Source organism: Leisingera sp. M527 (assembly GCF_025141525.1).
Taxonomy (GTDB): Bacteria; Pseudomonadota; Alphaproteobacteria; order Rhodobacterales; family Rhodobacteraceae; genus Leisingera.
Genome location: NZ_CP081037.1, coordinates 1,055,829 through 1,112,315 on the forward strand (window position 1 = coordinate 1,055,829; position 56,487 = coordinate 1,112,315).

At 62.6% G+C, this 56,487-nt stretch carries 51 protein-coding genes and 3 pseudogenes (2 of these 54 running past the window's edge); 35 read left to right on the top strand and 19 right to left on the bottom strand.

Features of this window, described 5'->3' with window-relative positions; all coding sequences use genetic code 11:
- The 4 genes from K3555_RS05260 to K3555_RS05275 form a co-directional block, all read left to right on the top strand.
- Nucleotides 1-801 carry the 3' portion of a LysR substrate-binding domain-containing protein gene (locus tag K3555_RS05260; protein WP_260007658.1) on the top strand. 117 nt of this gene lie to the left of the window's left edge, so only the last 801 of its 918 coding nucleotides appear in the window; the start codon falls outside the window, past its left edge; it ends in the stop codon at nt 799-801.
- A gap of 201 nt (nt 802-1,002) precedes the next feature.
- Nucleotides 1,003-2,064 (top strand): Hint domain-containing protein, encoded by a 1,062-nt coding sequence (locus tag K3555_RS05265; protein WP_260007660.1) that lies wholly within the window; start codon nt 1,003-1,005, stop codon nt 2,062-2,064.
- A 317-nt stretch (nt 2,065-2,381) separates the two neighbouring features.
- Nucleotides 2,382-3,002: a 30S ribosomal protein S4 gene (gene rpsD, locus K3555_RS05270; protein ID WP_027258072.1), complete on the top strand. Its 621-nt coding sequence runs from the start codon at nt 2,382-2,384 to the stop codon at nt 3,000-3,002.
- Nucleotides 3,003-3,152: 150 nt separating this feature from the next.
- A complete protein-coding gene (locus K3555_RS05275) occupies nt 3,153-3,722 on the top strand; it encodes a PA14 domain-containing protein (protein WP_129370154.1) in 570 nt (189 codons plus the stop codon).
- A gap of 84 nt (nt 3,723-3,806) precedes the next feature.
- Here the strand turns inward: K3555_RS05275 and K3555_RS05280 are convergent, their stop codons facing one another.
- Nucleotides 3,807-4,268: an Lrp/AsnC family transcriptional regulator gene (locus K3555_RS05280; RefSeq protein ID WP_259990794.1), complete on the bottom strand. Its 462-nt coding sequence runs from the start codon at nt 4,266-4,268 to the stop codon at nt 3,807-3,809.
- A gap of 105 nt (nt 4,269-4,373) precedes the next feature.
- Between K3555_RS05280 and K3555_RS05285 the strand changes: the two genes are divergently transcribed.
- The 5 genes from K3555_RS05285 to K3555_RS05305 all read left to right on the top strand — a co-directional run bounded on the left by K3555_RS05285 (nt 4,374) and on the right by K3555_RS05305 (nt 10,580).
- A complete protein-coding gene (locus tag K3555_RS05285; protein ID WP_260007662.1) occupies nt 4,374-5,798 on the top strand; it encodes an aminotransferase class V-fold PLP-dependent enzyme in 1,425 nt (474 codons plus the stop codon).
- A gap of 171 nt (nt 5,799-5,969) precedes the next feature.
- Entirely contained in the window at nt 5,970-7,616 is a 1,647-nt protein-coding gene (locus K3555_RS05290) for a peptidoglycan-binding protein (RefSeq protein WP_260007664.1), read from the top strand.
- Nucleotides 7,617-7,747: 131 nt separating this feature from the next.
- Nucleotides 7,748-8,833, top strand: a complete 1,086-nt coding sequence (hisC, locus tag K3555_RS05295) for a histidinol-phosphate transaminase (protein WP_260007665.1) — start codon at nt 7,748-7,750, stop codon at nt 8,831-8,833.
- Entirely contained in the window at nt 8,830-9,762 is a 933-nt protein-coding gene (locus K3555_RS05300; protein ID WP_259997784.1) for a prephenate/arogenate dehydrogenase family protein, read from the top strand. The genes hisC and K3555_RS05300 overlap by 4 nt, the downstream gene beginning before the upstream one ends.
- Entirely contained in the window at nt 9,759-10,580 is an 822-nt protein-coding gene (locus K3555_RS05305; RefSeq protein WP_260007666.1) for an extensin family protein, read from the top strand. The genes K3555_RS05300 and K3555_RS05305 overlap by 4 nt, the downstream gene beginning before the upstream one ends.
- A gap of 160 nt (nt 10,581-10,740) precedes the next feature.
- Here K3555_RS05305 and K3555_RS05310 read toward each other — a convergent pair whose 3' ends face one another.
- On the bottom strand, nt 10,741-11,739 hold the full coding sequence (locus K3555_RS05310; RefSeq protein WP_260007667.1) for a DUF2125 domain-containing protein: 999 nt from the start codon (nt 11,737-11,739) through the stop codon (nt 10,741-10,743).
- A gap of 67 nt (nt 11,740-11,806) precedes the next feature.
- Here K3555_RS05310 and K3555_RS05315 point away from each other — a divergent pair, with 67 nt between their 5' ends.
- The 3 genes from K3555_RS05315 to K3555_RS05325 all read left to right on the top strand — a co-directional run bounded on the left by K3555_RS05315 (nt 11,807) and on the right by K3555_RS05325 (nt 15,450).
- On the top strand, nt 11,807-12,337 hold the full coding sequence (locus K3555_RS05315; protein WP_260007668.1) for a gamma-glutamylcyclotransferase: 531 nt from the start codon (nt 11,807-11,809) through the stop codon (nt 12,335-12,337).
- Nucleotides 12,338-12,414: 77 nt separating this feature from the next.
- Nucleotides 12,415-13,605, top strand: coding sequence for a biopolymer transporter ExbB (locus K3555_RS05320; protein WP_259990810.1), 1,191 nt, complete (start codon nt 12,415-12,417; stop codon nt 13,603-13,605).
- A 3-nt stretch (nt 13,606-13,608) separates the two neighbouring features.
- Nucleotides 13,609-15,450, top strand: a complete 1,842-nt coding sequence (locus K3555_RS05325; protein WP_260007670.1) for a peptidoglycan -binding protein — start codon at nt 13,609-13,611, stop codon at nt 15,448-15,450.
- A 402-nt stretch (nt 15,451-15,852) separates the two neighbouring features.
- Here the strand turns inward: K3555_RS05325 and K3555_RS05330 are convergent, their stop codons facing one another.
- From K3555_RS05330 to gloB, 3 genes are all read right to left on the bottom strand, one after another.
- Nucleotides 15,853-16,842 (bottom strand): M23 family metallopeptidase, encoded by a 990-nt coding sequence (locus K3555_RS05330; RefSeq protein WP_260007671.1) that lies wholly within the window; start codon nt 16,840-16,842, stop codon nt 15,853-15,855.
- Complete coding sequence (gene clpA / locus K3555_RS05335; RefSeq protein ID WP_259990816.1) at nt 16,842-19,166, bottom strand: ATP-dependent Clp protease ATP-binding subunit ClpA; 2,325 nt, start codon at nt 19,164-19,166, stop codon at nt 16,842-16,844. Before clpA ends, K3555_RS05330 begins: the two co-directional genes overlap by 1 nt.
- A 177-nt stretch (nt 19,167-19,343) precedes the next feature.
- Complete coding sequence (gene gloB, locus K3555_RS05340) at nt 19,344-20,117, bottom strand: hydroxyacylglutathione hydrolase (RefSeq protein WP_259990818.1); 774 nt, start codon at nt 20,115-20,117, stop codon at nt 19,344-19,346.
- A gap of 55 nt (nt 20,118-20,172) precedes the next feature.
- Here gloB and K3555_RS05345 point away from each other — a divergent pair, with 55 nt between their 5' ends.
- The 11 genes and pseudogenes from K3555_RS05345 to K3555_RS05390 all read left to right on the top strand — a co-directional run bounded on the left by K3555_RS05345 (nt 20,173) and on the right by K3555_RS05390 (nt 30,104).
- Nucleotides 20,173-20,919 carry a class I SAM-dependent methyltransferase gene (locus K3555_RS05345; protein ID WP_260007672.1) on the top strand — a complete coding sequence of 249 codons (747 nt, stop codon included), beginning with the start codon at nt 20,173-20,175 and terminating at the stop codon, nt 20,917-20,919.
- Nucleotides 20,920-21,313: 394 nt separating this feature from the next.
- Nucleotides 21,314-21,874, top strand: coding sequence for a F0F1 ATP synthase subunit delta (locus K3555_RS05350; RefSeq protein WP_129370168.1), 561 nt, complete (start codon nt 21,314-21,316; stop codon nt 21,872-21,874).
- Nucleotides 21,875-23,413 carry a F0F1 ATP synthase subunit alpha gene (gene atpA / locus K3555_RS05355; RefSeq protein WP_259990823.1) on the top strand — a complete coding sequence of 513 codons (1,539 nt, stop codon included), beginning with the start codon at nt 21,875-21,877 and terminating at the stop codon, nt 23,411-23,413.
- Between the two features lie 15 nt (nt 23,414-23,428).
- Nucleotides 23,429-24,304, top strand: coding sequence for a F0F1 ATP synthase subunit gamma (locus tag K3555_RS05360; protein WP_259990825.1), 876 nt, complete (start codon nt 23,429-23,431; stop codon nt 24,302-24,304).
- A 21-nt stretch (nt 24,305-24,325) separates the two neighbouring features.
- Nucleotides 24,326-25,750 (top strand): F0F1 ATP synthase subunit beta, encoded by a 1,425-nt coding sequence (atpD, locus tag K3555_RS05365; protein ID WP_259990827.1) that lies wholly within the window; start codon nt 24,326-24,328, stop codon nt 25,748-25,750.
- Between the two features lie 55 nt (nt 25,751-25,805).
- Nucleotides 25,806-26,219, top strand: coding sequence for a F0F1 ATP synthase subunit epsilon (locus K3555_RS05370; RefSeq protein ID WP_259990829.1), 414 nt, complete (start codon nt 25,806-25,808; stop codon nt 26,217-26,219).
- A gap of 345 nt (nt 26,220-26,564) precedes the next feature.
- Nucleotides 26,565-26,813, top strand: coding sequence for a hypothetical protein (locus K3555_RS24780; protein WP_311200021.1), 249 nt, complete (start codon nt 26,565-26,567; stop codon nt 26,811-26,813).
- Nucleotides 26,814-26,865: 52 nt separating this feature from the next.
- Nucleotides 26,866-27,699: pseudogene (locus K3555_RS24955) on the top strand (transposase).
- 616 nt (nt 27,700-28,315) lie between these two features.
- A complete protein-coding gene (locus tag K3555_RS05380) occupies nt 28,316-28,588 on the top strand; it encodes a phage integrase N-terminal SAM-like domain-containing protein (RefSeq protein WP_260007674.1) in 273 nt (90 codons plus the stop codon).
- Entirely contained in the window at nt 28,579-28,827 is a 249-nt protein-coding gene (locus K3555_RS05385) for a tyrosine-type recombinase/integrase (RefSeq protein WP_260007675.1), read from the top strand. Before K3555_RS05380 ends, K3555_RS05385 begins: the two co-directional genes overlap by 10 nt.
- Nucleotides 28,828-29,124: 297 nt before the next feature.
- Nucleotides 29,125-30,104, top strand: a pseudogene (locus tag K3555_RS05390) (transposase zinc-binding domain-containing protein).
- Nucleotides 30,105-30,977: 873 nt separating this feature from the next.
- Here the strand turns inward: K3555_RS05390 and K3555_RS05395 are convergent.
- Complete coding sequence (locus K3555_RS05395) at nt 30,978-31,259, bottom strand: hypothetical protein (RefSeq protein WP_260007677.1); 282 nt, start codon at nt 31,257-31,259, stop codon at nt 30,978-30,980.
- Nucleotides 31,260-31,349: 90 nt separating this feature from the next.
- On the opposite strand from K3555_RS05395, the gene K3555_RS05400 reads away from it, so the two are divergent.
- The 3 genes from K3555_RS05400 (at nt 31,350) to K3555_RS05410 (ending at nt 34,915) form a co-directional block, all read left to right on the top strand.
- Complete coding sequence (locus K3555_RS05400; protein WP_260008492.1) at nt 31,350-31,670, top strand: transposase; 321 nt, start codon at nt 31,350-31,352, stop codon at nt 31,668-31,670.
- A 263-nt stretch (nt 31,671-31,933) separates the two neighbouring features.
- Complete coding sequence (locus K3555_RS05405) at nt 31,934-33,553, top strand: class I SAM-dependent methyltransferase (protein ID WP_260007678.1); 1,620 nt, start codon at nt 31,934-31,936, stop codon at nt 33,551-33,553.
- A 144-nt stretch (nt 33,554-33,697) separates the two neighbouring features.
- Nucleotides 33,698-34,915, top strand: a complete 1,218-nt coding sequence (locus K3555_RS05410; RefSeq protein WP_260007680.1) for a PAS domain-containing protein — start codon at nt 33,698-33,700, stop codon at nt 34,913-34,915.
- A gap of 13 nt (nt 34,916-34,928) precedes the next feature.
- On the opposite strand, the gene K3555_RS05415 is transcribed toward K3555_RS05410, so the two are convergent.
- Both K3555_RS05415 and nhaC read right to left on the bottom strand, forming a co-directional pair.
- On the bottom strand, nt 34,929-35,951 hold the full coding sequence (locus K3555_RS05415) for a GlxA family transcriptional regulator (protein WP_259997812.1): 1,023 nt from the start codon (nt 35,949-35,951) through the stop codon (nt 34,929-34,931).
- Between the two features lie 74 nt (nt 35,952-36,025).
- Nucleotides 36,026-37,456 (bottom strand): Na+/H+ antiporter NhaC, encoded by a 1,431-nt coding sequence (gene nhaC / locus K3555_RS05420; protein WP_260008493.1) that lies wholly within the window; start codon nt 37,454-37,456, stop codon nt 36,026-36,028.
- Nucleotides 37,457-37,830: 374 nt separating this feature from the next.
- Here nhaC and K3555_RS05425 point away from each other — a divergent pair, with 374 nt between their 5' ends.
- Nucleotides 37,831-38,181: an H-type lectin domain-containing protein gene (locus K3555_RS05425; RefSeq protein ID WP_260007681.1), complete on the top strand. Its 351-nt coding sequence runs from the start codon at nt 37,831-37,833 to the stop codon at nt 38,179-38,181.
- A gap of 9 nt (nt 38,182-38,190) precedes the next feature.
- On the opposite strand, the gene K3555_RS05430 is transcribed toward K3555_RS05425, so the two are convergent.
- On the bottom strand, nt 38,191-38,592 hold the full coding sequence (locus K3555_RS05430; RefSeq protein ID WP_260007683.1) for a helix-turn-helix domain-containing protein: 402 nt from the start codon (nt 38,590-38,592) through the stop codon (nt 38,191-38,193).
- A 69-nt stretch (nt 38,593-38,661) separates the two neighbouring features.
- Here K3555_RS05430 and K3555_RS05435 point away from each other — a divergent pair, with 69 nt between their 5' ends.
- A complete protein-coding gene (locus K3555_RS05435) occupies nt 38,662-39,858 on the top strand; it encodes an MFS transporter (RefSeq protein WP_260007685.1) in 1,197 nt (398 codons plus the stop codon).
- 56 nt (nt 39,859-39,914) lie between these two features.
- Here K3555_RS05435 and K3555_RS05440 read toward each other — a convergent pair whose 3' ends face one another.
- Nucleotides 39,915-40,937, bottom strand: a complete 1,023-nt coding sequence (locus tag K3555_RS05440; RefSeq protein WP_129370182.1) for a ribose-phosphate pyrophosphokinase — start codon at nt 40,935-40,937, stop codon at nt 39,915-39,917.
- Between the two features lie 107 nt (nt 40,938-41,044).
- On the opposite strand from K3555_RS05440, the gene K3555_RS05445 reads away from it, so the two are divergent.
- A complete protein-coding gene (locus tag K3555_RS05445; protein WP_260007687.1) occupies nt 41,045-41,647 on the top strand; it encodes a 2-hydroxychromene-2-carboxylate isomerase in 603 nt (200 codons plus the stop codon).
- A complete protein-coding gene (locus tag K3555_RS05450) occupies nt 41,644-42,459 on the top strand; it encodes an alpha/beta fold hydrolase (protein WP_260007688.1) in 816 nt (271 codons plus the stop codon). Before K3555_RS05445 ends, K3555_RS05450 begins: the two co-directional genes overlap by 4 nt.
- 135 nt (nt 42,460-42,594) lie before the next feature.
- Here the strand turns inward: K3555_RS05450 and K3555_RS05455 are convergent, their stop codons facing one another.
- Nucleotides 42,595-43,014: a hypothetical protein gene (locus K3555_RS05455; RefSeq protein WP_260007689.1), complete on the bottom strand. Its 420-nt coding sequence runs from the start codon at nt 43,012-43,014 to the stop codon at nt 42,595-42,597.
- A gap of 99 nt (nt 43,015-43,113) precedes the next feature.
- Here K3555_RS05455 and K3555_RS05460 point away from each other — a divergent pair, with 99 nt between their 5' ends.
- Entirely contained in the window at nt 43,114-43,944 is an 831-nt protein-coding gene (locus tag K3555_RS05460) for a LysR family transcriptional regulator (RefSeq protein WP_260007690.1), read from the top strand.
- Nucleotides 43,945-43,968: 24 nt separating this feature from the next.
- On the opposite strand, the gene K3555_RS05465 is transcribed toward K3555_RS05460, so the two are convergent.
- From K3555_RS05465 to K3555_RS05485, 5 genes are all read right to left on the bottom strand, one after another.
- On the bottom strand, nt 43,969-45,003 hold the full coding sequence (locus K3555_RS05465) for a low specificity L-threonine aldolase (RefSeq protein ID WP_260007691.1): 1,035 nt from the start codon (nt 45,001-45,003) through the stop codon (nt 43,969-43,971).
- A gap of 72 nt (nt 45,004-45,075) precedes the next feature.
- Nucleotides 45,076-45,558, bottom strand: coding sequence for a YcgN family cysteine cluster protein (locus K3555_RS05470; RefSeq protein WP_260007692.1), 483 nt, complete (start codon nt 45,556-45,558; stop codon nt 45,076-45,078).
- On the bottom strand, nt 45,555-46,487 hold the full coding sequence (locus K3555_RS05475; RefSeq protein WP_260007694.1) for a bifunctional riboflavin kinase/FAD synthetase: 933 nt from the start codon (nt 46,485-46,487) through the stop codon (nt 45,555-45,557). Before K3555_RS05475 ends, K3555_RS05470 begins: the two co-directional genes overlap by 4 nt.
- A gap of 411 nt (nt 46,488-46,898) precedes the next feature.
- Nucleotides 46,899-47,342, bottom strand: a complete 444-nt coding sequence (locus tag K3555_RS05480; protein ID WP_259990862.1) for a MaoC family dehydratase — start codon at nt 47,340-47,342, stop codon at nt 46,899-46,901.
- Nucleotides 47,343-47,579: 237 nt separating this feature from the next.
- Nucleotides 47,580-48,455, bottom strand: coding sequence for a TIGR01459 family HAD-type hydrolase (locus K3555_RS05485; RefSeq protein WP_260007696.1), 876 nt, complete (start codon nt 48,453-48,455; stop codon nt 47,580-47,582).
- Between the two features lie 155 nt (nt 48,456-48,610).
- Between K3555_RS05485 and K3555_RS05490 the strand changes: the two genes are divergently transcribed.
- The 4 genes and pseudogenes from K3555_RS05490 to K3555_RS05505 form a co-directional block, all read left to right on the top strand.
- On the top strand, nt 48,611-49,426 hold the full coding sequence (locus tag K3555_RS05490; RefSeq protein WP_260007698.1) for a M48 family metalloprotease: 816 nt from the start codon (nt 48,611-48,613) through the stop codon (nt 49,424-49,426).
- Between the two features lie 219 nt (nt 49,427-49,645).
- A complete protein-coding gene (locus K3555_RS05495) occupies nt 49,646-51,559 on the top strand; it encodes a methyl-accepting chemotaxis protein (RefSeq protein ID WP_260007699.1) in 1,914 nt (637 codons plus the stop codon).
- A gap of 348 nt (nt 51,560-51,907) precedes the next feature.
- A complete protein-coding gene (locus K3555_RS05500) occupies nt 51,908-52,291 on the top strand; it encodes a hypothetical protein (RefSeq protein ID WP_260007700.1) in 384 nt (127 codons plus the stop codon).
- A gap of 84 nt (nt 52,292-52,375) precedes the next feature.
- Nucleotides 52,376-53,466: pseudogene (locus K3555_RS05505) on the top strand (transposase); the annotation flags it as partial.
- A gap of 366 nt (nt 53,467-53,832) precedes the next feature.
- Here K3555_RS05505 and K3555_RS05510 read toward each other — a convergent pair.
- From K3555_RS05510 to K3555_RS05520, 3 genes are all read right to left on the bottom strand, one after another.
- Nucleotides 53,833-54,753 (bottom strand): manganese-dependent inorganic pyrophosphatase, encoded by a 921-nt coding sequence (locus K3555_RS05510; RefSeq protein ID WP_259990870.1) that lies wholly within the window; start codon nt 54,751-54,753, stop codon nt 53,833-53,835.
- A gap of 104 nt (nt 54,754-54,857) precedes the next feature.
- Nucleotides 54,858-55,838 carry a TraB/GumN family protein gene (locus K3555_RS05515; RefSeq protein WP_260007701.1) on the bottom strand — a complete coding sequence of 327 codons (981 nt, stop codon included), beginning with the start codon at nt 55,836-55,838 and terminating at the stop codon, nt 54,858-54,860.
- 41 nt (nt 55,839-55,879) lie between these two features.
- Nucleotides 55,880-56,487, bottom strand: partial view of a TraB/GumN family protein gene (locus tag K3555_RS05520; protein WP_260007702.1) — the 3' portion only. Its footprint extends 400 nt past the window's final position; only the last 608 of its 1,008 coding nucleotides appear in the window; its start codon lies beyond the right edge, outside the window — the gene reads right to left on this strand; it ends in the stop codon at nt 55,880-55,882.

Here is a 56,487-nt window from a genome sequence, read left to right on the forward strand (position 1 = left end):
AAGGAGCTGGAGGAAGCGCTGGGGGTGCAGCTGGTCGAGCGCGGCGCCCGCCAGGTGCGGCTCACCAGCCTGGGTGAAGATCTGGCAGGCCGGGTGCGCGGTATTTTGCGATCAGTTGATGAGCTGGGCGAGCTGGCGCGGGCGTCCCGGGAGGGGCTGGCCGGGCGGTTGCGGATCGGGGTGATTCCCACCATTGCGCCCTATTTGCTGCCGTCGATCGTCGGGAACCTGACCCGGCAATACCCGGAGGCTGACATCCGAGTGCGCGAAACCGTGACCCCAAGGCTGCTGGAAGAACTGGGAGAGGGCCGGCTGGACACGGCGATTGTGGCGCTGCCGGTTTCGGAACCGGCCTTTGAGGAGGTGGCGCTGTTCGAAGAGGATTTTGTGCTGGTGCGGCCGGGCGAGGACACCGGCAAGCCGGTTCCCGGTCCCGATGGTTTGCGCGAAATGCGCCTGCTGCTGCTGGAGGAGGGGCATTGCTTCCGCGATCAGGCGCTATCGTTCTGCAATATGCAGTCGGCGGCCCCGCGCGAACTGCTGGATGGCAGCTCGCTGTCAACCCTGGTGCAGATGGTCAGCGCCGGAATCGGCGTCACGCTGATTCCCGAAATGGCCATCCCGGTCGAGACCCGCTCGGCTGTTGTCTCGGTCGCGCGCTTCCGGGACCCTCAGCCGGCCCGCACCATTGGCATGATCTGGCGCCGTAGCAACCCGCTTGCGCGGCAGCTGCTGCAGGTGGCAGAAGTGGTTCGGCAGGCTGCGCAGACCCTGCGTTCCAGCTATAGTCCGTTGAGTTGAAATGGATTTGTTTAGTATCTGTGGACAATCATCCGCCCTGTTTTCCAGCGATTGAGTGCCGCCAAAACTGCTGCAACCGCATGAGGATTGATGCCTAAAGGGCACGCTCACAACCATTTTACGGCATTGCAGTTTCGGGCCGGAAGGTGCGTTGTTAAGCTTTCGTTAATAAAAAACGAGTTTAGGCAGGCATACAGGCAGATGAAAACGGGCTTTCGTGGCACGTTTGTTGTTTCCTGGTCGCAAACCGAGATTGACGGCCTTCCGGCCGCACCGGTTGACGCTCTTGATGTAGGGGCGGCCTGGTCCTGGCATGGCGATGCTGTGCGGGTGGACGGGCCGGCAGAGCTGTTGCGGCTGGACATGGCAAATGGCGAGGCAGATTTGCGCCGCCGGGCGGCACGGTCGGTGCGCCGGCTGGTCGGTGCGGTTGTTCAAAACCGGACCGATGTCGATTCGGTCAAGGTGGACGAGCCGCTGATGGACAGCAGCTTTGTTGTGACCAACGGCGTGCAAAGTTTCACCGTGACTCTCATAGAGGTGGGGCCGGGCCAGCGCCCGCTTTTGATGTTCGTCGACGAGCTGCCGCCGCGCGGTGCTGATCTGTGGGTGGTGCATCATTCGCTGGGAACGGTCAGCGCCGATCGTCCGCAGGGCGAAACCGGTGTGATCTGCTTTACCCCGGGCACTTTGATCGCAACACCCGGCGGCCCGAAGCGGGTTGAGCGGCTGCGCGAGGGCGAAAAGGTGCAGACCCGCGACAATGGCGCCCAGGAAATCCTCTGGATCGGCTCCCGCCGGATCAGCGGCGCACGTCTGTTTGTGATGCCGCGGTTGCGCCCGATCCGCATTCACGCCGGGGCCTTGGGCATTGACCGCCCTGAGCGGGAGCTGCTGGTCTCGCCGGATCACCGGATGCTGTTGCGCGGCGACCGGGTGCGGGCGCTGTTCAATACGCCCGAAGTTCTGGTGGCGGCAGGCGATCTGGTCAACGGCCGTACTATCCTGCCCGACGCCTCGGTGCGGCAGGCGACCTATATCCATATCATGCTGGCCAATCACCAGGTGCTTTGGGCCAATGGGGTTGAGACCGAAAGCTTCCACCCCTCCAATGCATCCCTGACAGCGCTCAGCGACAGCGACCGGGCGCGGCTGTTCCATCTGCAGCCCGGGCTGGAGCGCAACCCGCTGGGTTATGGCGCCTATGCGCGCCGCAACCTCAACGCATCCGAGGCTGCGATTCTGGGCCACGAGGCGGCCTGATCCGTTACCCGAACGCTGCCAGGCGTCCGGGCTCTTGCTGATTTCGCGGATTTCCCTGCGAAACCTGGCTGGCCGATGTTGACTCTGTCCCATCCCCCTATATAAGCGCGGCTTCATTGGTGTTGGCGGCCCTCGCAAGGGGATGCCTGTCATGCCCGGATCCTGGATCCGGAGCAAGAGGACAACGCCCTTAATAGTCACGGCTTGCCCGGGGCGGTTCAAACCAGACGGTTGTCAATGCAGATCGCGTTCGCAGCCCGAAAAGTGGGAACCGGTTTTCGGAGCAAGCTGCGAAACCACTAATAAGGAGATCAGCCGTGACCAAACGCACGTCTGCCAAGTACAAAATCGACCGCCGCATGGGCGAAAACATCTGGGGCCGTCCGAAGTCCCCGGTCAACCGCCGCGACTATGGCCCCGGCCAGCACGGTCAGCGCCGCAAGGGCAAACTGTCCGACTTCGGCATCCAGCTGCGCGCCAAGCAGAAGCTCAAGGGCTACTACGGCGACCTGACCGAAAAGCAGTTCCGCCGCATCTACGGCGAAGCCGTGCGTGTGAACGGCGACACCGGTGAAAACCTGATCGGCCTGCTCGAGCGCCGCCTGGACGCCGTTGTTTACCGCGCCAAGTTTGTGGCAACCGTCTTTGCGGCCCGCCAGTTCGTGAACCACGGCCACGTGACCGTGAACGGCAAGCGCGTCAACATCCCCTCCTACCGCGTGAAAGAGGGCGACGTGATCGAAGTCCGCGACAAGTCCAAGCAGATGGTTGCCGTTCTGGAAGCCACCCAGCTGGCCGAGCGCGACGTTCCCGATTACATCGAAGCCGACCACTCCAAGCTGAAGGCAACCTTCGTGCGCACCCCCGGCCTGGGCGACGTGCCGTACCCGGTTCTGATGGAACCGAACCTGGTTGTGGAATTCTACGCCAAGAACTAAGCCTGCTGCCGTCACGGCACATGGCGAAAGGGCTGCCCTGCGGGGCAGCCCTCTTTCGTTTACAGTATCTCCGGGGCCGTATTGGCAAAACCCGGTAGCCCTGCGCGCCGCCTGCCACTATCCTGCCTGTAAAACGACAGGGAGTGAGTGATGAAAACCTATCTGAAGGCTGCCGCCGCGATTGCAGTCCTGACCGCCGCCTCCGCAGGCGCTGCACCGCTGAAGCTGGTCCCGGCAGACCCGCAGCCCTCCGGCGTCAAGCCGGGTCTGTCGGTGGTCTATGCCTATCCGCATGATGTGAAATCTCTGGTTGAGGCCTCCTCGGCGCTGAAAATCTCCAGCGAGCGGGGCCAGCCCATCGCGGGTCTCGACAACCGTGACACGGAGGAGGGGCAGAACACGCTCACTTCCAAACGGGCGCTGAACGTCGTGGCCCGGATCACTGGCTATGTGAAGATTGACCAGCCCGGCATCCACAATATCGACTTTCTCACCAATGACGGGCTGCGCGCCCGGGTCGGCGGCCAGGTGGTGGGCGAATACGATGGCCGCCAGTCCTGCGACAGCACCATCCTGACAGAAGTAGAGGTGCCGTCAGCGGGCTGGTATCCGGTTGATATCCTTTACTTCCAGCGCCTTGGCACTGCCTGTCTGCACATGCGCATGGGGCCGGACGGCAAGCGCCCGAAATGGATGAAGAACAGCGCATTTGGTCACTGACCCGCAGCTTCTTTCTGGGCGAAAATACCCCGGGGGAAGCCCGCAGGGCCGGGGGCAGCGCCCCCTCTTTCCCAACCCGCCGGGCTACAGCGGCAGCGGGCGCCCCTCGGCGATGGCTTCCATCGCGAAGTAAGACGTCACGCTGTCCAACTCCACCCCCGAGATCAGCCGCTGATAGACCTTGTCATAACTGGCCATGTCCTCGGTCACCACTTTCAGCTGGTAGTCGTAATCACCGCCAATGCGGTGGAAATCCACCACCTCTGGGATCGTCAGCACATGGCGGCGGAATTTCAGCAGCCAATCCGCCGAATGATGCCGGGTACGCAGCAGCACAAAAACCACCAGATCCAGCCCCAGCTGCTTGCGGTCGAGCCGTGCAGTCGAGCCCTTCAGCAGCCCGCTGTCGTTCAACGCTTTCAGCCGCCGCCAGCAAGCGTTCTGCGACAGGCCCACCTGATCGGCCAGCTCCCGTTGCGACAGGCTGGCATCCTGTTGCAGCGCGCGTAGAATGCTTCGGTCAATTTGATCGGCTGTTTTGCTCATATGCGGATCATATGACACAAGATTTGCATAAACTACTCAGTATTTGATAAAACTTCCGCACCAGTAATCGTTCATCTTGATTGCGAAAGATCACGGAGGCGCAACATGACCCTGGCAGCATTTAAACACACAATCCGGCAGGCCGCTCAAAACGGCGCCTTGGGCCGCAGCGTGATCGGCGACGGGGTGATGATCCCCGGTCTCGATGGCGAGGTGCCGCTGGTCTATGCCGATTACGTCGCCTCCGGCCGGGCGCTGCGCCAGGTCGAAGATTTTGTGGCAGGTCAGGTGCTGCCCTTCTATGCAAACTCCCATACCGAGGCGTCTTATTGCGGTACGCAGATGACCCGCCTGCGCCGCGAGGCCCGGGCTGAGATCGCCCGCATGACCGGCGCCACTGGGGATGATGCGGTGATTTTCACCGGATCGGGTGCCACCGCGGGTCTCAACCGGCTGGTCAGCCTGTTCGGCGTGAACGAGGCTGTCCGGCCGGTTGTTTTCATCGGCCCTTATGAACACCACTCCAACATCCTGCCCTGGCGCGAAAGCAAGGCGGAGGTGGTGGAAATCCCCGAGGCCGCCGAGGGCGGTGTGGATCTGGCAGTTCTAGAACTCGCGCTGAAGCAGCACGCCGGCAGCGATCTGAAGATCGGCAGTTTCTCGGCGGCTTCCAACGTCACCGGCATCGTGACCGAACCTGACCCTATCAGCCGTCTGCTGCATGCGCACGGCGCACTGGCGGTCTGGGACTATGCCGGCGGCGGCCCGTATCTGCCAATCGACATGGGGCAGGGCGGGGCGGCACGTAAGGATGCCGTGGTGGTCTCGCCGCACAAGTTTCCGGGCGGCCCCGGTGCTTCGGGTGTGCTGGTGGTCAACTCAGGCGCGGTGCGCCGCCGCTGCCCGTCCTGGCCGGGCGGGGGGACCGTCAGTTTTGTGTCCCCATGGCAGCACGAATACAGCCTGGACCTGGCAACCCGCGAAGAAGCCGGCACACCGAATGTGATCGGCGACATCCGCGCAGCCCTGGTATTCCTGGTAAAAGAGGCGGTCGGCCAGGAGCAGATCGAAGCCCGTGAAGCCAGGTTTGCAGACATGGCCTGGGCGGGCTGGTCCGGCAATCCGCACCTGCAGATCCTGGGCCACCGCGATGCGCACCGGTTGCCGATCTTCTCCTTTCTGGTTTCGGACGGGGCCGGTAATCCGGTGCATCAGCAGCTGTTCACCCGCATGCTAAGCGACGTCTACGGTATCCAGGCCCGCGGCGGCTGCGCCTGTGCGGGGCCTTATGCACACCGGTTGCTGGGCATTGGCCGGCCGGAGTCGGAACGGCTGTTTGCCGACTTGAAGGCAGGCGAGGAAATGAAAAAGCCCGGCTGGGTCCGGCTCAACTTCTCATATCTGATGGAGGAGGAAACCGCGCAATACGTCATCGATTGCGTCAACGATCTGACCCGAAGGGCAGGAGGGCTTGCGGCCCGTTACAATGTCGATCCGGAAACCGCGCGGTTCAAGGCGCTGGTCGCCTAGAGACAAACAAACCGGGTGCTTTCCCGGGGCTGGGAAGCACCTCACATACACGTGATATGTAGGTATCGAACCCCTGTTTTTAAAGGGGGAAAATACAGATCAAATCCCCCGCGACGGCGCGAAGGGGTGCGTGGCACGCTCTAACTGTATTTTATTGATTGGAGCACTGTTATGGCCCTTAAGCTTTCCGCCCCTGTTGGTGACAAGAAACGGATCACCAAACCGGACCCCAAGACTGGCGAGAGCAAATTCAAGCCGGTCAAAAATGCCCCCGCAGATGTTGAGCTGGTCCGCCTGATGCTTAAGGCAAACGGCTATTCCATTGAGGTCAGCACCAAATGCGACGCCGGGCTGATCAACACGATCAAGGATTTTCAGAAAAAGAAGCTGGGTTTCAAGAAGCCTGACGGCATTGTCGACCCCGGCATGCGGACCTGGAACGCAGGCCTGCCGAAACTGGCGGCACAGCATTCTGCCGACACCAAAGTAGAGCGGATTGAAGTTGTCGAGAACGGCAAGACCAAGCTGATCACCGTGGCCGAGTTTGAAGCCGGGCAGGAGGAGCTGCGGCGCAAGCTTCTGGCCAAGGCCAACATGATGTACGGCCAGGCGGAGTCCTGGGTTGATTTCTGCAACGAGGTGGAAAGCACCCGCCAGGGCAACGACACCTTCCTGAACGCATTGACGGAATTTGCCGTTAGCGTTGTCAACGACAAGACCGATCCGCCCTGGACCCCGATCCTGAATGCCCGCTCTGAATCCAGCCTGCTGAAAACGCTGACGAGCAAGAAGAAGCCTGATTGGAAAAAGGTGTACAAACAGGATGTTAAAGCATCCAAAGCCTATAACACCGGCGGCAAGGCGTTTAAGAAATTCATTGACCAGCGGATCGCCACTGCCGGCGGAATTGTCTGGAAGCTGGAAGTGGTGCGCGAAGTGTCCTTTGCCGTGGTCGAAACCTATATGACCGCCCGCCTGGTCGCGACCAAGGGCATGTCCCCGGCCAAGGCCCACGCCATTGCCGCCGCCAGCACCGAAGCGCTGAAATCCAGCGCCGGCCAGCTGGGTGAGCATCTGGCGGGCAACAAGGTGACCTGGGATGGCGCCGCCAAGAAGGTCTTCATCGACAGCTTCATCGCAGGGCTTGCGGGTGCTGCTGGCGGCAAACTGACCTCCAAACTGTCGGCAGGGCTCGCCGATGATCTGGCCAAAGCCGCAGCCTCGAAACTCTCACGCGAGTTTCCCAAAAAGGCAGTGAAAGTTTTCTTTGAGAAGTTCCTGAAATCCAAGGCCGGCGAGGCGATGGTGACCGAGGCGCTGAAGGAAACCATCGGTCTGGCCAAGCCCCTGATCGAAAAGGGCCGCCCCCCGAACACCAAGGAGATCAAGGAAAGCATCGCCAAGATCCTGACCGCGGGCATCATGTCGGCGGGCGCAGGCAAAGCGCTGGACAAATTCTCTTCCGGATTCACCGGCGCTGCTGAAAAGTTCCTCAAGACCAAACTGGCACCTGCCGCCATGGAAGGCGCGGTCAAGAAGGACCTGATTGCCAAATACGGCACCAAAGCGACCGAGGATTTCATCAAGCTGCACGGCGACGCGATCTATGGCGAGATTGCCAAGCAGATCAGCGGCAAGTCGTTCAGCAAATACGCAGGCGAGGTTCTGACCAGCTCGGACGGGTCGCAATCGGCCTCGACCATGCAGAAGCAGGCCAATGAGGCGATGCGCAAGGACATGGAACTGCGCAAGCAGATCCAGAAAATCATCATGGCCGAAGCCAAACGCAAGATGCCCAAGTCGGCAGCGGCGCATTAACGCCGGCTGCACCGTCATTGGGGGCTGCTGCTCGGGGGGGGGGGGGCGGCAGCATAGGGGGAGCGTCATCTTGGTGCTTCCCCAGCAGCCTTTGGGCCGCTAGAACGGGCAGGAATTAAGGAGCCCGTATTATGACTCAACTCACACCGCAGCCCGGTATCATGGACATCGCTCTGTATCAGGGCGGGGCTGCTCATGTGAATGGGGTGAGCAATGTTGTGAAGCTCTCCTCGAACGAAAACCCGCTGGGCCCCAGCCCGCGCGCCATCCAGGCGATGCAGGATGCGGCGGCCAATATGCACCGCTATCCCAGTTCGGACCACGCGGCGCTGAGGCAGGCAATCGGCGAGGTTCACGGGCTGGAGCCGGAGCAGATCATCTGCGGTGCCGGCAGTGATGAAATTATTACATTCCTGTGCCAGGCTTATGCGGGCCCGGGGGATGAGGTGCTCTATACCGAACACGGCTTTGCCATGTACCGCATCAGCGCACTGGCTGCCGGTGCGACGCCGGTGGAGGTAAAGGAACGCGAGCGGGTCACCGATGTGGACGCTCTGCTGGCGGGCTGCACCGACCGGACCAGGCTGGTCTTCATTGCGAACCCGAACAACCCCACCGGCACCATGATCAGCGAAGGGGAAGTGGCCCGTCTGGCCGATGGCATCCCGGCGGGGGCTATCTTGGTGCTGGACGGGGCCTATGCCGAATATGTCGAAGGCTTCGATGCCGGCGCGGCAGTGATCGCATCCCGTAGCAACGTCTTCATGACGCGCACTTTCTCCAAGATCTACGGTCTGGGCGGTGCGCGGATCGGCTGGGGCTATGGCCCGCGGGAGATCGTCGGCGTGCTGAACCGGGTGCGTGGCCCGTTCAACGTCTCCAGCACAGCGCTGGCCGGGGCCGAGGCCTCGGTGCGGGATGCGGACTATGTGGACAACTGCCGGAACACGAACGCCAAATGGCGCTCTTGGCTGGCAAATGCCCTCGCTGAACTCGGCGTGCCCTCGGACGTCTCCAGCACCAATTTCATCCTGGCCCGCTTTGCCAGCCAGGCCGAAGCCGAGGCCTGCGACAGTTTTCTGCAGTCGCAGGGGCTGATCGTGCGCCGGGTGGCGGGATACAACCTGCCGAACGCACTGCGCATCACCATCGGCGACGAAGATGCCTGCCGCCGCGTGGCGCAAGGGGTGAAAGCATTCAAAGAGGGGCAGGCATGAGCAGTCAGGACAACAGGCAGGTTTACGGGCGCGTTGCGCTGATCGGGCTGGGCCTGATTGCGTCCTCGATGTACTGGGCGATGAAACGCGCAGGGCTGGCGGGCGAGGTCACAGGGTATGCCCGCAGCCTCGAGACCCGCGCAACCGCTCGCAGGATCGGCCTGTGCGACCGCGTCTGCGACAGCGCGCAGGAGGCCGTGAAAGATGCCGATCTGGTGGTGCTCTGCGTTCCCGTTGGCGCCATGGGCCCGGTGATGGAAGACATCGCCCCCCTGCTGAAACCCGGCGCCACGGTGTCGGACGTGGGCTCGGTCAAACGCCATGTGATCGACGCCGTGCTGCCCCATATCCCCCAAGGTGTGCATTTCGTGCCCGCCCACCCGCTGGCCGGGACTGAACACTCCGGCCCGGAATCCGGTTTTGCTGAGCTGTTCGACAACCGCTGGTCGCTGCTGGTGCCGGTCGAGGGCACCGATGCCGCAGCCACCGCCCGCCTGCGCGCGTTATGGGAGGGGATGGGCGCCAATGTTGATGAGATGGACGCCGACCACCACGACTTGGTGCTGGCCGTCACCTCGCACACGCCGCACCTGATTGCCTACACCATGGTGGGGGTCGCCGACGACCTGCGCCGGGTGACCGACAGCGAGGTGATCAAGTATTCCGCCGCCGGTTTCCGCGACTTCACCCGCATCGCGGCCTCGGATCCGACCATGTGGCGCGATGTGTTCCTGACCAACAAGGACGCCACGCTGGAAATCCTGGGCCGCTTCACCGAAGAGCTGTTTGCCCTGCAGCGCGCCATCCGCACCGGCGACGGCGACCATCTGCACGATTACTTCACCCGCACCCGCGCCATCCGCCGCGGCATCATCGAGGCCGGCCAGGACACTGATGCGCCGGACTTTGGCCGGGGGCAAAAGAAATGATCCGCGCGGGCGCCCTGCTGCTGGCAACGATGCTTGGCGGTGCCGCGCTGGCCGCTGCACCGGAAATCTCGCTTGCGCCGCCTGCGCGTCCGCAGGCTGATGCGGGCTTAGAGGCCGCTGGCATAGTTAATTCGCCGGAATTACGCCCGGTTTCACGCCCGCAATCGGAACAGATCCTGGCGGCAGCAGCCCGCCCCGCAGATCTGCCGCTGCTGGGGCCGGGATCATCGCTGCTGCCCTTTGCACGGCCGGACAGCCTGGCAGAGCAGGTGCTGTTCAAGCGCCGCAAGCGGCGCAAGGGATCGGTCTGCGGCGATATTGATATCCAGGGCGACAGCGTTGGCCACGTCTCGGGCACGCTGCCCGGCTGCGGCGCCAAGGATGCGGTGCGGGTGCGTGAAATTGCCGGGGTGCGGCTCAGCCAGGCCTCGCTGATGACCTGCAACACCGCGCGGGCGCTAAAAACCTGGATCAACCGCGAGGTCGAAACCGCCTTTGGCCGCCGTAACAAGGTGGTCTCCCTGCGCGTTGCCGCGCATTATGCGTGCCGAACCCGCAACAACCGCCCCGGTGCCAAGATTTCGGAACATGGCAAAGGACGGGCCATCGATATCTCCGGTTTCACCCTGGCCAGCGGCGAGACGGTGACGGTGCTGAAAGGCTGGCAGAACCGCAAGACCCGCAAGACGCTGAAAAAACTCTGGCGCGCAGCCTGCGGACCCTTCGGCACCGTTCTGGGGCCAGAGGCCGACCGCTATCACCGCGACCATTTCCACCTGGATGTCGCGCGCCACCGCGGCGGATCGTATTGCCGCTAGCGGTGTGCTCCCGCGCCTGAAAGTGCCCAGGGGCACATTACAGCCTTGGGCCGGGCGCGCTGCGCGCGCAAAAAAGTCTTGCTGAGAAACGCTTCAGGGGCTGGTTTTCCCTTTGCCTGTAGTTGGCCAATGGCGCGGCCCGTGACAGGCGGATACGCGGTCAGCGGATGATCAGCCGCGGGGCGCGGCCTAGGGGCAGAGGGCCAAGTGTCACGTAGCCGCCGGAGAACCCTAGCGTGATGTCCAGGTTCCGCGGGTTGCCGCTTGTTTCTGCCAGGAGGCTCAGCACCCGCTCGACAGAGCTGCGCAGGCTGGGAGGCAGCGCGCCGCTGCGTTCCGCCATCAGCACCAGCCCGCGCCAGTTTTCCGCCTGGAGCGTAATCCCGCCCTCCGGCAGGCCCTGCGCGTCCACTGCCAGCGTCCCGGCGGCCTTCAGCCGCAGATCGCCCCAGCGGGCTTCGGCCAGTTTCAGATCGATCCGGCGCGGCTGCGGCCGCTGCTGTTCCAGTGCGGCCCGGTCCCAGGGCGCGTCAAACTCAACCGTCAGCTCCAATGCCAGCGTGTCAAACCGTTCCGGCAGCGCCGAACTGGCCGCCAGCAGCCGCCGCCAGGCGGCGCGGGGGGCAAACTCAGCGGCTTCTGCCGTAATCCGGTAGATCGCAGGCCTGTCCGACTGCACCATGCGCAGGTCCAGTGACGCGCCGCTCAGCACCGCCTCGCCGCTTCTGGCGATCTGCCACGGGGCCGAGATCAGCGCCAGTTCCTCCATTTCCAGCGCCGCACCCGGCGCAAGATGCAGGCTGGCTTGCAGGCCCTGGGCCGTGATCACTGCGGTCTGGTCGAAATAGGATAGCCGCTGGGCCGAGGCAGGGAAGTGCAGGTCCAGCTTGCCTGGCCAGACAGCAGGGCTTGCCAGATCCAGCCAGTCCGCCCGCCAGGCGGTGCCGGTGCCGGGATCAGCCAGCGCCGGGCGGCTGATCCGGGTCATATGGCGGATAGGGTAGCCGCTGGTTTCAAGTGCAGAAAATTCCGCCTGCCAGCCCCGCCGCTCTTGCTCGGCAAACCAGGCCGCGATGCCGCTGCGCAGCCCCCAGGCTGCCGCCGCCCAATACAGGCTCCACACCATCAGGGCGGCAATCAGCAGTTTTGCCAGGCGCATCGGTTAGCCTCTTTTGTCCGGATCAGGATTGCTGTTTATAGAGGGGGAGCAGAAAGGGCCAGACAACATGACCATGTGGGTTTTCGGATACGGATCGCTTCTTTGGAACCCCGGCTTCCCGGTGGCGCGGCGCGAGGTGGCGGTGCTGCATGGCTATGCGCGGTCGTTTTGCATGACCTCGATCCATCACCGCGGCACCGAGGACCACCCGGGTCTGGTGCTGGCGCTGGACGAAACCGAAGGGGCCAACTGCAAAGGGCTGGCGCTGTCGGTCGAAGCCGGCCACGAGGAGCAGACGCTGGCAGAGCTGCGCGAGCGCGAGCTGATTTCCTCTGCCTACTTGGAGCGTGACCTGGAAGTGGAACTGACGGACGGCAGCTTTGTCACCGCCGTCACTTATGTGATCGACCCGCATCATGTGCAATATTGCGGCGGTCTTAGCCTGGAAAAACAGGCGCAGATGATCGCTCATGCGGTGGGCGGGCGCGGACCCAACACCGAATACCTCTATAACACTGCTGAGCATCTGGCGGAGATCGGCCTGCATGACAGCGACTTGGACTGGCTGGCGGGCCGGGTGCGGGACATCACCGCATAAAGCCTTGGCGCTTTTGACACTTTGCTTATAGGCTGCGAACCAAATAAGAGCAGTCAACGTGTCAGGAGCCAACCAATATGGCGCAGCCAGACCGCAAAACCCGGCCGCAGTTTTCCCAGCCGGTGCGGCAGATCATCATGATGCTGATCGCATTGGGGCTGTCAGCCTTTGGCGCCTTTGTCGCCTTGCCGCGGGTGCTGCCGGTGTTCGAGGCCAACCCATGGCTGAACGGCTTTATCGTCTTTGTCTTTGTGATCGGGGTGCTGGCCTGTTTCTGGCAGGTGGTTCAGCTCATCGGTTCGGTGCGCTGGATTGAACGCTTTGCATTCGGCGACACCTCGGATGAGCGCCGGACGCCGTCAATGCTGGCGCCCTTGGCCTCGCTGCTGCGCTCGCGCGGGGCGCGGATGCAGCTGGGGTCGGCCTCGACACAGTCCATTCTGGACTCTGTCGCCAACCGTATAGATGAAGACCGGGAAATTACCCGGTATATCGTCAACCTGCTGATTTTCCTTGGCCTTTTGGGCACCTTCTATGGTCTGGCCACCACGGTTCCTGCCGTGGTCGATACCATCCGCAGCCTGGCCCCGCAGGAAGGCGAAGAGGGCCTGTCTGTCTTTAATCGTCTGATGACGGGCCTTGAGGCGCAGCTGGGCGGCATGGGTGTCGCCTTTGCCTCATCCCTGCTTGGCCTGGCCGGCTCGCTGATCGTCGGCCTGCTGGAACTGTTTGCGGGCCATGGCCAAAACCGGTTCTACCGCGAGCTGGAGGAATGGTTGTCTTCGATCACCCGGGTCAGCTTCTCCTCGGGCGAGGATGGTGCCGGCGACAGCGGTGTCGTCTCCCAAGTGCTCGACAACATGGCCGAGCAGATGGACGCGCTGCAGATGATGTTTGCCGAAACCTCCGAAGGCCGCGCCGCGGTGGATCAAAAACTGGGCGATCTGGTGGAAACCATTCAGGAGATGAACCGCCGCCAGGAGCAGACCGGCACCGTCACCGCAGCACTTGACCGGGTGGCCGTCGGGCAGGAAGCCCTGACCGAGATCCTGCGCGCCCATAGCGAACAGGGCGGTATCGACGCCGAAAGCCGGATGCGGCTGCGCTCGATCGACGTGCAGATGCTGCGCATCCTCGAGGAAATCTCGGCCGGCCGCCAGGAAAGCCTGAGCGAGCTGCGCAAGGACATCGACCTGTTGGTCAGGGCCTTCGCCCGCCCGCGCGGCTTGTCCCGCGGCGGTGGTGCGGGCCGGGACGCGGGGGAATAACCGATGGCTCTTTCCCGGCGCACAGGGCAGCGGTTCCAGGCCTCGATCTGGCCGGGGTTTGTCGATGCGATGACCGGGCTTCTCTTGGTGCTGATGTTTGTTCTGACCATCTTTATGGTGGTGCAATTTGTCCTGCGCGAGACGATTACCGGCCAGGAAAGCCAGCTGGATGAGCTGTCTGCCGAGGTGAGCGCGCTGGCCTCAGCCCTGGGGCTGGAAGAGCGCGAGAACAATCAGCTGAACGCCCGGCTTGGGGCGCTGACGTCAACCCTTAATACTGCAGAACAGGATCTGGACCAGGCGCGCAGCCTGATCACCTCCCTGACTGCGGACCGTGACCGGCAGGCAGGTGAACTGGCCGCAGCCGCCAGCCGGATCACCAGTTTTGAGGCACAGGTGGCGGCCCTGATCGCCAGCCGCGACGCCGCCCGGACGCGGGTCGCGGATCTGAGCGCCGAACGCGCAGACCTGGAGGCTGCGCGCGCAGAACTGCTGAGCGAACAGGAGGCACTGAACCTGGCCCTGTCGCAAGCCCGCGGCGAGATTGATCTGCAGGCGGAGGCCGCCCGGCTGGCGGCGGCACAGCGCGAAGCGATGGAAGCACTGATCGCCAGCCTTGAGTCCGAGGGCAGCGAGCAAACAACCCGGATTTCCGAATTGCAAGACCGGCTGGGCGCTGAAGAAGCCGCCCGTCTGGTTGAGGCCGCCGCCGCCGAAGCCCTGCGGGACCGGCTGCAGAATGCCGACGCCGAACTCACCGCAATGACATTGGCCTTGGAGGCGCAACGCCAGGAGGCGGAGGATACGCTGACCCTTCTGGCCGCCGCTGAAACCGCCAGGACACAGCTGGACGCGCAGCTGTCTGAACTGGAGACCGCCCGCGCCGGATCTGATGCAGAGGCTGGAAAGCTGGCGGCAGAACTGGCCGAAGCCAAGGCCGCTTTGGCTGCAGCAGAGATCCAAGCCGGGGAGCTGGACATTCTGCGTCAGCGGCTGCTTGCGGCAGTCACCGCACAGCAGAGCGCAGAGGGCAGCGCCACTGAGCAATTGAGCCTGGCCGAAAAACGCGCAGCCCTATTGGCGCAGGCGCGTTCGGCCTTGTCTGAGGAACAGGCCGTTTCCGAAGAGGCCCGCCGTGAAACCGCGCTGCTGAATCAGCAGGTGGCGGCCCTGCGCGAACAGCTGGGCGGCCTGCAGGCCATTCTGGACGACTATCAGGGCCGGGATACCGCCCAGCAGGTGCAGTTGCAGAACCTGGGCCAGGATCTGAACGCTGCACTGGCCCGTGCCGCCTCGGAAGAGCGCAAGCGGCGGCTGCTGGAAGAGCAGGAACGCAAGCGGCTGGAAGCCGAAGCCGCGGCCCTTGCCAGCAAGGCGCAGGATCTGGAACGTTACCGTTCGGAGTTCTTTGGCCGGTTGCGGGATTTGCTGGGCACCCAGGAGGGTGTGCGCATTCAGGGCGACCGCTTTGTCTTTGCCTCAGAGGTGCTGTTTGCACCGGGCAGCGCCACCCTTTCACCTGCGGGGCGGGTAGAAATTGCCAAGGTGGTTTCAATTCTGCAAAGCGTCGTGGCAGCGATCCCGCAGGAGATAAACTGGATCATCCGGGTGGATGGCCATACCGACACTTCGCCGTTGCTGGGACATCCGAAATTCATTGACAATTGGGAGCTTAGCCAGGGCCGGGCGCTTTCGGTGGTGCGTTACATGGTCGAAGCGCTTGGGGTGCCGCCGTCGCGGCTGGCGGCCAATGGGTTTGGCGAATATCAGCCGGTGAACCCGGCGGACACAGCCCAAGCGCGCGCCCAGAACCGGCGGATTGAGCTGAAGTTCACTGAAAAATAGGCGAATACGCAGTTGATGAGGAGAAGTACGTGCTGCGCCCGGTGCAGCCGGCAAGCTGTGCGTTTTGCCGGCCTTTTGGTGGCCTGCAGGGTGCAACCCGCTTCACTAATGGAGACAAGCTACTAGTTACGCACGGGTTGCGGCCCCGCCGGGCAGCAGGGCCCCCTTAAATCTATTGCAAATTCGGGAGTTATCAAATCCTGGCACCGGAAAATGCAGCACACATGCCGTCGCAGGATCCGCAGGCGACACCTCCCGCCCGGCCCTGGCCGCCCAAAGGCAACCGTGCCCGTTGGGCCCGGCAGCGGCTAGGGCTTGCGCCCCAGCCGCTGCCGCCGCGTCTCTGGATAAGGCCTGATACTTTGAACCCGGTCACCATGAATCGAAAAACTGTAAGGCGGGTTACTGGGAGGCGGGGTCTTCCGGCGATGCGATCACCATGCTGCGGGTAAAGCTGTCGACCTGCCGTCCGTCCCGCAACAGGCGGGCCGTGCCGGTATAGGTGCCTTCCGGCCATTGCCCGCCGCGCAGGCGACGGCCTGCAGCGCGGAAAAATTGGGCCTGATTTTTGTTCAGCCCTTCGCTGTGGGAGATAAGTTCACCGCCGGGGCCTGTCACCGTCAGCTCAAGCTGGTCGCTTGCCAGACCGCCAAACGCGTAGGCCCAAAATACAAACGCAGGCGCATCTGCAGCCAGCGGTGCGGCGTCCGCGGTGCCCGCCTTGATCGCACTGTATTCAGGGACTGCCGCGCTGAAACCGGCCCCCAGCACACCGCCCGGCTGATAGGCCGGCGGATCCGCCCAGAGTGTCTTACCGGCAGGGGTGCCGCAGCTTTCAGGGCTTTCCGGCGCGAAGGGATCCACCACTGCGCCATCCTTGCGCACAGACAAATGCAGGTGCGGGAACTGGGTCTTGCCGGAAAGCCCGGCCTCGCCCAGGATATCGCCGGGCTTGACCTTCATGCCGCTTTCCACCCGGAGCGAGCCGCGCTTCATGTGGCAGTACTGGGTTTCCCATCCGTTGCCGTGGCGCAGGACCACCCCGTTGCCGCATTCCTTACCGTCGATCTCTGCGGCATTATCATCGGTGGCATATTGGTCCGCCATGCCGTTGCGGGTTCCAAGGACAATACCGCCTGCCGCGGCACGCACCGCGACGCCGGCCTGCATGTCCGACAAATAGGGCAGGGCGATATCCGTTCCCTTGTGGCCATCATAACTCAGCGTGCCGCAGGTGAAATCCGTCGCACCGGGACCGGGATCATGGTCGACGAACTGCTGAATGTGGCAGGTGTCGCCCAGGGTGCAGTCCAGCGGGAACTGCAAAAGAAAATCGCCCGCCGCGGCGGGCGCGGCGAGCGATATTGCGGTTATCAGCGCGGCAGCGCGCATCAGTCTGCTGTCAGCAGCGGCGGCTTGTCGCCGGAAATCCGCGGCTTGCTTGGCCCTTCCAGGCGCAGCTCCAGCTTGCCGTCTTTGATGCCGACCTTGACGATACCGCCTTTGGTCAGCTTGCCGAACAGCAGTTCTTCGGCCAGCGGCTTTTTGATGTGCTCCTGGATCACCCGGCCCAGAGGACGCGCGCCCATCCGGTCGTCATAGCCCTTGTCGGCCAGCCATTCCGCCGCCTTGCGGGTCAGCTCGATCGAGACATTGCGGTCCATCAGCTGGGCTTCCAGCTGCAGCACGAACTTCTCGACCACCTGCAGGATCACCTCCTTGCCGAGCGGCGCGAAGGAGATCACCGCATCCAGACGGTTGCGGAATTCCGGGGTGAAGGTGCGCTCAATCGCGGCCGTGTCTTCACCCTCGCGGCGGTCGCGGCCAAAGCCGATGGCGGCCTTTGCCTGTTCCGACGCGCCGGCGTTGGAGGTCATGATCAGCACCACGTTGCGGAAATTCACCGTGCGGCCGTTGTGATCGGTCAACTGGCCGTTATCCATCACCTGCAAGAGGATGTTGTAGACATCCGGATGCGCCTTTTCCATCTCGTCAAGCAGCAGCACGCAGTGCGGGTGCTGGTCGACGCCATCGGTCAACAGGCCGCCCTGGTCAAAGCCGACATAGCCCGGAGGCGCGCCGATCAGGCGGGAGACCGCGTGTTTCTCCATGTATTCGGACATGTCAAACCGCAGCAGTTCCACCCCAAGCGTATCCGCCAGCTGTTTCGCCACCTCGGTCTTGCCGACGCCGGTGGGGCCTGCAAACAGATAGTTGCCAATGGGTTTTTCCGGCTCCCGCAGGCCTGCACGGGCCAGTTTGATTGCACTGGACAGGGCAGTAATGGCATCGTCCTGGCCGAAGACCACGCGTTTCAGCGATTTCTCCAGGTCTTTCAACACTTCGGCATCGTCTTTCGACACGCTTTTCGGCGGGATGCGGGCGATCTTGGCAACCACGGCCTCGATCTCCTTGACACCGATGGTCTTGCGGCGCTTGGATTCAATCACCAGATGCTGCGCGGCGCCAGCCTCGTCAATCACGTCGATGGCCTTGTCCGGCAGCTTGCGGTCGTTGATGTAACGGGCTGACAGCTCCACCGCAGTCTTGATGGCGTCACCGGTGAACTTGATGCCGTGATGTTCCTCAAAATAGGGTTTCAGTCCCTTCAGGATCTCGATGGAATCTTCCACCGTCGGCTCGTTCACGTCGATTTTCTGGAACCGGCGGGCCAGCGCGCGGTCCTTCTCGAAATGCTGGCGGAACTCCTTGTACGTCGTGGAGCCCATGGTGCGCAGCTTGCCGCCTTGCAGCGCGGGTTTCAGCAGGTTGGAGGCATCCATGGCGCCGCCAGAGGTTGCTCCGGCCCCGATCACGGTGTGGATTTCGTCGATGAACAGCACCGCGTCCGGGTGGTCTTCCAGCTCGGTGACCACGGCCTTCAGACGTTCCTCAAAATCACCGCGGTAGCGGGTTCCGGCCAGCAGCGCGCCCATGTCGAGCGAATAAATGGTGGTCTGCGACAGGATTTCCGGGGTTTCACCGGACACGATCCTGCGCGCAAGCCCCTCGGCAATTGCGGTTTTGCCAACACCGGGGTCGCCCACCAAGAGCGGGTTGTTCTTGCGGCGGCGGCACAGCACCTGGATGCAGCGCTCCACCTCATGGTCGCGGCCGATCAGCGGGTCGATCTCGCCCTCGCGGGATCTGGCATTGAGGTCCACGCAGTATTTCGCCAGTGCGCTTTCCTTCTTTTCGCCCTCAGGCGCGGCCGTGATACTGTCTTCTTCCTGCTCGGTTGCGCCGGTGACCGGGCGGGGTTCCCCAAAGGCCGGGTCCTTGGCCACGCCATGGGCGATAAAGTTCACCGCGTCATAGCGGGTCATTTCCTGATCCTGCAGGAAATAGGCCGCGTCGCTTTCGCGTTCCGCAAAGATCGCCACCAGCACATTGGCGCCTGTCACTTCGGTGCGGCCCGAGCTTTGCACATGGATTGCGGCCCGTTGAATGACCCGCTGGAAGGCGGCGGTCGGCACCGCCTCGGATCCGTCGATGTCGGTGACCAGATTGGCAAGATCCTCATCCACGAACTCCACCAGCGAGGATCGCAATTCGGTCAGATCGACACTGCAGGCGCGCATCACACGGGCCGCGTCGGGCTCGTCGATCAGGGCCAGAAGCAGATGTTCCAGGGTTGCGAATTCATGACGGCGTTCATTCGCCAGCGCCAGCGCTGCGTGAATGGCCTGTTCCAGGGTGCTCGAGAATGAAGGCACGGGCGTGCTCCTCTGATCTTGGGTTGGCCGGATGGGGCGGTATTAACCAACCCCGCAGTTCAACCATGTGCTTATAAGGTTAGAGTTTGGTTGATAGCGCGCCAGCTTCAAGGGCTTTTCTTCATTTTGGGGTCACAATTATTTTCTCCCTGTTGCGCCCCGATACCCTTGATTTGGTCAAAAATTGTCTTTGCGCCGACGAATTTCGGCAAAAACTTCAGCGTCTTCAGCACCTTCCATGTGAAGGTGTGCTCTCACGGCACTGTCACCGGCGCGCAGGAACGGATTGGTGTCAAGTTCCAGCTGCAAGGATGACGGAACCGTAGGAATGCCGTCGTTCCGGGCCTTTGCGATATCACGTATACGCGCCTGCAACGCCGGGTTGCCGGGGTCGGCGGTGACAGCAAAGGCACCGTTGGACTGGGTGTATTCATGTCCTGAATAAACGATAGTGTGCGGCGGCAGCGCGGCAAGCCGCGACAGGCTGGCCCACATCTGCTGCGGGCTGCCCTCGAACAGCCGCCCGCACCCCAGCGCCATCAGGCTGTCAGCGGTGAACACGGCATTTGAACCGGGCAGATAAAAGGCAATATGGCCAACGGTGTGGCCCGAGACATCCATCACCTGCACTTCTTCGCCCAGCAGTGTGAAGCTGCCGCCGTCCTCGACAGCCATATCCAGATCCGGCAGCCGGTGGGCGTCGGCTGCAGCGCCGATCACCTTGGCGCCATAGGCCTCCTGCAGGTCGGCTACACCGTCGATATGGTCCCAGTGGTGATGGGTCAGCAGGATCCAGTCCAGCCCCCACCCTCGCGCCGACAGTGCTGCCTTGATGGCACCGGCCTCGGGCGCATCCACCAGCGCGGTTTCACCCGAAGCGGGATTGCGGATCAAAAAGGCATAGTTATCCGACAGGCAGGGCAGGGTGATGATCTCAAGAGGCATGGTCATTCGCCTTTACATTGCTAAACTGCGCCCAGATTGGCCGAAGCAGCAGGCACCCGCAATGCATCTTGATGTTCAGGATCTCAGGAACTTTTATTACCGCAGCACGCTGGGGCGTGCGGCGCAGGCGTCGATCCGCGGCCGTCTGCTGGATATCTGGCCAGGGACCGAGGGGCTGACGGTGGCGGGTTTCGGTTTCGCCGCACCGCTGCTGCGTCCCTACCTGCCCGAGGCGCGCCGGGTGATGGCGCTGATGCCGGGGCCGCAGGGAGTCATGCAATGGCCCGCGGGGCTGCCCAATGTCTCGGTCCTGTGCGAGGAGACCAGCTGGCCCGTCGACACCGGCAGGATCGACCGGCTGGTAGTGATGCATGGTCTGGAAACCTCGGAGCGGCCGGCAAAGCTGCTGGACGAATGCTGGCGGGTGCTGGGTCCCGGCGGGCGGGCCATTTTCGTCGTGCCAAACCGGGCAGGGCTTTGGGCGCGGTCGGATCTGACCCCGTTCGGCTTTGGCCGCCCGTACACCCTGCGCCAGCTCGAAGGCCAGCTGCGCGAGCACCAATTCGCCATCGAACAGCACACCGCGGCGCTGTACCGGCTGCCCAGCCACAAACGGTTCTGGCTGAAATCCGGGGCGATGCTGGAAAAAATGGGCCGCAAACTGCCTGCGATGCTGGCCGGCGGCGTGTTCATGGTCGAGGTCAGCAAGCAGACCCACACGCAGCGCGGCCACATGGTCGGCACCAAGGTCCGCAGCCGGATCCGGGTGCTCGAAGGCCTGTCCAACCCGATGCCGGAACCGGCCTGACGCGTCCGGGGCTGATCCGGCCCGTCTGCGGCTGATTTCGATTCCCTGAAACTGCGGGTTCGGTGCCAGGAGGGGCGGAAAAGACGGGTTCTGGTCCGATATGTGACGAATTCGGCCGCAAATGCCGGTTTCCGGAATCGCCAAATCCTGCAGTTCAGCCGCACTTTTTTATTTATCGACTGTGGTCAAAGGGCCGCACTTGACTTAAGTCATTGAAAACGCTGCAAACATGCTTCTTCCTGTTGCCGTTTAGGCAGTTGATAGGTCGCATCCGCTCTGCTAGACCCACGCTGATTTCAACGCCCCGCTGCCAATGGGGGATGACTCACGCCCCCGGACGCCGCCTGTGGCCGGGTACGCCAACCGGGGCCAATAACATATCGGAAGGGTGGACGTGTCCGAACCAGCTTCGATTTCTGCAGGCATTGCCGCGCGCTATGCCACGGCGGTGTTCGACATCGCGCAAGAAAACAAGGCGCTCGACAGCCTTGAAACCAGCATCAATGACCTGGCAGCCGCGCTGGCTGACAGCGACGATCTCAACAGCCTGATCCAGTCGCCGCTGGTGTCGCGCGACGAGCAGGGCGCCGCAATCACTGCGGTGGCTGACAAGATGGGCCTGGATCCCGTCCTGCGCAATACCCTGGCTCTGATGGCCGACAAGCGCCGCCTGTTTGTGGTGCCCGCGCTGATCGACGCGCTGCGCGCCCGCCTGGCTGAAGCCCGCGGCGAAATCACCGCCGAGGTGGTGTCCGCCAAGGCGCTGACCAAGACCCAAAGCGAAAAGCTGGCCAAGACTCTGGCCGAGCGCGTGGGCAAGAAAGTTACCATCAATGCTTCCGTCGATGCCTCCATCATCGGCGGACTTGTCGTTAAAGTGGGCTCGAAGATGATCGACAGCTCGATCCGCTCCAAGCTCAACTCCCTACAGAATGCAATGAAAGAGGTCGGATAAATGGGTATCCAAGCAGCAGAGATTTCTGCGATCCTGAAAGACCAGATCAAGAATTTTGGTCAAGAAGCAGAAGTGGCTGAAATCGGCCGCGTGCTGTCCGTCGGTGACGGTATTGCCCGCGTTTACGGCCTCGACAATGTTCAGGCCGGTGAAATGGTCGAATTCCCCGGCGGCATCATGGGCATGGCGCTGAACCTGGAAAGCGACAACGTCGGTATCGTGATCTTCGGCTCCGACCGCGACATTAAAGAAGGCGACACCGTCAAGCGCACCAACTCCATCGTGGACGTGCCGATCGGCAACGGCCTCTTGGGCCGCGTTGTGGACGGTCTTGGCAACCCGCTGGACGGCAAGGGCCCGATCGAAGACGTGACCCGCGGCGTCGCCGACGTGAAGGCGCCGGGCATCATCCCGCGTAAATCGGTGCACGAGCCGATGGCGACCGGCCTCAAATCCGTTGACGCGATGATCCCGATCGGCCGCGGCCAGCGTGAGCTGATCATCGGCGACCGTCAGACCGGTAAAACCGCCGTTGCTCTGGACGCGATCCTGAACCAGAAATCCTACAACGACGCCGCCGGCGACGATGAGAGCAAGAAGCTGTACTGCGTTTACGTCGCGGTCGGCCAGAAGCGTTCCACCGTGGCCCAGCTGGTGAAGAAGCTGGAAGAAACCGGCGCGATGGAATACTCCATCGTTGTGGCTGCAACCGCATCCGACCCGGCACCGCTGCAGTTCCTGGCACCCTATGCCGCAACCGCAATGGCGGAATTCTTCCGCGACAACGGCCGCCACGCGCTGATCATCTATGATGACCTGTCCAAGCAGGCTGTTGCTTACCGCCAGATGTCGCTGCTGCTGCGCCGTCCGCCGGGCCGTGAAGCCTATCCGGGCGACGTTTTCTATCTGCACTCCCGCCTGCTGGAGCGTTCGGCCAAGCTGAACGAAGACTTCGGTGCCGGCTCGCTGACCGCGCTGCCGATCATTGAAACCCAGGGCGGCGACGTGTCGGCGTTTATTCCGACCAACGTGATTTCGATCACCGACGGCCAGATCTTCCTGGAAACCGAACTGTTCTACCAGGGCATCCGTCCCGCCGTGAACACCGGTCTGTCGGTTTCGCGCGTTGGCTCCTCGGCCCAGACCAAGGCGATGTCCTCTGTGGCAGGCCCGGTGAAACTGTCGCTGGCCCAGTACCGCGAAATGGCTGCGTTCGCGCAGTTCGGCTCCGACCTGGACGCCGCCACCCAGCAGCTGCTGGCCCGTGGCGCCCGTCTGACCGAGCTGATGAAGCAGGCGCAGTACTCGCCGCTGACCAACGCCGAAATCGTCTGTGTGATCTTTGCCGGCACCAACGGCTACCTCGACAAAGTCGACGTCAAGGAAGTCGGCCGCTACGAGGAAGGCCTGCTCAGCCACCTGCGCGGCAAACATGCCGACCTGCTGGCGGACATCACCAACAACGACCGTAAGGTGAAGGACGAGCTGGCGGACAAAGTGAAAGCTGCGCTGGACGAGTTCGCCGCTAGCTTCGCTTAAGGGGGATCCCAGGCAATGCCGAACCTTAAGGACCTTAAAACCAGGATCGCGTCGGTCAAATCGACCCGCAAGATCACAAAAGCCATGCAGATGGTGGCCGCGGCGAAACTTCGCCGCGCCCAGGAAGCTGCCGAGGACTCCCGTCCCTATACCAAGCGGTTCAACGCCGTGATGGCAGGGCTGGCGGCCTCGGTCGGCGGCAGCGAGTCAGCTCCCAAGCTGCTTCGCGGCACCGGCAGCGACCAGACCCATCTGCTGGTCGTCATGACCGCCGAGCGCGGTCTGTGCGGCGGCTTCAACTCGAACATCGCCAAGCTTGCCCGCCAAAAAGCGGCTGAGCTGAAGGCTGCGGGCAAGACGGTCAAAGTTCTGACCGTCGGCAAAAAGGGCCGTGATGCCCTGAAACGCGACCTTGGCGGCGATTTCGTCGGTCATGTGGACCTCAGCGAAGTCAAGCGTGTCGGCTATGCCAATGCGCAGGGCGTCGCCAAGGACATCCTGACCCGCTTCGATGCTGGCGAGTTCGATGTTGCCACGATCTTCTTTGCGGAGTTCGTCAACGTCGTGACCCAGATCCCGACCGCCCAGCAGATCATCCCGGCCTCTTACGAGGGCGGCGAAGCTGAAGGCAGCTCTGCGGTTTATGACTACGAGCCCGGCGAAGAGCAGATCCTTGCGGACCTGCTGCCGCGCGGCGTGGCTACGCAGATCTTCTCGGCGCTGCTGGAAAACGGTGCATCCGAACAGGGTGCCCGGATGAGCGCGATGGACAACGCCACCCGCAACGCGGGCGACATGATCGACAAGCTGACGATCCAGTACAACCGCTCGCGCCAGGCCGTGATCACCAACGAGCTGATTGAAATCATTTCGGGCGCTGAGGCGCTCTAAGAGACAACCGGAGACCAACAAATGGCACAAGCAAAAGGTAAGGTGACCCAGATCATCGGCGCCGTTGTGGACGTCCAGTTTGACGACCACCTGCCCGCAATTCTGAACGCCCTGAACACTGAAAACGACGGCAAGACCCTGGTTCTGGAAGTATCCCAGCACCTCGGCGAAAACACCGTCCGCTGCATCGCAATGGACGCGACCGAAGGTCTGGTCCGCGGCCGCGAAGTAACCGACACCGGCGCACCGATCTCGATCCCGGTCGGCAACGCCACCCTGGGCCGCATCCTGAACGTCGTCGGTGAACCCGTCGACGAAAAGGGTCCGGTGAACGCAACCGAGACCCGCGCCATCCACCAGCCCGCGCCCGAGTTCAACGAACAGTCGACCGAGTCGGAAGTTCTGGTAACCGGCATCAAGGTTATCGACCTGCTGGCGCCTTACTCCAAAGGCGGCAAGATCGGCCTGTTCGGCGGCGCCGGCGTGGGCAAGACCGTTCTCATCATGGAACTGATCAACAACATCGCCAAAGTGCACTCGGGCTATTCCGTGTTCGCCGGTGTTGGCGAGCGGACCCGTGAAGGCAACGACCTGTACTGGGAAATGATCGAATCCAACGTGATCAAGCCGGACAACCTGGAAGAATCCCAGGTGGCCCTGGTTTACGGTCAGATGAACGAGCCTCCGGGTGCGCGTGCCCGTGTGGCGCTGACCGGCCTGACCCTGGCCGAACAGTTCCGCGACCAGTCCGGCACCGACGTTCTGTTCTTCGTGGACAACATCTTCCGCTTCACCCAGGCGGGTTCGGAAGTGTCCGCGCTTCTGGGCCGTATCCCGTCCGCTGTGGGCTACCAGCCGACGCTGGCAACCGACATGGGTGCGATGCAGGAACGCATCACCTCCACCAAGAACGGCTCGATCACCTCGATCCAGGCCGTCTACGTGCCTGCGGACGACCTTACCGACCCGGCACCGGCAACCACCTTTGCCCACCTGGACGCGACCACCGTTCTTAACCGTGCGATCTCGGAACTCGGCATCTACCCCGCTGTGGACCCGCTCGACTCCTCCTCGCGCCTGATGGACCCGCAGATCGTTGGCGAAGAGCACTATGCTGTGGCGTCCGACGTTCAGCAGATCCTCCAGCGCTACAAGTCGCTGCAGGACATCATCGCGATCCTCGGCATGGACGAACTGTCGGAAGAGGACAAGCTGACCGTTGCGCGTGCGCGTAAGATCCAGCGTTTCCTCTCGCAGCCGTTCGACGTGGCAAAAGTCTTCACCGGCTCTGACGGCGTTCAGGTTCCGCTGGAAGACACCATCTCGTCGTTCAAGGCTGTTGTGGCCGGCGAATACGACCACCTGCCCGAAGGCGCCTTCTACATGGTTGGCGGCATCGACGAAGTGATCGCCAAAGCCGAGAAGATGGCTGCGGAAGCCGCCTAAGACTGGAACTCCCCTGCGCGCAGCCCGTGCAGGGGAACCCTGAAAGGAGGCCCCAATGGCACAAACGATGCAATTCGACCTCGTGAGCCCCGAGCGGAGCCTTGCTTCGCTGCAGGCCAGCGCGGTCCAGATCCCCGGTGCGGAAGGCGACATGACGGCAATGCCCGCCCATGCGCCCACCATCACCACCCTGCGCCCCGGCGTGCTGAAGGTCGAAAGCCCGGAAGGCAACGCGGAGTATGTGGTGACCGGCGGCTTTGCGGAAATCGGCGGCGACAGCCTGTCGGTTCTGGCCGAGCGTGCGATCCCGATGGCGGAAATGACCCGCGATCAGATGACCACGCTGATCGAAGACGCCCGCGAGATGTACAAGACCGCAAAAGAGGAAGACCAGCCGCACGGCCTGGTCGAGGACGCAGCCAAGCTGCTCGCCGACATGGAAGCCCTGGGCACCCATATGTCCCTCTGATCCAAACGCGGATTGGACGATTTAGAAACCGGCTCCACTTGGGGGCCGGTTTTTTTTGGGAATGCTGTTTGGATAGGATTGCCTGCTGTGGGAAAACACACGCCGGAAAGGCAATTCAACCTAGCCAACTATTGAAAAACGGTCTTCCTGCTGCCCGAACGGCCAACAAGGACGAAACTTGCACGCGGTATTGGCGTACCTGGCGTGTGGTGCGCACTGATTTGATCTGTGGATTTGGCGGATGGGCGTGCCTGTCTGACGATTGGGACTTTCTTAATCTGATGACAGGAGGTTTCGACGTCAGATCAATATGTTCCTGCGCTGCGCCAGCGTTTTGCCGAATATATGCGGATCAAGGGTCTGCAGCAGGAGACGATGCATCTGCAGGCGATGCGTGCGGTGCTGAGCGTTGAGGAGGCCGCGGGCATTCACAAAGCGGCACCCGGTCCCGGGCTGAGTTACCGGGCGGTGTTCAGTGTGGCCTATGGCGGCGGACTCCGGGCGAGCGAGGTCACGCATCTGAAGGCCGGTGATATCGTGCCGGAAGCACGTCTCGGGCACGACGCTGGAAGCGCGCCTCCGGCACGACAGTGACCGCATGCTGATCCGGGTGGACCAGGGCAAAGGCCGAAAGGACCGCCACGTGATGTTGTCGCCGGGCTTGCTGGATCTGCTGCGCGGCTATTACCGCGAAACACGCCCGGCCGGATGGTTGTTTCCGGGGCGCGACCGGGTCGACCCGATCCCGACGCGGCAGTTCAACCGGGCGTTCGGGGCGGCTAGCGAGTTTGCCGGGATCAAGAATAAGGTCTCGCCCTGCACGCCGTGTCGAAGACGCGCCTGCGGCTTGCTGGCGGATGGCACCCGCTGGATCGCTTGCCGCCCCGGTTTTTTGCTGCCGGTGAAGGTTCCGCCGCATCTGTTCCGGCGTTTGTTCCTCGAAGGGCTGGCCAGGCTGCGCAAGGCGGGGAAACTGACGTTCTTCGGCAATCTGTCAGCGCTGGCCGGCCCGGATACCTTCCGGGCCCATCCCGCGCCGCTGCGCAAAGCCGGCTGAGCCGTGTCCGCCAAACTACCCTTCGGCGGACCCGAAGCCGTGCCGGCCTGTCTCAGCCGCTGCCCCCGCCGGGCCGTCATCTCCAGCCACCGGCTGATCAGCACCGAAGGCGGCACCGCGGCGTTCCGATGGAAAGACGGCCGGATCAAGCGCGGCGATCCGCTGCCCGGCAGTGGTTTGCCTGCAAACCATGAAAGGGGAATGAAGATCATGCGCCTGCCCACAGCCGCGTTCATTCGCCGGCTTCTGATCCGCGCCCTGCCACCCGGATTCCATCGCATCCGCCACGCCCGGCTTCTCACCGGTCACTGCCCGGCAGGGCATTGCAAAGCAATGTCCCGAGGGGTGCATCCGCCGCGGCAGGATCGGGACGATCCGGTGCCTAGTCGATGCAGAGCCAGAACCTGGCACTGCGCCGGGTGAAGGGGAACGTAGCAATCCCGCTGATCCGGATGCCCGCAAGCCTAGCCCGAAGTGCGGCGGTGCCATGATCATCATCAAGACCTTCAGCCGCGGCCAAACGCCCAAACCCCGCGCCCCGCCATGGCAGGGGGCGGCATGATCCAACCATCACACCCGGCCCAACCATCCCGAGGCGCCGGACCAGTCATTGCGGCCAGTCCACCAAACCCGGCGCAGCAACAGACCCAAGGCGCTGGAGAAAAGGGCTGACCGGCGGTATCGGACCGGAAAAACCAGCCTGCCCGCGCTGATCGGCGCTGCAGGCTTCGCAGCTCAACCCATCGTCTTTCCAAGCCCTGAACCGCAATCCCCAAAGCACCGGAATCCGCTCGCGCATTCCTTATTGTCAGATTTATCGCCGCTGCAGCTCACGCTGACAGCAGCCACAAACCTTAGACACGAACGAAACCGCTCACGCGGTCCTGGCGTTTGTGGCGGTTGGATCGCGCTGATTTGTACTGTGGATTTGGCGGATAGGCGTGCCTGTCTGACGATTGGGACCTTCTCAATCTGATGACAGGAGATTTCGATGTGAAACCAATATGTTCCCAAACTACGCCAGCGGTTTGCCGAAGACGTGCAGATCAAGGGGCTTCAGCCCAAAACACAGACGAAGTATCTGCGTGCGATGCCTGACTTCACGCGGTTTCCGGGGCGCGCGCCTGATAACGCAACGCCGGAGGAATTGCGCGCCTTTCAGCTGGATATGAAGGAGCGCGGCGCCGGCCCGGCGGCCTTCAACAACCGGCTGACGGTTCTGAGCTTCTTCTTCGCGACGACATGCCCGCGCCCGGAGATGAAGCGGCACATGCGCTATCAGCGGGCGGCGAGAGGATCCCGGTGGCGCTGAGCGCTGAGGAGGTCGCGCGCATTCTTCAAGCGGCACCTGGTCCCGGGCGGAGATACCGGGCCGCGTTCAGCGTGGCCTATGGCGGCGGGTTGCGCGCCAGCGAGGTCACGCATTTGAAGGTCGGTGACATTGACAGCGACCGGATGCTGATCCGGATCGAGCAAGGGAAGGGTCGCAAGGACCGCCATGTGATGCTGTCGCCGAGCTTGCTCCACCTACTCCGCTACTACTACCGTTAGGCACAGCTAAAAGGGTGGATGTTCCCAGGCCGCAACCGCATCGATCCGATCTCGACGTGTCAGTTCAACCGGGCTTTTGGGGCGGCATGCGATTTTTCTGAGACCGGCATGCGCATGATCCAATGACCGGCAGCCGGTTGCGATGCAATCGGCGAGAGGGGAGGGGTTGCTTGGGCACGCCAAATTGGAAACGAGGGCAATCTGCACGAAGGTGGCATCCAAGACGATCCAGGACGTGACCAGCCCGCTTGAACTGCTGGTGAGCCGGGAGGCCGGGGCCGGACAAACCCGGCTCCGATGTCCCTCCCCGGACTGGAGGTCGCGGATATCTTCCGCGCGCATGGGCCTGCCTATCGCAGGGACCATACCGGGCATTTTAACCTGCCGCAGTTCAAAGTGATGTCCGCAATTGAGAACTGTCGAACGGCCACGCTCGGCGGGCATGTCGCGGCTTGCGGCAAATGCGGCCACGAGCACATCGCCTACAATTCTTGCCGCAACCGGCATTGTCCGAAGTGCCAGGGTGCCGTGGCTCGGGACTGGATGCATGCGCGGATGGAAGATCTTTTGCCAGTGGAGTACTTCCATGTGGTCTTCACCCTTCCAGCCCAGATCGCCGGCATTGCTTATCAAAACAAGTCAGCGGTTTATGGCCAGCTGGTTATGTTGTCAGCACAGATGCTGCTGACCATTGCCGCCGACCCCCGGCGGATGGGCGCGCGGATCGGCATGACATCGGTCCTGCACACATGGGGGTCTGCGGTGACCCATCGCCCGCATGTCCATGTCATCGTGCCGGGCAGTGGGTTATCGTCGGCCGGCAATTGCTGGGTCGATTGCCCCCAAGGTTCTTCCTGCCCGTGAAAGTCCCATCCCGGCTGTTCTGGCGATTGTTCCTCGAAGGGCTGGGCAAACTGCACAAGGCAGGTAAACTGCGCTTCTTCGGCAGCCTGGTGAAGATGATGCGCTTGCCCGCGGCTGAGTTCATTCGCCGGGTCCTGATCCATGTCCTGCCCTCCGGCTTCCACCGTATCCGCCACGCGGGCTTCCTCGCAAATGGCATCCGGCGCGACAGGATCGCAAAGATCAGACAATTGCTGAGTGCCGGGCCAGAGCCCGATCAAACGCCGGATGAGGAAACCAGCGCCGAATGCGGCGATCCGCACGTGCAACAGCCTTGCCTCAAATGCGAAGGCGCGATGGTCATCGTTAAGACCTTCCTGCGCGGCCAACCCCCGAAGTCCCGTGCTCCACCATGGGAGGATGCCGCATGTTAAAACGCGAAAAACCGAGCCTGTCTTGTGCAGACGCCGGGCCATTCAGTGCGGCCTTTTCAGACAATCCTGCGCCGCATCAGGTCTATAACAGTATGATCGAAAGCCAGTCAGCCATGCCGTGCCAGGAAAACCAGCATGTTTGCACTGCCTGTCGTCACACAGTCATTCGGATTGCCCATCACGCGATGCAGCCCTGAACTGCAATCCCCATAGTGCCCAGACCAGCCCGCGCTTTCCTCCTTGTCGGATTTGTCGCCGCTGCATCTCACGATGACCGCAGCCACTAACATTAGACGGAGCCGCCGTTTCGTCCTCCGGCAGACACATTCGTCCTTCAGGAACCGCCGTAACCGCTCAACCGTCCGGTTGCCGATCAAACGGCCCCGGCGCATCCACTGCCCGGCAGGCGATTGCAAAGCAATCTGCCGAGAGGGGGATACAGCTGATACCGGCGCACCAGACCTGGCTGGGGCGGCTGATGGCCAGCACCTTCAAAAGCTACGGCCAGATCTTGTGCTGCGGGTGCTTCCTGCTGGTCTTCGGCGTCTGACAGACCGGAGCAAGGCGCATGAGCCGCATCAGGCGGCGCGCACGGTGACGGCCGCATTATTGGCCCTGCCGCAACAAATAGAGGGCCATCTGGCGGGAGCCGTACCACGGCGTCTCAAGAAATGGCCTGTCCCTCCCGGCGGATTTGCGGCAGCAAACCGCCTGCCGGGCAGCGGATGATTGCCATGAACCGCAGGTTCCCGGCGCTCTCGCCCTTTGGCGTGTGATACAGGTTCGAACAGGCCGGCGACAGTATCTGGCACTGACGGCGAACGCTGATCTTCGGATGGTCCTTTTCAATGCACATCCGCCTGCGATCCTTGCTTAACGATCCCGGGCGCGTTTCAAAAAACCGCGTTCAGCCACAGGCTGGCCGGTCTTGGAATGCAGCTTGCCGATCTCAACCCCGTTGGATTTGGCCGCAGCGCCGGTCCTCTTGGAAAAGGCCCAGGCCATGTTCTTGACCGCCGCCTGTTTCCAGCCGCTGGACATGTTCGGATGCGCGCCGAGCGTCTTCGATAACTCTGCCAGTGTCCTCTCCTCGCGGATCGCCGCAAGCGCAACTTGGGCTTTGAATGCGGGAGAAGGGTTCTTGCGTTTCGTCATTTTGGATCATCACTTTCATCATGCGATCCATATTGGCAACTGGTCTGAATTCCCGCGACCACCTCTGACGGTGCCGGGCCGATTGCAGCACTGACCTTCAAGGCCGCTGTCGGTGACTCCACGCGGTTCAAAAGGTCGCGGACTGCTGGCGCGTCTTTTGGCCTGACGCCGAGACGGTATCGGTCATGTGAGCACGGCAATCCCGGCCGAATATCAAAAGCAGGCGATCGGGGATGTCCGCGCAACATTATACGCAACCGCCAACGCTTTGCTCAGGCGAACAATGGCAGGGTCGCAGATCAAATCGCGGGGCATGCGGGTGATGCGCGTAAAAGGGCGTCGTCGCGCTGTTGCCGCTGTTGCGCGCAAACTTGCCGTCTTGCTGCACCGCATGTGGACAGACAGAACTGAATTCCGTCAGGAACCAGTGGAGGGCACTGGATGATCTAAACGCCCGATACTTGACCCAAACACCCACTTAGAGAAATCGCCTTTACCCAAGCCGCTGTGAACACTATGGGCCTCAACACTGGCCGCGCCGCCGGGGCCTACTTCAGCAGAGCAGGCATTCACCTTCCCGTGAATTACCCCCGATCTGCGCCCCATTAACGCTATTCTCACAAGTTTTCGACAAATTGGCCTGCATGACATTTTCCTAACCAGCAGGATTCCCCGTGACCGATTGGACCTCCGGCTATGTGGCCGGCATCGACTATACCCATGATTTCCACAGCCAGCTGACGCCCGCCCTGCTGGGTTTCGGCGCAATGAGCCAGGGTCACCGGCACAGCTTGCACGGCGACGGCATCACCTTTTGCGAACTCGGCTGCGGCCAGGGGTTTTCCGCCAATCTGCTGGCGGCGGCCAACCCGCATGTTGAATTCCACGCGATGGACTTCAGCCCGTCGCATATTGCCGGCGCCAGGGAACTGACGCAGGAAGCGGCTCTGGACAATATGCATTTCCACGAACGCTCCTTTGAGGATTTCGACACCGCGCCGGGCCTGCCCGAGGTGTTTGACATCATCGCCCTGCACGGTGTCTTCAGCTGGGTTTCCGCGGAAAACCGCCAGCATATCATCCGGTTCATTTCGCAGCGGCTGCGGCCGGGCGGCCTGGTCTATGTCAGCTATAATGCCCAGCCCGGCTGGGCTGCAGCGATGCCTCTGCGCCGCCTTCTTGCGGGCCGGGCAGAGCAGGGCAGCGGGCCGCTGACAGACCGGATTGGCGATGCGATGGCCTTTGCGCACCAGCTGGGCGCAGCGGGAGCTGCGTATTTCGGCAAGAACCTGGTTGCAGCCAAGCGTCTGGATCATATGAAATCAATGCCGACCAATTACCTGGCGCATGAGTATTTCAACAAGGATTGGACCCCGTTCTATTTCGAGGATCTGGCGGGCGAACTGGCCGGGGCCAAGCTGGATTTTGCAGGCTCCGTGCATCCGTTGGACAATCTGGACTGCATCCGCTTCACGCCGGAACAGCAGGCCCTGCTGAACAGCGAGGGGGACCCCGGCCGCCGCGAAGGTCTTCGCGATGTTCTGCTGAACGAGCATTTTCGCACCGATATTTTTGTGAAGGGCAAGCTGTCCCATACCCCGCGCGGCGAAATCGGCGCCTGGTTTGCGACCCCTTTTGCTTTGACCCGTCCCTATAGCGGCGGGACCTTGAAATTCCACCACCGGGGCAGGGAGGTGCCTCTGGAGCAGGAGCAGTACGCGCCTGTGCTGAAGGCGCTGGCCGAGGGGCCAGCAACAGTGCGCAGCCTGCTGGATCACGGGGTGTTCGGCGCCATGGACTGGGGCAGCATCGCCCTGATGCTGACGATACTTGCCGGCACCGGCTGCATCACCCCCTGTCTGCCGCAGGAGGGGCTGGCACAACGGGCGGCTGCTTGCCGTGCCTTCAATCTGGCGGTTTGCAAACGGGCCGAGGACAGCGATACCCTGCGCTTCCTGGCCTCGCCTGTCACCGGCGGCGGGGTTGAGGCGGACCGGTTCGAACAGCTATTCCTGCTGGCCCGCAGCGAAGGCCATGAGACACCCGCCGGCTGGGCCGAGCTGGCCTGGCGCATCCTGGCGCCGCAGGGACAGCGGCTGCAGCACGAGGGCCGGGTTCTGGAAACCGAGGAAGAGAACCTCGCCCTGCTGGGGGCCAGGGCCGGCAATTTCGCAGCCCGCCGCCTGCCGCTGTTCGAAAGCCTGGGCCTGACACTGGAGGACACCGGGCAGAGCACTGGGCAGGACACCGGGAAGGACCAGACAGGGGCTTTGGCACAGGGCACTGCGGCGTGATCCCGCCGCATTCGGGGGGGGCGGCGGCCGGGCCGCGCTGGCAGCTTGGAAAACCGCTCTCTTGTGCCGCCGCATTAGCAATTTGAAAAGCTGTGCCGCTTAAACAGAAAGCGGCCCCTTACCCTCACTGACAGGAACTCACACGTGTCCTTTGAAGACCGCACGCTGACCGCTCCATCCAGGGGCAGAGAAGCTCCCTTTGCCCTGGACGAAGTGTTTTTTTCCCGCACCGACTCCCGCGGTGTGATCCAGGCCGGCAATGCTGTGTTCAGCCGTGTCGCCAAATACGCGATGGAAGATCTGCTGGGAGCACCGCACAAGGTGATCCGCCACCCGGACATGCCGCGCGCGGTGTTCCAGCTGCTGTGGGAGACGATCAAGGGCGGCGGCACCGTTGGCGCCTATGTCAAGAACCGGGCCAGCGATGGCAGCTATTACTGGGTTTTTGCAGTCGTCACCCCCTGCGAGGGCGGTTATCTTTCGGCGCGGATCAAACCGACCAGCCCGCTGCGCAAGACGGTCGAGCAGGAATACGCCCTGCTGCGCAAGGCCGAACGCGACGAAGGGCTAGACCCCGAAGCCAGCGCTGCACTGCTGCTGACGCGTCTGCAAGGGCTTGGCTTTGCCACCTACAACGATTTTGCCGGCCACGCATTGGCAGAAGAGCTCATGGCACGCGATGCAGGCTTGAAACGCCCCGCGGACGCCCGTCTGGCGGAACGCCGGGCAATGCATTCCGCAGCCGGGGATCTGGTGCAGGAGACCGAGGCGCTGGTGCAGGAATTCGAATCCATGCGCACCATCCCGCATAACCTGCGCGTCATCGCCTCGCGGATCGAACCGGCCGGCGGGCCGGTCACCGTTCTGTCCGAAAACTACAACTCCATGTCGCGCGATATGTCCAATTGGTTCGAGGCCCATGTCTGGGGTAAGAACAGCAATTTCCGCGCCATCAAGGGCACCGTGACAGCTGCCATTTTTGTCGAAGGGCTGGCGCGCATCCTCACCGAATGCGGTCATCAGCTCAATCAGGAAGACGGCGCTGCGGCCATTGATATCAATCGCGAACAGGCGATCCTGACGCAGTTGACCGAGGATCAGTTCACCAAGGCCAGGGCCAGCCTGCAGGACGTCCGGTTCGAGGCCGACCGCATTCTCAAGGCCTGCCTGACCCTGCACCGCCACTTTATGGCGCTGACCACAACCCGGGTGCTGTGCAAGATCGAATGCGCCCGGCTGGGGAGTACCGGGGAATCGCTGAATTCGATCATTGATGAACTGGGGCAGTTCCAGGACCGGATTTCCGTCCGTCTGGAAAAGATCACGGAACTCAGCAAGGCACTTGCATCCGAGGGGAAGTAACCCGTGTTCCGGCCTATTCCCTTGCCGCCGTTTCCGTCCAGCTTTTGCGAAAGGACGCAGGCGACTGGCCGTAGCGTTTCTTGAAACGGATCGACAGCTGCGTGGCACTGCTGAAACCGGTGGCGGCGGAAATCTCTGCCACCGTCATATTGGTTTCATTCAGCAGGGCCAGCGCCCGGCCCACCCGCAGTTCAATGTAAAACTGCACCGGCGAGGTGCCGACATAGCGCTGGAACAGCCGTTCCAGCTGGCGCCGCGAGATCTGCGCCCGGTCCGCCAGCACGCCGATTTCCACCGGCTCCTCGATGGTGTCATGCATGAACTGCATGGCGTTGATCAGATGCTGATTGCGGCTGCTCAGCGCAACGGAATAGGCTGATTTCTGCAGCGCTTCGCGGTTGTTGGAGCGGAAGTGGATGCACATGTCGGATACAATTACCGCCAGGTCCTTGCCATGGTCGGTCTCGATCATCTCCAGCATCATGTCGGTGGCCGCATTGCCGCCGCCGCAGGTCATCAGACCTTTGTCGATCTCATACAGGTTTGCCGAGGGTTCCAGTCCCGGAAAATACTCCGAGAACGACGGCTGGTTCTCCCAATGCAGAGTAAAGCGCTGGTCTTGCAGGATGCCGGCCTGCGCCAGCGCAAAAGCTCCGGTGCAGATGCCGCCGAACCGGCCACCATGGGCGTTCTGCCGCCGGATCCAGGCGAGGGTGCGGGGATTGGCACTGTCCGAGGGTTCGATGCCGGAACAGACAAAGGCATAACTGCCGCGGGGCAGGTCTTCCAGCGGAAGATCGGTGTTGATGCCGATGCCGTTGGAACAGCCCACCGGCGCGCCGTCCTCGCTCATCAGGAACCAGCGGTACAGTTCCTTGCCGGTGACCTGATTGGCAACCCGCAAGGGTTCCACCGCCGCGCTGAAGGCCAGCATGGTCAGCTTCGGCAGAAGCACAAAATAGATGTCTTTAGGCGGCCCGTCGTAATCAACCCGGAAACTGGCCGCACCCTTCGGGACAAAGCTGCGGAGATTCATGATCTTACCCTAACAGATGGGATGGTTACTGCAAAATGCGCGCCGCAGGCCGTTGCCCGCGGCGCACTGTTTTCTCAGGCGGTCAGCTTGGCCACCGGCTCGCCGCTGTCTTCCCATGCGGCGATTTCGTCTTCGCTGGCCTTGGGCGAGAACAGCCCGGTCATCGCATAGAAGATACCGATCAGCGGCGACAGCCAGCAGGCAAAGGCCAGCGGGATGTACAGCAGGTTCTCGAAATTGCCATCCGATATCCCCAGCGCCAGCGCCGAGATCACAAAGGCGCCGCCTGCGTTCCAGGGGATCAGCGGTGACACCAGCGTGCCGCCTTCCTCAATCGCGCGCGACAGGTTCAGGGGCGAATATTTCATGCCGCGATAGACAGGCGCATACATCCGGCCGGGCAGGGCGATGGACAGATAGGGATCGCCGGCCACGGTATTGGTCGCAATCGAGGTCAGGATTGCAGAGGTCTGGATGCCGGCAAACGACTTCACCCGCGCAATGATCACCTCGATGATGGCCTGCAGGCAGCCGGTCCGCTCCAGCGCGCCGCCAAAACCCAGCGCCAGCAGCACCAGTGAAATGGTCCACATCATCGACTGGATGCCGCCGCGGTTCAGCAGCGGGTCGATTTCGGGCACGCCGGTTTCAATCGCATAACCGCTGTTGGCAAAGGTAAAGGTCTCATGCAGGCCTGCGCCCTGGCACGCTATCGCCATGATGCCGCCGACAACAGCACCGGCAAACAGCGACGGGATCGGCGGCTGTTTCTTTACCGCCAGCGCGATGACCAGCAGCGCCGGCAGCAGCATCAGCGGCGAGATCCAGAATGCGCCGTCCAGCGCGTCGGTGATCGCGTCGATCCGCTCAAACGACACTTGCGAGGTATCGATCAGGGTGAAGCCCACAACCAGATAGATCACCAGCGCAATCAGCATCGACGGCACCGTGGTTGGCAGCATGTTGCGAATGTGATCGAACAGGTTGGTCCCGGTGACGGCAGGGGCCAGGTTGGTGGTGTCCGACAAAGGTGAGATCTTGTCACCGAAGAACGCACCGGACACCACGGCGCCCGCGGTCCAGTACATCGGAATGCCAAAGCCCGCGCCGATCCCCATCAGCGCCAGGCCAACGGTGCCAACAGTGCCCCAGGAGGTACCCAGCGACACCGACACGATGGAACACAGCACCATGCCCGCAGCCAGGAACAGCTCGGGCGAGAGGATTTTCAGCCCGTAATAGATCAGCGTCGGCACGGTGCCGCTGGCAATCCAGATACCGACGATCATGCCGACAGTGATCAGGATCGACACCGACGGCAGCGAGATGTTGATGACGTGGAACACGCCGTCTTCGATGTTGTTCCACTTGTGGCCCAGCTTCAGCCCCACCAGCGAAGTGATGGCGATGCCGATGGCCAGCGGGATATGCGGGGTGAAGTCCCCGAAATAGAACAGCTGGACGCCCAGAACACCCAGCGTCAGCACGATGGGCAACAGCGCCATCGCCAGGCCGGGCTTTAGGATATGCGGATCATTTGGTGACACGGGTATCTCCTCCCTAGGGTCAAATCGCCTGTCAAAGGCGGATGCGGATACACACCAGAAATCGGCCCCGGGGACTCGTCGCCGCCGCGCCGGAATGCACAACGTTTGCGACAATCAGGGAAATATCCCTGATCGGGGAAAGGTTGGGCCTTCGGGGGATTTCTCCCCGCTCGTGAAGACCGGACAAGCCTGCCAGGCCTTCAGAAATGGCAGCTTGCCAAGCCAGTGCCGCCTTGCCTAAAGGCAACAGCCGCCGGGTCTTTATGGCTGGTTTCTGGATAATCCTGCTGTATGGCTTAATCTCAACACTGACTTACCGCTTGGGAACCGGAATGAAAAGACTGCGCAACCCCCGTACAGGGGTAGATCAGGGGGATGCCGAGGTCTTTTCGGATTTCGAGGACAACGGCGAGATGTGGACCGGCTCTGGCCCGCGCGAGCGGCGCCAGGCGGTAAGGTTCAGCGCGGCATTTGCCAGCCCGCCATCGGTGCAAGTGTCGGTGTCGCTTTGGGATATGGACACCTCCGCCGCGATCCGGGCCGAGCTGGTGGCGGAAAACATCACCTGCGAAGGGTTCGAGATCGTCTTTCGCACCTGGGCCGACAGCCGCGCCGCCCGCCTGCGCGCGGGCTGGCTGGCCATTGGTGATCTGCCCCATGCCGACGACTGGGATGTTGATTAAGCCGCGGCGCTAGACCTTGGCAGTCAGGGTGCCGGCCCGCAGCAGTTTTTGAAATTTGGGACACTCCAGATGGCTGGGCGCCGGGCAGTCCGCCACATGGCGCAGCGCGTCCTTCAGCGTTGTCAGCTCGCGGATCTGCGCCTCCAGCACGTCGGCGCGGGCGTGCAATTGGCTGCGCGGCAGATCCGGTTGGCCGTCCTTGCCGAACATGCCGGCAATCTCCTGCAGCGAAAACCCGGCCGCCTTGCCCAGCGTGATCAACGATAGCTGCAACAAAACCTCCCGCCCGAACTGCCGCCGCAGCCCCTTGCGCCCGGCTGAGGTGATCAGCCCGATTTCCTCGTAGTACCGCAGGGCCGAGGCCGCGACGCCTGACCGTTCGGCAACGTCGCCGATATCCAGAAGTTTCATTCTTGACCTCAAGCTGACTTGAATTGGCAGGCTGCCAGTCCGGAACAGTTTGAACAAGGAAATTCCCGGATGAACACGGAAAAAACACCCCTCTGGCAAGAACCTAAGGCCATCGCGCTGTTGATGGCCGCCAGTCTCACAGTGATGGCCAATGCCACCATCAGCCCGGCGCTGGCGGGGCTGGAACAGGAATTTGGAGGCGTGCCCGATGCGGGCTTTCTGGTACGCCTGCTGGTCACCGCGCCGTCGCTGGGGGTGATGCTGACCGCGCCGCTGGCGGGCTGGCTGACAGACCGCGCCGGGCGGCGGGGCGTGCTGCTGGCGGGGATCTGGCTGTTCATGCTCTGCGGCACGGCCGGTTTTTACCTGCCGGATTTGCAGCTGATGCTTGTCAGCCGCTTTGGCCTGGGGATCGCTGTGGCGCTGATCATGACCGCGCAAACCGCGCTGATCGGCGACTATTTCACCGGCGCGCGGCGCCAGGCATTGACCGGGTTGCAGATCTCGGCCCGAAACTTCGGCGGGCTGGTCTTCATCGGCTTTGCCGGGCTGGCCGCCACCCTGTCACCGCGGCTGCCGTTTCTGATCTACGGGCTGGCTGTCCTGTGCCTGTACGCCGCCTGGCGCCATGCACCCGAACCGGCCCGGCCCCAAGCGGGGCAAGCCCAAGCTGAGGGGGCAGGGCACCCGGCCTGGCTGGTGCTGGTAATCGCAGTTTCGGCCTTGCAGATGCTGACCAACGGGCTGTTCTTCATGATGCCCACCCAGCTGCCGTTCTTCTTTGCGTCCCAGGGCCTCAACAGCGCGCTGATGACGGGGGCAGGGCTGGGGCTGCTGTCGCTTTGCGGCGGGATCACTGCGCTGCTGTATGCCCGTTTCAAAGGCGCGTTGCCGCATGCCGCCATCTTTGCCCTGGGTTATGCCGCGCTGGCGCTTGGCTTTGCGGTTCTGGCGCTGGAGGGCAGCGCGGCGCTGTCCTTGGCGGGCGCCATGGCGGTTGGCATTGGCTATGCCACGGTCTCGCCTGGCTTCGTCGCTATCACGCTGGCACTGGCCCCGTCCGGGCGGCGCGGAACAGCAGGCGCGATCCTGACAGCATCAGTGTTCTGCGGCCAGTTCCTGTCGCCCTTTGCCAGCACGCCTGCCATCAGCCAATGGGGCTATGGCGCAACGTTCGGCGCTGCAGCAGCAGGTCTGGCGCTGATGGCTTGCATGGCGCTGCTGACGGCCCTGCTCACAGTGCGCCGCCGCCGTGCTGCCCAGTAAAAAGGCAAAAGCCCCGCCGTGTGGCGGGGCTTTTCAACTTGCGGAAAACAGCGGGTTCAGCTGCCGTTTGAGGTCAGGCTCTCGTAGATCGGTACCAGGGTCTTGTCCTCGAACAGCGACGACACTGATGTGCCGTGCCAGATGTTCAGAATGGCTTGCGTGAACAGCGGCGCAGTCGGCAGGATGCGGATATTGGGTGCGGCGGCGACGGCCTCGGTCGGCTGGATCGAGTCGGTCAGTACCAGCGACTTCATCACCGAATTGGTCACCCGCTCCACCGCCGGGCCGCTCATCACGCCGTGGGTGATATAGGCGTGGACTTCCTTGGCGCCGTTGTCCAGCAGCACCTGGGCTGCCTTGCACAGCGTGCCCGCGGTGTCGCACATGTCGTCGATGATCAGGCAGATCTTGTCTTTGACATCGCCGATCACGGTCATCTCGGCTACTTCACCGGCCTTCTCGCGGCGCTTGTCGACGATCGACAGCGGTGCATTGATCCGCTTGGCCAGCTCCCGCGCACGGGCCACACCGCCCACGTCCGGAGACACCACCATCAGCTCGTCCATGTTGTCCTTGAACTGGTTCTTCACATCCAGCGCAAAGATCGGCGAGGCATAAAGATTGTCCACCGGGATATCAAAGAAGCCCTGAATCTGCGCGGCGTGCAGGTCCATGGTCAGAACCCGCTCGATGCCGGCACCGGTCAGCATATTTGCCACCAGCTTGGCCGAGATCGGCGTGCGCGCCTTGGTGCGGCGGTCCTGGCGGGCATAGCCGAAATAGGGGATCACTGCAGTAATCCGCTGTGCCGATGACCGGCGCAGCGCATCAGATATGATCAACAGTTCCATCAGGTTGTCATTGGCCGGGTTCGAGGTCGGCTGAATGATGAACATGTCCTCGCCGCGGACGTTCTCATAGACTTCGACGAAAATCTCGCCGTCATTGAACCGCTCGACGCGGGCGTCCACCAGCCCCTGGTCAACACCGCGGTGCATGCTCATCCGGCGGGTGATGGCTTGGGCAAGAGGGAGGTTGGCGTTCCCAGCGATAAGCTTGGGTTCGTTCAAAGTCGGCATTGGCTGATATCCCCAGGCAGCAATGGCAATGTGTCAGATTCGTGATATTGAACCCCGCTTAGCATGCACTTACCCTCGCGCAAAGTTCTAAGCGGGAGATACAGCCTATGGCAGCGTTCGATTTCTACTTCTCAACTTTATCGCCCTTTACCTATCTGGCCGGCACAAAGCCGTGGGAGATTGCCGCCCGTCACGGGGCCGAGGTGATTTGCAAACCTTTGGACATCCTGGCGCTGTTTGGCCGCACCGGCGGCACACCTCCGGGCGAACGCCATCCTGCACGCCAGGAATACCGCCTGGTTGAGCTGGAGCGGCAGGCGGCCAGGCTGGGTATGCCCGTCAATCTGAAACCGGCGTTTTGGCCGGCCAATGCCGCGCCGTCCTCATACGCCATTATCGCTGCGCAAACCGCAGGCGGCGGCGATATGGGGCAGCTGGTGCATTCGATCCTGCGCGCCTGCTGGGCCGAGGAGAAGAACATCGCCGAGGATACGGTGATCCGCGCCTGTCTCGACGGCGCCGGCTTCGACCCCGAGCTGGCGGACAGCGGTCTTCTGGCCGGCGCGGAGACCTATGCGCAGAACCTCGAGGACGCAGTCAATGCCGGTGTGTTCGGCGCGCCGTTCTGGCTGACCGCAGACGGGGCAAAGTTCTGGGGACAGGACCGGCTGGAAGACCTGGACGCGCATCTGGCGGGGCAGGCTGCGTGACAGGCGACCAGACCGGCTGGCCCGAGAGGATCTTTTCGCGCAGCTTCGGCCAGGGCCCGCGCAATGTGCTGGCGGTGCATTGCTCGCTGGCCCATTCCGGCGCCTGGCGCCGTCTGGCCGGGGAGATGGCCGAGGGCATCACCCTAACCGCTTTCGATATGCTCAGCCATGGGCGCAGCCCGGATTGGGACGGCACCGGCAATTATCAGCTGCTGAACGTTGACGCAGGCCTTGCCTTGCTGAGCGAACCCGTGGATCTGATCGGGCACTCCTTCGGCGCCACTGTGGCCCTGCGCATGGCAATGGCCCGGCCGCATCTTGTGCGCAGCCTGACGCTGATCGAACCGGTGCTGTTTGCCGTGGCCAAATCCGACGCCCCGGCGGCATTCGCCACCCTCGAAGCCGCCAGCCGGCCAATCGATGCGGCCTGGGCAGCCGGGGATCTCGCACTGATGGCGCGGCTGTTCAACCGGATGTGGGGGCCGGGAGAGCCAAAGTGGACCGACCTGCCCGAACAGGCCCGTGCTGCTATGATACGCGCAATCCCTGTGGTGCCTGCCTGCCACCCGACGCTTTTTGACGACGAAAACGGCACCCTTGCCCCCGGCGCTCTGGATCCTGTTGCCATGCCTGTGCTGCTGCTTCACGGCAGTGAAAGCCCGGGCGTGATCGGGGAAATTGTCCGGGGGTTCAGCCGCCGGCTGGCCAATGCCCGTGCCGGATCCGTGCCGGGTGCGGGCCATATGCTGCCGGTGACGCACCCGCAACAAACTGCGCAGCTGCTACGGCAGTTCTGGCAGGCCTGCAACTGACAGGCCCCAGACCCGCGGCTTGCCCGCCCCTGACTCGCCCGTGACCCGCCATTGGCCCGCTCTTGACCTGCGGCTGGCCTTGTGCGGCCCAGTTGCGTTTCGCTTGCGCCGCAGGTCTGATGCGCCGCCGGGAGGTCAGATTTCCGTCACTGTTGTCACCACCTCGCGGAAGAAATCCATCTTCCCGTCTTCCTGATGGGTGGTGATAAAAGTGACGCTCTCTGCCATTGCTGCAATCCGGGCATAGAAGAACCGCTGCTCGAACCGGGTCAGAAACCAGCCATTGCCAAGGTCCTGCGAGTCCGCCGCAAGGATCTGCGTGCCCTGCGGAAACACTTCCTGGCCGAGCCGGGTCAGCACCTGGGCAAAACCTTCGATATCCGTGGCGCTCTGCCAGGCGATATCGGCGTCATCCTTGTAGTGATCAATGCGGAAATCGATATCCGCAGCAATCAGCCCCATGATCGCCGGATCCCCGGCTTCGAAATGTTTCAGAACCTGCGCGATGACGGGGTCCGTGGTCCCGGCCCCTTGCGTAATGCCCGCGTCCTTCATGGTGTTGTCCTTCTGTGCTGCTGTTTTCGCAGACACTTAGCCACGCAGAAGTATCAAAGTTAATTGCTTTGATGCCTATTAATGGCATAGTCTTTGGCTATGATGGACCTTGCCCCGCTCCGCTATTTTCAATCCGCCTATGACACCGGCACCTTCAGCGCCTCGGCCCGGATGAACGGGGTCAGCCAGCCGTCGGTCTCGGCGGCGGTCTCAAAACTTGAAGAACACTATGGCGGCGCCCTGTTCCTGCGCCGCCGTGACGGGCTTGCGCCAACTGCGCTGGGGCACGAGCTGTACCGCCAGTCGGGCGCCGTGCTGGCGCAGCTCAGTCTGCTGGAGCAGCGGCTGACCGGACGGGCACCGCAGGCGGTGCGGGTGCATTGCCAGCCGGATATTCTGGTGGCGTCCTTTCAGGCCGCATTGTCCGGCCTGCGCCGGGACAATGCGGCGCTGACGTTCCAGTTCACCAACAGCCGCGAGGATGCGGATATTCTGTTCTGCTCCGATGGCTGCGTGCCGCGGGGCTGCACGTTCCAGGCCTTGTGGCAGGAAACCTATGGCGCCGCATTGCCCCGCGATCACCCCCTGGCCGCGCAGGCGGCACTGACCCTGGCCGATCTGGCGGGCGAGCCGCTGATCGCACGGCCCTATTGCCCCGGAGCGGATCAGTTGCTGCTGCAGGAACAGGCGCTATCCGCCATCGTTGCCGAAGCCGTGCATGACGCCCAGCTGCTGGATCTGGTGGCTGCCGGACTGGGCGTGGCGCTGGTGCCCATGGGCCATGCCCGCGCGCAACAGGGGATCACGGTGCGGCCGCTCAGCACGGACACTCCCGTGCAGCGCCAGGTCGGGGTGGCCCACCGCAAAACCCAGTTTGCGGCCGCCATCGCCAAAAGCCTATGCGCCTTCTGGCAGCACCCGGCCCCTTAACAATGCCCGCTGCACTGCCGCCCTTTACAGCAGGTTGAGGAACGCGCTGATCTGCTCTTCGGTTGCGGACCAGTCGCAGACAAACCGGGCGGTGACCAGCTCATGCTCCGGCCCGTGCAACGGCCCGTCCCACAGATGATAGACTGCACCCGCTGTAAACAGCCGCTGATGGGTGCTGCGGGGCATGGCGGCAAAGATCATGTTGGCCTGGGCAGGATGGGTGAACCGGGCGCCCGCGGCCTGCAGCCCTTTGGCCAGCATCGCGCAATTCGAGTTGGCTGTGCGGGCGTTGTCCAGCCACAGGTCATTGGTCAGATAGGCCAGCATCTGCGCCGACAGATAGCGGTGCTTGGAAAACAGATGCGCACCGCGCTTGCGGCGGTACTCGAACTCCTGCGCGTGGCCGGGATCAAAGAAAATCACCGCCTCGACCCCCAAGCAGCCGTTCTTGGTGCCGCCAAAGGACAGTGCCGACACGCCGGCCTTCCAGGTCATCTCAGCCGGGGTGCAGCCTAGCGGGATCAGCGCATTGGTGAACCGGGCGCCGTCCATATGCACCGGCAGCGCGTATTCGCGGGCCATCGCTCCCAGTTCTTCAATTTCCGGAACTGAATAGACCGTGCCGAATTCAGTGACCTGCGACAGCGACACCGGTCCCCGCTGCGGCCCGTGGACACCGCGCACTTCCTCGCCTTCAATCGCGGCACGTAAAGTTTCCGGTGTCATCTTGTCCGCATCCGTCACCGGCGTCAGCTTGGCGCCGCCGGTATAGAATTCCGGTCCGTTGCACTCATCCTGCAGGATATGCGCCGGGCGGGTGCAGAACACCGTCTGCCAGGGCTGCGCCAGGGTCGATAGCGCCAGCACATTGGCTGCCGTGCCGGTGGCAACCAGATGCACCGATGCCTCCGGCGCCTCGAAAATCGCGCGGATCTTTGCCGTCACTTCGGCCATTTCCGCATCCGCGCCATAGCCCATGGCATAGCCCTGGTTGGCCTTGGCCAGGGCATCCAGGATCTGCTGCGGCACCGGGCCGGAATTGTCAGAAGCAAAGTGCATAAGCGGGATCCTTCTTTCTGCGGGGCGGGCATTGCAATTCCTGCCCGGCCTGCGCGGCCCTCCAGGCTGCCGTCAGCCCAGCGGCTCTTCGATGATGTGGTCTTCCCACTCGTCTTCGGAAATCTCGAACTCGGATACCGTCCAGCCGCGCACCGACACGCCGGCCTCATGCACGCTGCCGGGGGTGCCGGTCAGCAGCGGGTGCCATTCCGGCAGCGGCTTGCCCTGCCACAGCAGCCGGTAGGCGCAGGTTTCCGGCATCCAATAGGCGTGGGTATCCAGGTTCTCCGGCTTCAGCACGATGCATTCGGGCACAAACTGATGGCGGATCGGATATTGGGCGCAGCGGCAGCTGTCATCATCCAGCAAGCGGCAGGCGACACGGGTCAGGGCGACCTCGCCGCTCTCCTCGTCCTCCAGCTTGTTCAGGCAGCATTTGCCGCAGCCGTCGCACAGCGCTTCCCATTCCTTTTGGTTCAGCTTGGCCAGCGGTTTCTTCTCCCAGAAACGCTTGCCCAGACCCGAACGGTCAATCACGTCTTTCTCAGGTTTCATAGCGCCACCAGGATTTCGCGGGACGTGGTGCAATCCGCGTCCATCTGTTCAATCAGCGCTTCCAGCCCGTCAAACTTCAGCTCGGGCCGCAAAAAGGCTACCAGCGCAACCGACAGCGTCGCGCCATAAAGATCGCCCGAGAAATCAAACAGGAAGGTTTCGATATTCGGCACCACGCCGTCAAACATTGGCCGCACCCCGATCGAGGCCGCGCCCAGGTAGCTGCCCGCATGCGGCCCGTCCAGCACATCCACCAGCACCGCATAGACGCCGAACCGCGGCTGGTGCAGCCCCTCAATCGACATGTTCGCGGTCGGAAAACCCAGTTCCCGCCCGCGCTGCTCGCCGCCGATCACCACGCCCTCAATGCGGTGCCAATGGCCCAGCATCTCCTTGGCATCGGCAGGCCGGCCCTCGCTCAGCGCATTGCGGATCGCGGTGGAGGAGACCGCGTGTTCGGAATATTCCATCAAAGGCGCGATGGTGACGCCAAAACCATACTGCGCGCCGAAGCGCTGCAGGTCTTCGGCATTGCCCGCACGGCCCTTGCCAAAGCAGAAATCGGCGCCCACCACCACATGTGCCAGCCCCAGTCCGCCGGCAATCACGTCACGGGCAAACTCTTCCGGTGTCAGGCTGGACAGCGCGGTGTTGAAGTTCAGCTCATACAGCCGCGTAACCCCCAGCTTCTCCAGCCGGTGGGCGCGGGTCTCGGCCCGCATCAGCCGGAAGGGCGGCGCCTCGGGCGCAAAATACTCGCGCGGGTGCGGCTCAAACGTCATCACCCCCAAGGGTGCTCCGGGGGCTGCCCTGCGGGCCAGTTCGATCACCGACTGATGGCCCAGATGCACGCCGTCGAAATTGCCGATGGCGACAGTGGCGCCCCGGTCCTGGTCTTCGACGAATTCATAATCTCTGACGATACGCATGGCGCATCCGTAGCGCCATGCGCCGGGCGGTTCAAGCGGCCAGTGGCGGCGGAGGGAACCGGCTGGCCGGGCGCCTGCCCGTGGGGGGCGCAACAACAGGCTGGTGCCTGCCGTTTTATCCAGGCAAAGCATTTTCCCAGTTGCTGGGGACTGTGCTAGATCCAAATCGTCGGCCCGTGAGGGCGGGCAGGCGCTTGCCCGGCGGCGCGCAAGGGCCAATCGGCTGCCAACGCGCTTCTTTCTGGTCTGAAATACCCTTGGGGCGAGGGGCGTCCCGGAAATGATCCGGGGGATCATTTCAGACCCGAACGGACGAAGCCCGGCCCGGCAGGCGCCGAAGGGGCAAGGCCCCCTTTTATTGCGGACCCGTCTGAGCCCGCGGCGCCAGCTTGCCTGCCGCAGCTTGCAGTCTCAGTCGAATTTGCGCGACGGCGCCATCACCATGGCCTCGCCGACCAGCACCTTCTTGCCGTCGACGATGCAGCGGCACTCCAGCTTGACCCGGCGCTTGTCGATCACGATGTCGGTCACCTCGACCTCGGCCAGCACCATGTCGCCGGGGCGCACCGGGGCCAGGAATTTCAGCGACTGGCTCATGTAGATGGTGCCATGGCCGGGCAGCTGCTCGCCGATCACTGCCGAAATCAGCCCCGCGGTCAGCATCCCATGGGCAATGCGGCCCTCGAAAATGGTGTCCTGGGCGTATTCGTCATCCAGATGCACCGGATTGCGGTCGGTCGAGACTTCGGCGAACTTCTCGATGTCCTCATCGGTGATGACTTTGCGCAGGTAACGCACCATCCCCATTTCGATGTCTTCAATGCAGATGGTTCCGCGCGGCAGGTTGTCCAACATCTCATCCTCCGTTCGCCTGGTCCTGATCTTCTGGCCCGATCATCTATCCTGATCGCGTGGCTTGACCGTCTGGCGTTGTAACTTTTGCGCGCCGGATTGGCCGCTTGCGCAACTTTATTACTTTGCAACTGCAGAAAATCAAGACATTTCTCACATAACAAAACCCCGCCGGTTCGGGCGGGGTTTGTTCAAAATACAGGGTGCTCCGTGCCGGGCCGGGGGCTGGCTCAGGCAGGTTTACCGTAAAAAACCAATGGCATAGCTGGGTGCGGACTGTTCCTGCGCCAGATAGGCCGCAAGCGCGTCCGGGTCCGGCTGGACCGATGTCTTTGTCTCTCTGGCCGCAAGCCCGCCGGTGATGAACAGGGAATCGATGCTTTCGCCCATGGCGCCGGCAATATCCGTATGCGGCCCGTCGCCGATCGCCAGAATCTCGGAATCGGCAAAATCATGCCCCAGTTCGGTCAGGCGCCGCCGTGCCAAATCATAAATCGGCGGATGCGGCTTGCCGAAATACAGGCTTTCGCCGCCCATTTCCGTATAAAGCCGCGCCAGCGCTCCGGCGCACCACTCCCGTTTCTCGCCGCGGTCGACCACGATATCCGGATTGGCGCACAGCAGCTTCATGCCCATCTGCTTGGCATAGAGGAAATCCGCCCGGTTCACCTCCGGATCCGCCATAGTGTCAAACGGGCCGCAGCAGACAATGCCCTCGGCCTCGCGCAGCGGCACCCTTGTGATCTCCACCGGTTCATGGATCACATGCAGCGGCTCGAAAAACCCCGCGTCCCGCTCCCATTCGCCCATAAAATAGACCGATGTGCCGACAGCACCCGTGAACATCGCCGCCCGGGCGCTGTCACCGCTGGTCGAGATGGTGTCATAGGCATCATCCGGCACGTTGAACTGTCCCAGCTGCGCCGCCACGCCTGCGCGCGGTTTCGGTGAATTGGTCACCAGCACCACGATGCCGCCCTGCTTCCGGTAGGCTTGCAGCGCCGCAACGGCCTCGGGGAATGCGGTAATCCCGTTATGCACACAGCCCCAAAGATCGACAAACAGCGCTTTGTAGCGGCTGGAGACTTCGGACAGGGAGGAGATGATCTGGGTCATGGCCGGGCCTTCGCGCGTGTGAATGTATGCGCCACAGCTATGGCAGAGGCTGCAGGAAATGGCCAGCGGCGCAACGGCTGGAAACAACCCGTCGTCAGCAGTTGACGGTGCAGCGGTTTTCTCAATGATACCCTTCTCAATTGAACGGAGATTACATGAAACCGATTTTTCGAACCCTGGCGGCATTGGCTTTTGCAGCCGGATTGGGCGCTTGCGGCACCACTTTTCAGTTGCCTGAACCGGGCCAGGCGCAATCCCAGGCGGCAACCCGGATGTTCGCTGACGCCCGCAGCCAAGGCCCGCGTAAAACCCTGTCAGCCGCCGCCGCAGAACGCCGGTTCAAGCGGGTCGCGGCCCGGATCAGCCCGGTGGGCCGGAAATACTGCGAAACCCTGACCGCCGAGCGCAGCAACTTCGATTGCAACGTCAATATCGGCATTGACCGCAAGATGAAGCAGCGCAACGCCTATTTCACCTATCGCGAAGACAAGCCGGTCATCCGCATCTCGATGCCGATGCTGCGGGATTCCGCCAGCGATGACGAGGTGGCCTTTATACTCAGCCATGAATACGGCCACTTGCTGGGCCGCCATATCGAGAAACAAAAGCAGCAGGCGCTGGCCGGGGCGCTGATCCTGGGGGTGATAACAGCTGCCGCCACGGCGGACTCCGGCTATTATGATCCTTCGCTGGTCAGCACCAGCATGGATGTCGGCGCAGCGGCCGGCTCCACTGCATATTCCCAAACCTATGAATTGGAGAGCGATACGCTGGGCACAAGAATTGCCCATGCATCCGGCTATGACCCGGTTGAGGGCGCCAGATTTTTTGCCCGGCCAGAAGCCGCGCGCACCGAAGCGGGCAGGCTGTCCTTCTGGGGCACGCATCCGCCTGATGCCAAGCGTCTGGCAACGGTTCTGGCCACGATGGAGCAGATAGACGCCAAAGTCGAACTTCAAAAAGTGCAGTAAATCCCGTAACCTAAGGTCATTTTGAGCGCCTGCCGCCAGGGGCGGCCTGCGGGGTGGTTCCTTTTCGTTCCGCCCCGCACCGGCGCCGCCGCATCTGCTGCGCAAGGGTCCCGGATCCATTTTGGTGCCACCCGTTGGGGCCGCGCTGCTGAGTGTCCAAGGCTTTTTTAACGACTCTCTCATAGGGTGAATGGAAAGCAACTCAATGGTGTGTTAGCGATGTTCCGTAATCTTCCGATAAAAACACGGCTGGTCATTTCCGGTGTGGTTTCCACTGTTTCAGTCCTGGTGCTTGCGGCGATGTCCGTCTACAGCCTGTGGCAAAGCGAGCTTGAACTGGAACGGCAAATCAATGCCACGGCGGTCATCCGCCATGAGCTGATGGCCGACAAGATGCACGATGCGATTGAGGCCGGCGCGGTCCACGCCCTGCTGGTCGGACCGGACGGGCCCGCCGCCAAGAAGGAGCATTTTCAGGCCAAGCTTGCCCGCGACATCCAGAGCCTCCGGGATGCAGTCGCGGCCTTGCAAAAGGTCGAAATGTCCGATGCAATCCGCCAGAAAGTGGCAGAGCTTGCTCCGGCGGCAGAGACTTTCATCCAGGCGGCTCAAGCTGTTGAAGGGCTGGCCTATACGGATCAAGCCGCCGCTGAGGCCGCGCTGCCGCCGCTGCAAGAGCAGTATGAGGCTCTCAACCGGCTGCTGGCGCCGCTGGGTAAAGAGATAAAAGCGTTTGCTGAGCAGACTGCGCAGCAGGCGCGGGCACATGACATGCAGCTGCTGTATATGCTGATCGGGTTCTCAGTGGCGGCACTGCTGGTGATTGCTCGCAACGCGCGGCAAGTCACCCTGACGATTGTGCGCCCGATTGCCCGGCTGCGCGGGGCTCTGCGGGAAGTGGCCGAGGGCGATCTGGGGCTTAAGGTTGCTGACCGGATGCGCGCCGATGACTTCGGCGAAATTGCCAAGGACATCGATGCGGTGTCGGGCCGGGTTATTTCCGCGCTGGACGAGCAGAACGCCCTGCGTGAGGAAAGCGAAAAGGTCATCGACCGGTTGCGCAGCGGTCTTAAACGGTTGTCCGAGGGCGATCTCAGCGACCGGATTTCTGAACAGTTCAGCGCTGATTACGATCCGCTGCGGGTGAACTTTAATGAAACCGTCGACAAGCTGAATGAGCTGATGGCCGACGTGGTCCGGGCTGGCGCGCGCATTCAGCGGCAGTCCAATGAAATCCAGACCGCCTCTGAGGATCTGTCGGGCCGCACCGAAAGCCAGGCTGCCACACTGGAGGAAACCGCAGCAGCGCTGGAAGAAATGACCGCGAGTGTCAATTCATCGGCGCGCAACGCGCAGGAGGTGCAATCCGCGGTGGAAACCGCGCGTGCGGATGTCGAACACAGCGGCCGTGTGGTCGAAGGTGCAATTGCCGCTATGAACGAGATTGAAAACTCGTCCATCCAGATCTCGCAGATCATCGGCGTGATTGACGACATTGCCTTCCAGACCAACCTGCTGGCGCTGAACGCCGGGGTTGAGGCCGCCCGGGCAGGCGAGGTCGGGCGCGGCTTTGCGGTGGTTGCCTCCGAAGTGCGGGCGCTGGCGCAGCGGTCCTCGGATGCGGCCAATGAAATCAAGACGCTGATCGGCGCCAGCACGGCGCATGTGAAGGACGGGGTGCAAAAGGTGGACGGCGCGGGCAAGGCGCTGACGACCGTCGTCAGCCAGGTGACCAATATTGCCGACCTGGTGTCTGGTATCTCCAGCGAGTCCGCCGAACAGGCGCAGGGGCTGAACGAGATCAACATCGGCGTTTCCCAGCTGGATTCGGTGACCCAGCAGAATGCCTCCATGGTTGAGGAATCCGGATCCGCGATCCGCGCCATGAACAATGAGACCGTGGGGCTGAATCAGGTGGTCGGCCAGTTTGTCCTGCGCGACGGCCCGCCGGCGGCGCAACCGGCTCGCCCGGCGGATCAGCCTGCTGCCGCGAAACGGGCGCCAGCGGATCCGCCGCAGCCGGTGCCGGAAGCCAAGGACACCAGCATTGACGGTGCGCGCTGGGAAGACTTTAACGATGGCAGCGAGGCTTGGCCCCCGGCCGGGGACGCGCCTCAGGCGCAATCTGCCTGAACCCGGTCCAGGCTCCGCCGCGGCCGCTGCCTTTGGGCCGTCGGCGCCATATATTGAGTGCCCGCTCGCCAGGGCCGGAGTTACAGCGGGACCGAAGTTGCGCAAAGGTTGGGCCGCTGTTTAAGGACAGGCCGCTGTTTCCGGCAGGTGCGCAGGTAAAGGAGTGAGTGGTGGCAGCGCCGTTTCGACGGGGCACCGCAGCCGGAGAGGGTCCTGCCGCAATGAAAAAAAGGCGCCCTGCGGGCCAGCCCCTGACGGAAAATGTTGATCCCGCTATTTCGATGGCGGGATCATTTTTCATTCTATTCCGTGAACCAATTTCCTGAGCCTGCACAATAGAAGGTTGTGATGAATCGGTTTGATGCAGTTCTTGAAGATTGGCCGGCAAATGGTGAAGTCCCTACATGCGAAGGGTTCTTCCCTTATCTGTGTTTTCAGCTATGGGGGCTTTCGGAGAAAGGTCATGCCAGAGCTCAGGGAGCTGAGTATATGTTTCTCTGTGAGAGCGTTTGCTTCCACTGGGACGAGAAAGTCCTCTATGTCGAAGTAAAAGGGAAATCGGTCCCTGCTTATGAAACTGGGCGACGGATATTTTTTTTGACGACATCGCTTGGATCGAGGTTCGGAACTACAAAAACCTTCCCAAGAAACGCTGATACAGGCTTACAAAAAGTCCCTTTCATAGATGCGCCCGCGAGCAACCCCGAGCTTCATCGCGGGCGTTTCTTTTGAACCGTATCCAACCGGGGTCATCCCCCCGATCTTAAGGGGATGCGGAAGTAGAATTTTCTCGGCAGGGTGAACGAGGAGATTCCGATTAAGAAGACACGATTCAGAGAAGCCCAGATCTTGGGTGTGCTGCGCCAAATGGAGGGCGGTGTGCCTGCCGCCGAGCTGTGCCGCGAGCATGGGAGTGAGGCGGAAACGGAATTGATCCAGTGGATCAATTCCCCGCCGAACCGGCGCCACGCTGTACAAGTGGCGGGCGAAGTATGGCGGCATGGACGCCAGTCTCATCAGTGAGAGCGAGCTAATGTCCGCCATTGGTCCGAGGGCAATGGCGAGCGGCGCTGTCCGAGGAGAACCGGCGGCTGAAGCGCATGCACGCTGACGTCAGCATGCAGAACGACCTGCTGAAGGAGGCGCTCGGAAAAAAATGATCCGGCCACCCACTGCCCGGCAGGGCATTGCGCAGCAATGTCCCGAGAGGGTCAGCGCCGGGAGTTGGCCGTGAAAGCGGTGGCGATGAAAGGCGTCAGCATTGCGCTGGCCTGCCGGGCATTCGATGTCAGTGAGACATGCTACCGGTACAGCCCGAAGCTGGACGGGGAGAACGAGCAAATCGCCGACCTGCTCCTCGGCCTGACGGCGGCAAGGAAGACCTGGGGCTTTGGCCCGTGTTTCCTGGATCTGCGCAATGTGCAGGGTCATCGGTGGACCCACAAGCGGGTTTACCGGATCTGCCACGAACTGGAGCTGAACCTGCGGAGTGAGCCATTGAGGCGCCATTGGTTCAAGCCCAATGGCGAACGCCGCGCAAGCGTCTGAAGCGGGAAAAGCCGGACGAACTGGCTGTGCCTGAGGTCCCGAATGAGGTCTGGTCGATCCCTGCCCGGCAGGCGATGCCAGCATCGCCGATAGGGGACTTCAAGGCCGACAGGCTGGGGGATGGACGGCAATTCCGGCTGCAGAACGTTCTGGACGACTTCAACCGCGAAGGACTGGGCATTGAGATCGGCTTCTCACTGCCTGCGGAACGGGTTGTTCGAGCCCTGAACCAGATCATCGAATGGCGTGGTGCCCCTAGGGCAATTCGAGTCGACAACGGCCCGGAATACGTCAGCGGCACCCTCATTGAACGGGCCGGGAACCGGGGCATTGCCTTGGCATATATCCAGCCCGGAAAACTCACTGTGGCGACTGCCGACCACTGCGCCGCGAATTTCTCCGGGCGGTGCCGCTGGGCTACCCAAAGGCCGCTTGTATGGATCTGGAGAAAGTCCCAGCCCTGAGCACTGCGGGTTCCGGCGGAAATTGACATCAACACCCTCGAAGGGGAGAGGCAGCCGGTGCTCAAGGCCGAGGTCTCTTGAAGATATCTTCGAGAGGTCGTTCATGTGGAAACCCTCCAAAATCCCCCAAGGAGACGTTCAAGAGAGTTTCTAAGAGGTAGATTGGCCATTTTGTGGCCAACCGAGGTCTTTTTTTCAACATTTACCGTCAGGGGCTGGGCCCTGCGGGGCGCCTTTTGCGGTCCGGTCCGGCAGCGGCGCTTAGACTTTCAGGTTCGGGATGATCTGCTTTTTGCGCGACATGATGCCCGGCAGCACCACGGTGTCGCCTGCCGCATCGGCGCCAAAGCTTTTGGCGGCCACGGTTTTCACCAGATCGTTCGGCACCAGGAGGGTGGCTTCCTCGTTCAGGATGTCCACGACGAACAGCAGCACCTGGTCAACACCGTCCTCTGCCGCAACGGAGGTCATGGTTTCCATCAGCGAGGCCTTGCGGTCCAGCACCACGCCCGGCGCGGTGGTTTCCAGCACGGAGACGCGGAATTTGGTGCCCTCGACGGCGTATTCCTTGGAGTCCATGCGGAGCAGTTCCGCGTCCGAGAAAGAAGAGACGTCGGATTTGGCGGCAAACATTTCAGCGGCGTAACCGGCGATATCAATGCCCAGGTCAGCGGCCAGTTTTTCGGCCACGGCCTTGTCATGCGCGGTGGTGGTCGGCGAGCGGAATTCCAGCGTGTCGGACAGGATGCAGGTCAGCGCAGCACCCTTGATCGCGTCCGGCATCTTGGCGGCGTCATCGCCCATCAGGTCGTGCATGATGGTGGCGGTGCAGGCCAGCGGACGGATGGTGATGTCGATCGGGCCTTTGGTTTCCAGGCCGCCGACCAGCTTGTGGTGGTCGATGATCGCTTGCACATCGGCGCCGTTGATATTGGCAGGCAGCTCGGCGGGGTTGTTAGTGTCAACAATGACCACAGCCGCGTCATCGGCCACGTCGGCGATGATCGCGGGCTTCTCGAAACCCCAGCGCTGCAGCATGAAGGCCGCTTCGGTGTTCGGTTCGCCCAGCAGTTTGGGCTCGGCTGCGGCACCCTTTACCTCGTTCAGATACCAGGCCCAGATGATCGGGGAGCCGGTGGAATCGGTGTCGGGGGATTTATGGCCGAAAACTTGGATGGTCATGGGGCAGTCCTGTTCACTCAAGAGGTCCGAAGGGAGATTTGCGCGCCTTATAGGGCTGGCGCGCAGGCTTGTCACCCCGCAGCCGCTGCAATGCGGCGTTGTGCCTAGAACGGGGCGCGTTCCAGCCTGTAGCCCTCTTGCCGCAGAAGGTTCAGCAGGCCGGCCCTGCCTGGCAGATGCAAGGCGCCGGCGGCCACCACGATCCGGTCGCCTCTGGCCGCTTCGATCACCGGGATCCAGTTGCGGTTGCGCTGGTCGAGCAGCCCGTCCATCGCCTCTGCCCACAGGGTTTCGCGCTCTGCCCTGGTCAGGGCGCCGCTTTGCAGGAAGTCCCGTTCGCTCAGGTAAAGCGCGCTCAGCGCTTGCTGGTCGAAATAGGCCTCAACCGTGGTGATGAAACTGTCCTGGCCGCCGCCCATCATGGCGGTAAAGGCGCGCAGCTGACGGACCTGCTCTTCCAGCGGGTCGGCGTCCATCATCCGGATGACGCTCATCGGATCTTCGAGCGACTGCAGGGCAACACCGGCGTCTTCAGCCAGCTTGCTGAGCCGCACATCAAGGCCCCGTTTGATGTCCTTGTCCTGGCGCAGGCAGGGCGGGAATGACATTGTCATCGCCAGGAACCAGGGCCGCATCTTGGCAGCCATCCAGGGGGCCATGCCATGGCTGCGGACCTTGGCGGCCAGGGCCTCCCACTCATCGGCGGGCAGGCGGTCGATCAGGCTGGGGCCGTCGGTGATCAGCATCAGCGAGGGCGTGCGGCCCAGTTCGGCCTCGAACGCCGCTTTGTCGGCGGGGCTGGCCTCCATCAGCAGAAGGTCTGCCTGGCGTACCAAGGGGGCCAGCCGGGCGGTGATGGCCTCCATCCGCGGATCGTTGATGTGCAGGGTGCCGATCACATGCAGCGTGCGGGTGCCGCGCCGGGCGATCCAGTGGTTGCCTTCGGCAAAGGGCACAGCGGCGGTGCGCGCCTCGATGCGGGCGCGGTCCGGTGCGGCGAGGGCCGTGCGCAGGTCGGTGCCGGTGCAGGCCGCCCTCAATGAGGCGGGCAGCAAGAGGAAGAACAGGCAAAGGAAAAGCCGCATAACGGGAGGGTCCTGAGATCTGAGTGCGGACGGGAGCCGCCTTACCACGGCGCCGGGGCGAGGCTGAAGCCCTTGGCTTTCAGCAGGTTCAGAACACCGTTTTTGCCGGGCAGATGGGCAGCCCCGACGGCGACGGCAATCCGGTCCTGCCGGGCGGCCAGGATGGGTGTCATCCAGCGCTGGTTGCGCTGATCCAGCAGGCGGCGGTTGTATTGCCGCCAAAGCCGCGCGGTTTCGGCGCCGGAGAAGCTGCTGTACTGGGCACTGATCCAGGGGGCGAGGACAAAGGAGGTCCAGACGCTTTGGTCGAAATAGGCTTCAACCGGGGTGGCATCCTCGGGCTTGCCGGATTGCACCAGTTCCAGTTCCAGCGCCAGCATCCGGGCCTGATCGCTGAGCGGCAGGCTGGCAATTGCTGCCAGCGCCTGTTCCGGGGTTTCCAGCGCCCCCAGCGGGATTCGCTTGCGACGGGCGAAATCGGATATCCGGTCGTCCAGCCCGCGCCGCAGGCCAAAGCCGTAGGGGCGGCAGCCGCTTTGCACCACAAACATAGAAATCGCCCAGGGCTGCATTCGGTTCATGGTTTCCGGATTGACGCCGGTCACCTGGGCCGTCAGCTGGAACCGCTCCCAGGCGTCGCGAGGCAGCA

Excerpts from the sequence above, each read along its gene's own strand:
- K3555_RS05325 (WP_260007670.1), top strand. The coding sequence starts at position 13,609 with ATGGCTCTTTCCCGGCGCACAGGGCAGCGGTTCCAGGCCTCGATCTGG.
- K3555_RS05395 (WP_260007677.1), bottom strand. The coding sequence starts at position 31,259 with ATGACGAAACGCAAGAACCCTTCTCCCGCATTCAAAGCCCAAGTTGCG.
- K3555_RS05515 (WP_260007701.1), bottom strand. The coding sequence starts at position 55,838 with ATGCGGCTTTTCCTTTGCCTGTTCTTCCTCTTGCTGCCCGCCTCATTG.
- K3555_RS05360 (WP_259990825.1), top strand. The coding sequence starts at position 23,429 with ATGCCGAACCTTAAGGACCTTAAAACCAGGATCGCGTCGGTCAAATCG.
- K3555_RS05425 (WP_260007681.1), top strand. The coding sequence starts at position 37,831 with ATGAAAAGACTGCGCAACCCCCGTACAGGGGTAGATCAGGGGGATGCC.
- gloB (WP_259990818.1), bottom strand. The coding sequence starts at position 20,117 with ATGACCATGCCTCTTGAGATCATCACCCTGCCCTGCCTGTCGGATAAC.
- K3555_RS05485 (WP_260007696.1), bottom strand. The coding sequence starts at position 48,455 with ATGACCCAGATCATCTCCTCCCTGTCCGAAGTCTCCAGCCGCTACAAA.
- K3555_RS05445 (WP_260007687.1), top strand. The coding sequence starts at position 41,045 with ATGGCAGCGTTCGATTTCTACTTCTCAACTTTATCGCCCTTTACCTAT.
- K3555_RS05345 (WP_260007672.1), top strand. The coding sequence starts at position 20,173 with ATGCATCTTGATGTTCAGGATCTCAGGAACTTTTATTACCGCAGCACG.
- K3555_RS05370 (WP_259990829.1), top strand. The coding sequence starts at position 25,806 with ATGGCACAAACGATGCAATTCGACCTCGTGAGCCCCGAGCGGAGCCTT.
- K3555_RS05290 (WP_260007664.1), top strand. The coding sequence starts at position 5,970 with ATGGCCCTTAAGCTTTCCGCCCCTGTTGGTGACAAGAAACGGATCACC.
- nhaC (WP_260008493.1), bottom strand. The coding sequence starts at position 37,456 with ATGGCGCTGTTGCCCATCGTGCTGACGCTGGGTGTTCTGGGCGTCCAG.
- K3555_RS05320 (WP_259990810.1), top strand. The coding sequence starts at position 12,415 with ATGGCGCAGCCAGACCGCAAAACCCGGCCGCAGTTTTCCCAGCCGGTG.
- K3555_RS05300 (WP_259997784.1), top strand. The coding sequence starts at position 8,830 with ATGAGCAGTCAGGACAACAGGCAGGTTTACGGGCGCGTTGCGCTGATC.
- K3555_RS05510 (WP_259990870.1), bottom strand. The coding sequence starts at position 54,753 with ATGACCATCCAAGTTTTCGGCCATAAATCCCCCGACACCGATTCCACC.
- K3555_RS05480 (WP_259990862.1), bottom strand. The coding sequence starts at position 47,342 with ATGTTGGACAACCTGCCGCGCGGAACCATCTGCATTGAAGACATCGAA.
- K3555_RS05495 (WP_260007699.1), top strand. The coding sequence starts at position 49,646 with ATGTTCCGTAATCTTCCGATAAAAACACGGCTGGTCATTTCCGGTGTG.
- K3555_RS05470 (WP_260007692.1), bottom strand. The coding sequence starts at position 45,558 with ATGAAACCTGAGAAAGACGTGATTGACCGTTCGGGTCTGGGCAAGCGT.
- atpA (WP_259990823.1), top strand. The coding sequence starts at position 21,875 with ATGGGTATCCAAGCAGCAGAGATTTCTGCGATCCTGAAAGACCAGATC.
- K3555_RS05435 (WP_260007685.1), top strand. The coding sequence starts at position 38,662 with ATGAACACGGAAAAAACACCCCTCTGGCAAGAACCTAAGGCCATCGCG.
- K3555_RS05280 (WP_259990794.1), bottom strand. The coding sequence starts at position 4,268 with ATGAGCAAAACAGCCGATCAAATTGACCGAAGCATTCTACGCGCGCTG.
- K3555_RS05305 (WP_260007666.1), top strand. The coding sequence starts at position 9,759 with ATGATCCGCGCGGGCGCCCTGCTGCTGGCAACGATGCTTGGCGGTGCC.
- K3555_RS05500 (WP_260007700.1), top strand. The coding sequence starts at position 51,908 with ATGAATCGGTTTGATGCAGTTCTTGAAGATTGGCCGGCAAATGGTGAA.
- K3555_RS05460 (WP_260007690.1), top strand. The coding sequence starts at position 43,114 with ATGATGGACCTTGCCCCGCTCCGCTATTTTCAATCCGCCTATGACACC.
- K3555_RS05440 (WP_129370182.1), bottom strand. The coding sequence starts at position 40,937 with ATGCCGACTTTGAACGAACCCAAGCTTATCGCTGGGAACGCCAACCTC.
- K3555_RS05475 (WP_260007694.1), bottom strand. The coding sequence starts at position 46,487 with ATGCGTATCGTCAGAGATTATGAATTCGTCGAAGACCAGGACCGGGGC.
- K3555_RS05315 (WP_260007668.1), top strand. The coding sequence starts at position 11,807 with ATGACCATGTGGGTTTTCGGATACGGATCGCTTCTTTGGAACCCCGGC.
- K3555_RS05310 (WP_260007667.1), bottom strand. The coding sequence starts at position 11,739 with ATGCGCCTGGCAAAACTGCTGATTGCCGCCCTGATGGTGTGGAGCCTG.
- K3555_RS05430 (WP_260007683.1), bottom strand. The coding sequence starts at position 38,592 with ATGAAACTTCTGGATATCGGCGACGTTGCCGAACGGTCAGGCGTCGCG.
- K3555_RS05415 (WP_259997812.1), bottom strand. The coding sequence starts at position 35,951 with ATGAATCTCCGCAGCTTTGTCCCGAAGGGTGCGGCCAGTTTCCGGGTT.
- K3555_RS05285 (WP_260007662.1), top strand. The coding sequence starts at position 4,374 with ATGACCCTGGCAGCATTTAAACACACAATCCGGCAGGCCGCTCAAAAC.
- K3555_RS05465 (WP_260007691.1), bottom strand. The coding sequence starts at position 45,003 with ATGCACTTTGCTTCTGACAATTCCGGCCCGGTGCCGCAGCAGATCCTG.
- K3555_RS05275 (WP_129370154.1), top strand. The coding sequence starts at position 3,153 with ATGAAAACCTATCTGAAGGCTGCCGCCGCGATTGCAGTCCTGACCGCC.
- K3555_RS05455 (WP_260007689.1), bottom strand. The coding sequence starts at position 43,014 with ATGAAGGACGCGGGCATTACGCAAGGGGCCGGGACCACGGACCCCGTC.
- hisC (WP_260007665.1), top strand. The coding sequence starts at position 7,748 with ATGACTCAACTCACACCGCAGCCCGGTATCATGGACATCGCTCTGTAT.
- K3555_RS24780 (WP_311200021.1), top strand. The coding sequence starts at position 26,565 with ATGCGGATCAAGGGTCTGCAGCAGGAGACGATGCATCTGCAGGCGATG.
- atpD (WP_259990827.1), top strand. The coding sequence starts at position 24,326 with ATGGCACAAGCAAAAGGTAAGGTGACCCAGATCATCGGCGCCGTTGTG.
- K3555_RS05330 (WP_260007671.1), bottom strand. The coding sequence starts at position 16,842 with ATGCGCGCTGCCGCGCTGATAACCGCAATATCGCTCGCCGCGCCCGCC.
- K3555_RS05490 (WP_260007698.1), top strand. The coding sequence starts at position 48,611 with ATGAAACCGATTTTTCGAACCCTGGCGGCATTGGCTTTTGCAGCCGGA.
- K3555_RS05265 (WP_260007660.1), top strand. The coding sequence starts at position 1,003 with ATGAAAACGGGCTTTCGTGGCACGTTTGTTGTTTCCTGGTCGCAAACC.